This window comes from Streptomyces sp. NPDC007907 (assembly GCF_042959365.1).
Lineage (GTDB): Bacteria > Actinomycetota > Actinomycetes > Streptomycetales > Streptomycetaceae > Streptomyces > Streptomyces indiaensis.
The window spans coordinates 1,008,165-1,062,493 of the sequence record NZ_JBIBKR010000003.1 but is presented as its reverse complement, the minus strand read 5'-3'; the positions used below and the strand labels follow the sequence as shown (position 1 = coordinate 1,062,493).

Below are 54,329 nucleotides of genomic sequence, written 5' to 3'. Positions count from 1 at the left end.
AACTGGCGGGGCTCACGGTGAAGCTGCACGCCGCACTGGTGCAGACGGCGCTCGGGGTGCGGCTCCCCTGAGGCCGCCGGGCACCGCCTAGGCCGGATCAGGCGCCCGATCCCGGCCCGACTACCCAAACATCCCGGGCACGGCCTAGGGTTGCTGTGTGAACGAGCTCGATGTCGTAGGTGTCCGGGTCGAAATGCCCTCCAACCAACCGATCGTGCTCCTGCGTGAAGTGGGAGGCGACCGTTACCTCCCCATCTGGATCGGACCGGGGGAGGCGACGGCGATCGCCTTCGCCCAGCAGGGCATGGCTCCCGCGCGGCCGCTGACACACGACCTGTTCAAGGACGTGCTGGAGGCCGTCGGCCAGGAGCTCACGGAAGTGCGCATCACGGACCTGCGTGAGGGCGTCTTCTACGCGGAGCTGGTCTTCGCCAGTGGCGTCGAGGTGAGCGCCCGCCCGTCCGACGCCATAGCGCTCGCGCTGCGCACCGGGACGCCGATCTACGGCAGTGACACGGTGCTCGACGACGCCGGCATCGCGATCCCGGACGAGCAGGAGGACGAGGTGGAGAAGTTCCGCGAGTTCCTCGACCAGATCTCCCCGGAGGACTTCGGCAGCAGCAGCCAGTGAGCTCCTGCGGAGCGGCTGCGGCCCGCCAGGTGTACGGGCGGCCCGACGGACGACGAGGTCCGTGACGGGGCCGCCCGCCGTATGTGTGAGGGGCGAAATGCCCGCATGTGCCGGGGGCTCATGAGAGCGTCACACGGCCCGTTCGGGCACATTCGGCTAGCCTTTCCCCGCGACGGGGCACGGGAAACCACTCTCAGGGTGATTATCACTCGGCGTGGCGAGTGTGGCGATCGTTGACGCACCCCTGGTGACTGCCTACCGTCGAGAAGGCAGGTCAAGGACGGAGGTCGGCGTGAGAAGCAGCGGCGACGGTACGGCTGGGGGCGGCCCCGAGCGCAGTCTCAGGGCGAGCGGTCCGTACCCTCCCCCCGGCTCCCGGCCTTTCCCGGGCGGAGCACGTCCTCAGCCCGGTGGTGCGGCCGACCACGCTCCGCAGCGACCGACAGCGGTGCCGAGCAGCGGAGAGGCGACGTCCATGGCGTCCGAGCAGATCGGCTATCGCGGCCCGACGGCCTGTGCCGCCGCCGGTATCACCTACCGGCAGCTGGACTACTGGGCCCGCACCGGGCTCGTGGAGCCGAGTGTGCGCCCCGCCTACGGGTCCGGCACGCAGCGGCTGTACAGCTTCCGGGACGTGGTCGTCCTGAAGATCGTCAAGCGGTTCCTGGACACCGGGGTGTCGCTGCAGAACATCCGCACCGCCGTCCAGCACCTCAGGGAACGCGGTTTCAGCGACCTCGAGCGCATGACGTTGATGAGTGACGGCGCGACGGTCTACGAGTGCACCTCGCCCGACGAGGTCCACGCCCTGCTGCAAGGCGGCCAGGGGGTCTTCGGGATCGCCGTCGGGGTGGTGTGGCGGGACGTCGAGAGCGCGCTGTCCCAGCTGCACGGCGAGCGGATCGACACCGGCGAGACGCTGGTCGGACCCAACCCGGCGGACGAACTGGCACGTCGGCGTAACCGGGCCGTCTAGAGCCGCCGGGGCGTGGTGAACGCACGCGGTCGCAGCAGGCGGGACGTTTTCTCACGCCGGGCGGGCCACGCTGAAGGGCGCTGCCCGACTCAAGGGCGCTCGATCTGGGTGGGGGCGCTGGCGAGCCGGGGCCGTCGCGGGTGGTCGAGCAGCGCGTTGTCAGTGGCGTAGGGCAGCATCGAAGGTGTGAGAACCGCGCCCACGATCCTGCATCTGGACATGGATGCCTTCTACGCCTCGGTGGAGCAGGCGTCCAAGCCCAGTCTGCGCGGGAAGGCGGTGGTGGTGGGCGGGCTCGGGCCGCGCGGCGTGGTGGCGACCGCGTCGTACGAGGCGCGGGTCTTCGGGGTGCATTCGGCGATGCCCATGGGGCAGGCCCGGCGGCTCGCGCCGAACGCCGCGTATCTCGTGCCGCGCTTCTCTCTCTACCGCTCGATCAGCGAGCGGGTGATGGAGCTGCTGCGGGCGCTGTCGCCGCTGGTGGAGCCGCTGAGCCTCGATGAGGCGTTCGTGGACCTGGAGGCCGGGGGCGTGGCGTGGGACGAGCGGTCGGCGAGGCTGGCGGGCGTGAAGCTGCGCGCCGACATCCGGGCCGTCACGGGGCTCACCGGGTCGGTGGGGCTCGCCGCCTCGAAGATGCTCGCCAAGATCGCCTCGGAGGAGGCCAAGCCCGACGGGCTGGTGGTCATCGAGCCGGGGACCGAGCGGGCGATGCTCGGGCCGATGCCGGTGCGGATCCTGCCGGGGGTGGGGCCGGCGACGGGCGACCATCTGAGGCGGGCCGGGATCACCACGGTCGAGGAGATCGTCGAGGCGGGCGAGGACGAACTGGTCCGGCTGCTGGGCCAAGCGCACGGGCACGGTCTCTACGCCATGGCCCTGGCGCGCGACGACCGGCCCGTGGTGGCCGAGCGCGAGGCGAAGTCGGTGTCGGTCGAGGACACCTACGACGTGGACATCCACGACCGGACGCGGGTCGGCCTGGAGGTGCAGCGGCTGGCCGAGCGGTGCGTGCGGCGGCTGCGCGGCGCCGGGCTCTCCGGGCGGACGATCGTGCTGAAGGTGCGCCGCTACGACTTCTCGACGCTCACCCGCTCCGAGACGCTGCGCGGCCCCACGGACGACCCGGCGGTGGTCCGTGAGGCGGCGGCCAGGCTGCTGGACTCCGTCGACACGACCGGCGGGGTGCGGCTGCTCGGGGTGGGGGTGAGCGGGCTCGCCGACTACACGCAGGAAGACCTGTTCGCCCAGGCGGCGGGGGAGGGGGCGGTCGCCGAGAGCCCGGTCGAGGAGCCGCCCGTGGCCCCGACCGAGGAACAGCCGTCGCTCGCCGAGCGGCGCTGGCCCGCCGGGCACGACGTGCGGCACGCCGAGTTCGGGCACGGGTGGGTGCAGGGCAGCGGCCTGGGGCGGGTCACCGTACGGTTCGAGACGCCCACCTCGGAGCCCGGGCGGGTGCGGACCTTCCGCATCGACGATCCGGATCTGGAAGCGGCGGATCCGCTGCCGCTGGTGTCAGCGGGGGAGAGAGAGCCGGCCGCGGAGGCGGGGTCTCAGGCTGATTCGTCGGTGCCCGCGAGCTTGCCGAAGTCGCGGTCCGGGAACGGGGGCGGGGCGGCGACGTCGAGACCGTAGTGGTGGTACAGCTGCAGTTCCTGCTCGGGAGAGAGGTGGCGGCCCACACCGAAGTCGGGGGCGTCCTTGATCAGGGCTCGCTCGAAGGGGACGTGCAGGGCGCCCTCGACCAGCTCGCTGGGCTCCAGGGGGACGAAGGCGTCCCTGCTGAACAGGCCGGTCCGTATGGCCGCCCACTCCGGCTCGCCTGTGGCGTCGTCGAGGTAGACCTCGTCGATGGTGCCGATCCTGGTCCCGTTGCGGTCGAACGCCTTGCGGCCGATCAGGTTGCGCGGATCGATATCGGTTCGCACGGGCCCTCCACATGGTCGCAACTCATACGTAGACACTACAAAACGGTACAAGCGGTGATGCGGCCACTCGAAGGTTCGTGCGTCGACCTCGCTGGTACGCTGGCATCGGCTGTTGACCCCGTGCGGGAGAGTCCTCCAGACACCATCGGAGGCGCCGAAGGAGCAAATCCTCCCCGGAATCTCTCAGGCTCACGTACCGCACGGACGAGGTCACTCTGGAAAGCAGGGCGGGTGTCGACGGCTTCCGCTCTCACCGACGGTGAAAGCCGGAGGCCTTCGGGCGATCCGGTGAAGCTCTCAGGTTGAGATGACAGAGGGGGAGGCCGTCCGGGTACCCGTGCCGTGGTGCCCCTCGAAGGTCGTGACGACCAGGAGGCCCCCGTAATGACCGCCCACCGCATTCCGCTCTCCGAGCTCGAAGAGGCAGTCCCCTTCGAGCAGCGCCACATCGGCCCCGACCACGAGGCCTGCGCCAAGATGCTCGCGCACGTCGGCTACGGCTCGCTGGACGAGCTGACCGCCGCCGCCGTCCCGGCCGTGATCAAGAGCGCCGAGGCACTGGATCTGCCCGGCGCCCGCAGCGAAGCCGAAGTGATCGCCGAGCTGCGCTCCCTCGCCGACCGCAACCAGGTCCTCGGCTCCATGATCGGCCTCGGCTACTACGGCACGTTCACGCCCCCGGTCATCATGCGCAACGTCATGGAGAACCCGTCCTGGTACACGGCCTACACCCCGTACCAGCCGGAGATCTCGCAGGGCCGGCTGGAGGCGCTGCTCAACTTCCAGACCGTGGTCGCCGACCTGACCGGACTGCCGACCTCGGGCGCCTCCCTGCTCGACGAGGGCACCGCGGCCGCCGAGGCCATGGCGCTGTCGCGGCGGCTGGGCAAGAACAAGAAGGGCCTGTTCCTGGTCGACGCGGACACACTGCCGCAGACCATCGCCGTGATCCAGACCCGCGCCGAGCCGACCGGCGTCGAGGTCGTCGTCGCCGACCTCAGCGAGGGCATCCCCGCCGAGATCGCCGAGCGCGAGATCAACGGCGTGCTGCTCCAGTACCCCGGTGCCTCCGGCGCCGTGCGCGACCTCAAGCCGGTCATCGACCGGGCGCACGAACTCGGGGCCCTCGTCACCGTCGCCGCCGACCTGCTCGCGCTGACGCTGCTGAAGTCGCCCGGTGAGCTCGGCGCGGACATCGCCGTCGGCACGACCCAGCGCTTCGGCGTGCCCATGGGCTTCGGCGGACCGCACGCCGGCTACATGGCGGTCCAGGACAAGATGGCGCGCAGCCTGCCCGGGCGGCTCGTCGGCGTGTCCGTCGACGCCGACGGCAACAAGGCCTACCGACTGGCCCTGCAGACGCGTGAGCAGCACATCCGCCGCGAGAAGGCCACCAGCAACATCTGCACCGCGCAGGTGCTGCTCGCCGTCATGGCCGGCATGTACGCCGTCTACCACGGCCCCGAGGGCCTCAAGGGCATCGCGCGGCGCACCCACCGGTACGCCACGGTCCTCGCCGCCGGACTCGCGGGCGGCGGTGTCGAGGTCGTGCACGGCTCCTACTTCGACACCCTGACCGTGCGCGTCGAGGGCCGGGCCGCCGAGATCGTGGCCGCCGCGCGGGACAACGGCGTCAACCTGCGTCTCGTCGACGCCGACCACGTCTCCATCGCCTGCGACGAGACCACCACGCGCGCCCAGCTGCGTGCCGTGTGGGCGGCCTTCGGCTTCGAGGGAGTCGTCGAGGCGCTCGACGCCGCGACCGAGGACGGTCTTCCCGGCGCGCTGCTGCGCACCGACGACTACCTGACCCACCCCGTCTTCCACCAGCACCGCTCCGAGACCGCCATGCTGCGCTACCTGCGCAAGCTGGCCGACCGTGACTACGCGCTCGACCGCGGCATGATCCCGCTGGGCTCCTGCACCATGAAGCTCAACGCGACCACGGAGATGGAGCCGGTCACCTGGCCCGAGTTCGGGCAGCTGCACCCCTTCGCGCCCGCCGAGCAGGCCGGCGGCTACCTCACCCTCATCCACGAGCTGGAGGACCGGCTCGCCGAGGTCACCGGCTACGACAAGGTCTCCCTCCAGCCGAACGCCGGTTCGCAGGGCGAGCTGGCCGGTCTGCTCGCCGTCCGCGGGTACCACCGGGCCAACGGCGACGAGCAGCGCACCATCTGCCTGATCCCGTCGTCCGCTCACGGCACCAACGCGGCCAGCGCGGTGATGGCGGGCATGAAGGTCGTCGTGGTGAAGACCGCCGAGGACGGCGAGATCGACGTCGAGGACCTGCGGGCGAAGATCGAGCAGCACCGCGACGAGCTCGCCGTGCTGATGATCACCTACCCGTCCACCCACGGCGTGTTCGAGGAGCACGTCGCCGACATCTGCGCGCAGGTGCACGAGGCGGGCGGGCAGGTCTACGTCGACGGGGCCAACCTGAACGCGCTCGTCGGGCTCGCCAAGCCGGGGCACTTCGGCGGCGACGTCTCGCACCTCAACCTGCACAAGACCTTCTGCATCCCGCACGGCGGCGGCGGCCCGGGCGTCGGCCCGGTGGCGGTGCGCGAGCACCTGGCGCCGTACCTGCCGAACCACCCGTTGCAGCCCGAAGCCGGTCCCGAGACGGGTGTCGGCCCCATCTCGGCGGCTCCCTGGGGCTCGGCCGGCATCCTGCCCATCTCGTGGGCGTACGTCCGGCTCATGGGCGGCGAGGGGCTGAAGCGGGCCACGCAGGTGGCCGTGCTCAGCGCCAACTACATCGCCAAGCGCCTGGAGCCGCACTACCCGGTGCTCTACACCGGCCCCGGCGGGCTCGTCGCGCACGAGTGCATCATCGACCTGCGGCCCCTGACCAAGGCCACGGGCGTGAGCGTAGACGACGTGGCCAAGCGGCTGATCGACTACGGCTTCCACGCGCCGACCATGTCGTTCCCGGTGGCCGGGACGCTCATGATCGAGCCGACCGAGTCGGAGGACTTGGCCGAGCTGGACCGGTTCTGCGAGGCGATGATCGCCATCCGCGCGGAGATCGAGAAGGTCGGCTCCGGCGAGTGGCCCGCGGAGGACAACCCGCTGCGCGGCGCCCCGCACACCGCCGGAGCGCTCGCCGGGGCGTGGGAGCACGCCTACAGCCGTGAGGAGGCCGTCTTCCCGGCCGGGGTGTCGACCGCCGACAAGTACTGGCCGCCGGTGCGCCGCATCGACCAGGCCTTCGGCGACCGGAACCTCGTCTGCTCCTGCCCGCCGCTGGACGCGTACGAGGACTGATCGGCCGACCGGTCGTAGGGAGGGGCTCCGCAGTGCGGGGCCCCTCCCGTCGTTCACCCGCGCGTCACGCGGTGGTGAGTGACACGTCGGTCGCCTTGATCAGCGCGACCACGGGGGTTCCGGGCGAGAGGGCCAGGTCCTCCGCAGCGTCCCGGGTGATCACGGCGGTCAGTTCGCCGCCCTCCACCGTGACGCGGACGGACGCCATCGCCTCGCCGGCGGTGAGGTCGGTGACCCTGCCGGGGAGCTGGTTGCGGATCGACAGGCCCTCGATGGGCGCGGTCGCGAGGGAGACCTCCGTCGACTTCATCAGGGCGCGCACGGCGGTGCCCGGTGTGAGACGGAGGTCTTGCGCGGCGTCGCGTGTGATCGCCGCAGTGATGTCCTGGCCGCCGGTGAGGCGGACCCTGACCGTCGCCATGGCCTCACCCGGGGTGACGGCGCTGACGGTGCCGGGGAGCTGGTTGCGGATGCTCAGGCTCATGGGTGCACGGTAGCCGCGGCGCGCACGGGGGGCCGGTATGCGCGCGGGTACCGCCTCGTGCGAGACGGCTCTCAGACGCGGTCGATGTGGACGTTCGTCGACTTTACGCGGGCCGTCGCCTCCATCCCGACCTCCAGCCCCAGTTCCTCCACCGCCTCACGGGTGAGCAGCGAGACGAGCCGGTGCGGTCCGGCCTGGATCTCCACCTGCGCGGCGACGTCGCCGAGTTTGATCGCGGTGACGATGCCGGGGAAGGCGTTGCGGGCCGAGGTGTACGGGGCGTCCTCCTCGGCGGTGCCGGACCGGGCGAGTTCGACGGAGAAGGCGGCCAGGTCCCGCCCGTCGATGAGCCGGCGCCCGGTCTCGTCGCGGTGGGTCGTGATGCGACCCGCGTCGGCCCAGCGTCGGGCGGTGTCCGGGCTGACGCCGAGCAGCCGTGCTGCCTGGCCGATCGTGTAGGACTGCATGCCGGTCACGATAGGGGGTGCGGGACGCGCCTCACCCCACGTGCACCCTCGGCCGCCGCATGCGGTCCGGTTCCGCCTCGCGCAGGACCTCGCGGGTGACCGGGGCGACCTCGCCCTGCCCGAACAGGAAGAAGCGCAGGAAGTTGGCGAAGGGCCCGCCCTCGGTCCACTCGAAGTAGATGTGCGGGGTGCAGCCGGTGGAATCGCGGACGTGCAGCAGAAGCGCGGCCAGGGCGTTCGGGATGGAGGACGATTCCAGGGTCAGGACCCGGTAACGGCCGTGCAGCACCTCGCCGCGTACGGTCAGGCCCGCCTCGAACTCGGAGGGATCGGTCACCGTCACCTCGACGAAAACGAAATCCTCCTGGCTGGGCAGGTCGTTGTCGTGCCGGATCTGCTCGATCTTGTCGCGGTACTCGGCGATGTCGCGGCGGTCCGGCTCGTTGGCGATGAACCGCATCCGGCGGCTGGCCGTGTCCCGCACGAAACGCTCCGCCATGTCGTCCAGCGTCACGCTGGTCACGCGCAGCTCGAACGCCCGGGCCAGCCGTGACAGCAGGGAGACCAGGATGATGCCGGCGATGAAGCAGGCGCCGATCTTCACACCGTCCGGGCGTTCGATGACGTTGAGCACGGTCGTGTAGAGGAACACCGCGGAGATCAGCGCGAAGGCGATCGTCCAGTTCCGCTGCCGGGCCTTGCGGGCGGCGATGGTCACGGCGATCGCGGCCGAGCTGATGAGGACCAGGACACCCGTGGCGTAGGCCCCGCCCTGGGCGTCGACGTCGGCGTCGAAGATCCAGGTGACCAGGAAGGCGATCAGGGTGAAGACGACGACCATGGGCCGCACCGCCCGGGCCCAGTGCGGGGCCATGCCGTAGCGGGGCAGGTAGCGCGGCATCAGGTTGAGCAGGCCGGCCATCGCGGAGGCACCGGCGAACCAGAGGATGGCGATCGTCGAGATGTCGTAGACGGTGCCGAAGGTGTTGCCCAGGTAGTCGTGCGCCAGGTACGCGAGCGCTCGGCCGTTGGCCTGGCCGCCCGGCTCGAACTGCTTCTCCGGGATGAGGAGGGTGGTGATGAAGCTGGTGGTGATCAGGAAGACGCTCATGATCAGGGCGGCCGTGGTGAGCAGCTTCTTCGTGTCGCGGATGCGCCCGGCCGGGCGTTCCTCCGTGTCGTGCGGATCGCCCTTGACGTGCGGCATCACGGCGACGCCCGTCTCGAATCCGGAGAGGCCGAGGGCCAGTTTCGGGAAGACGAGCAGGGCGACGCCGATCATGACGAAGACGTTGCCGTGCTGAGCGGTGAGGGCGCTCGACCAGTCGGTGATCACGTGACCCGCCGTGATGACGTGGTAGAGACCGACGACCACCACGACCGCGTTCAGCGCGAGGTAGGCGCCGACGAGGGCGACGGCGACGCCGATCGCCTCCAGGAAGCCCTTGAGGAACACCGCGCCCAGCAGGGCCACCAGGACCAGCGTGATCAGCATCTGCTTGTCGTGCAGGACACCCGTCAGGTGCGGGTTCTCCACCAGGTGGGTGGAGGCGTCGGCGGCCGACAGGGTGATGGTGATGAGGAAGTCGGTGGCGGCGAAGCCCAGCAGGGTCAGCACGAACAACTTGCCCTGCCAGAAGGACAGTAGCCGCTCCAGCATCGCGATCGAGCCCTCACCGTGCGGGCTCTCCTCGGCCACGCGGCGGTAGACGGGCAGGGCGCCGGCCAGCGTGACGACGACCAGGACGAGGGTCGCGATCGGTGACAGCAGCCCGGCGGCGAGGGCCGCGATGCCCGGCTGGTAGCCGAGGGTCGAGAAGTAGTCGACGCCGGTCAGGCACATCACCCGCCACCAGCGCTGCCCCCGGTGCGGAGGCTCCGGGTCGGCGTGGGGCCCGGTGTGGCCGCCGCCCTTGCCCATGTCCGCCAGACCCTCCAGCATCCAGGCGCGCAGACGGCTGGGTGGTGAAGACGGTGGACGGCCCGGTGCGGGGTGGTCGGTGGTGGCCATCGACGTGCTCCAGAGGTGCGGCTCAGCGTGGTTCCGGCCATCACTGGACGGCACGATCAGCGTAAGCGGAGCGTGATGCCGTGGCCTTCGAATGAAGGGGCGGAGCGCGTCAAGCTTCCGTTAAGACTGGCGGCGCGAGCGGCCGCAGAACCGAAGACCCGAGCTGAGAGCGGGCGAGGCCGGTTCTCCCCGTGCAGTGGCGGTACGGATCCGGGGCTCGCAGACGGACACCCTGTGTGATCACCAGGGTCGCCCACGCGTAACGTTCGTTTGAGAACTCGAATGTTTCGTACTTTCTCCCTCTCTTCATCTTGGTAAGAGATTCCCCTTGTTCAAGGGGTTGCCACCGTTTGGCCGCTGTCTCTAGGGTGCGGCAGCAGCGAAGCTTTCTGGATATCTATCGAAACTTTCGAGGAGGGCATGATGGGCGACCCGGCACTGTCCCGCCGCGGCTTCCTGGCGGCCTCCGCCGCGGCCGGTCTGGCGACGACGGCACTGACCGCATGCGGCGGGGACTCGGGCGGAGGGTCGTCCGGGACGACCACGGTCGAATGGTGGAACATCTCCACCACCGAGCCGGCCAAGACCGTCTGGGCCGCTCTCGCGCGGAAGTTCGAGGCGCAGAACCCCAAGGTCAAGATAAAGATCGTCCAGCTGGAGAACGACGCCTACAAGTCGAAGATGACGGCCCTGACCGCCTCCGGGAAGCTGCCCGACATCTTCCACACCTGGGGCGGCGGCGTGCTGAAGCAGCAGGTCGACGCCGGGCTCGTCGAGAACCTCACGGACCGGACCAAACCCTGGGGAGACGCCCTGCTGCCGGTCGCCAGGGAGCCGTACCTGTTCGACGACCAGGCATACGGCGTCCCGTTCGACATCGGCATGATCGGCTTCTGGTACAACAAGGCGCTCTTCGAGAAGGCCGGCATCGCCGAGCCGCCGACCACCTGGGACGGCTTCCTCGACGCCGTACGCAGGCTGAAGACCGCCAAGGTCACGCCGCTGGCCCTGGCCGGCAAGGAGAAGTGGCCCGGCATGTACTACTGGGCCTACCTGGCGATGCGTACCGCCGGGGCCGACGCGTTGCAGAAGGCCTACGAGGACAAGGACTTCACCGGCGCCCCCTTCATGGACGCCGGTGAGCACCTGAAGGAACTCGTCGCCCTCCAGCCGTTCCAGAAGGGCTTCCTCGGCGCCGCCTACTCGTCGCCCACCGGCCAGGCCGCCGCCGTCGGCAACGGCAAGGCGGCCATGGAGCTCATGGGGCAGTGGGCGCCCACGGTCCAGGCCGACGCGGGCAAGGGACTGGGCAAGGACCTCGGCTTCTTCCCGTTCCCCGCGGTCGAGGGCGGCAAGGGGGCCATCACCGAGGTGTTCGGCGGGGGCGGCGGGCACGCACTGCGCCGGGGAGCCCCGCAGGAGGCCGTCGACTTCCTCAAGTTCTTCGCGTCCGAGGCCACCGACCTGGAACTGGTCAAGAAGACCGGGGTCCTGCCCGTGGTCCCGGCGGCCGAGAGCGCCATCGCCGACCCCAACATCAAGGCCGCGCAGGCCCAGCTGAAGGCCGCCACCGGCTTCCAGCTCTACCTCGACCAGGCGTACGCGCCCGCCGTCGGCCAGGAGGTCAACGACAGCGTGGCCGCGCTCATCGCCGGCTCCAAGTCGCCCGGGCAGGTCGCCCAGTCGATCACGAAGACCGCGAAGGAAGAGCAGTAGCCGGCGATGACCTCCACGTTCCTGCCGGACGAACGGACCGGCCCCGGCGCCGGTTCCCCGTCCCCGTCCCCGGCCGCGGACCGGCCGACGGGGCGGGCCCGGCGCCGCACCCTGCACTGGCTCACCGCGGCCGGCTTCCAACTCCCGGCCCTGGTCCTGTTCCTGGGGCTCGTGCTGCTGCCGATGCTGTTCGCCCTGTACGCCGCGTTCTTCCGCTGGGGCGGCTTCGGCATGCCCTCCGACTACATCGGCGGCGAGAACTTCACCCGGCTCTTCCAGGACGCCGTCTTCCTCGGCGACCTGTGGCGCTGCCTGGTCCTGGTGGTGCTGTCGCTGGCGGTCCAGCTGCCGTTCGCCCTCGCCATGGCCGTCCTGCTCAACCAGCGGATGCGCGGCCGGGCGGTGTACCGGATGCTGTTCTTCGCCCCGTACGTGCTGTCCGAGGCCATCACCGGCATCCTCTTCGGCATGATCTTCGCCCCGGACGACGGCTTCGCCGACCAGGTCCTCGGCCGGATCGGCCTGGACGGGCTGGGCGGGGAGTGGTTCGCGGATCCCTCCACCGTGATGGCGACCGTCTTCCTGGTCATGACCTGGAAGTACTTCGGCTTCCACATGATGCTGTACCTGGCCGGGCTCCAGGCCGTCCCCAGGGAACTGACCGAGGCGGCGCTCATCGACGGGGCGAGTGCCTGGCAGCGGTTCCGCAACGTCACGCTGCCGCTGCTCGCGCCCACCCTGCGCATCAGCGTGTTCCTCGCGGTCATCGGGTCGATCCAGCTCTTCGACCTGGTGTGGGTGACCACCGCGGGCGGCCCCGACCACCACTCCGAGACGATGGCCGTGACCATGTTCCAGTACGGCTTCAAGCGCTACCAGGTCGGCTACGCCAGCGCGATCAGCGTGGTCATGTTCGGCATCAGCCTCGTCTTCGCCCTCGCCTACCAGCGGTTCGTCCTCCGACGCGACCTGGAAGGGGCCACCACGACCATGCGGGGTGACGGAAAGTGACAACCGGTCAGAAGAACCGTGCCCCGGGCAGGACTTGGAGCCTGCACCTCGTCCTGGTCGTCGTCGGGGCGGTCATGGCCGTTCCCCTGCTGTACGCCGCGCTCTCCGGTTTCAAGTCCACCGACGAACTCTCGCGCAACCCGGTCGGACTTCCCGAGTCCTGGGTGACCTCCAACTACACCGGGATCCTCGGCTCGGGGGACTTCTGGCGGCTGATCGGCAACAGCACGCTGATCGCGATCGGCACGACCGTCCTGGTCGTCGCGGTCTCGGCCCTGTCGGCGTTTTCCTTCGCGCGGTTCGCCTTCCGCGGCCGGGAAGTGCTGTTCACGCTGTTCACCATGGGGCTGATGTTCCCGTTCGCGGTGGCCGCCCTGCCCCTGTTCCTGCTGCTGCGCTCGCTGGACCTGCTGGACAACCCGCTCGGCGTGATCCTCCCGCAGGCCGCCTTCGGACTGCCGATGACGATCATCATCCTGCGGGGCTTCTTCCGGCAGATCCCCGGGGAGCTGGAGGAGGCGGCCACGCTCGACGGGTGCAGTCCGTTCGGCTTCTTCTGGCGGGTGCTGCTGCCCATGGCCCGGCCCGCGCTCGGGACCGTCTCCGTCCTGGCCGTCGTCACCAGCTGGAACAACTTCTTCCTGCCGCTGCTGGTGTTCACCGACGCGCAGTGGTGGACGCTGCCGATCGGCGTCCAGCAATTCCAGGGGCAGTACTCCGCGGAGTACGCCAAGGTCTTCGCCTATCTGGTGCTGGCCATGCTGCCCGCCCTCGCCTTCTACTCGGTCGCCGAGCGCCAGCTGGTCGGAGGCCTCACCGCCGGGGCCACCAAGGGCTGACACGCGCCACGGAACGTACGGCTCTACCCACCCACCCTCGTGAGGAGTCGCACCATGCGCACCACCCGCCTCAGACTCGCCGGCGCCGTCGCCGCGCTCCTGGTCGCCGCCGGCATCGGCGCCGGCACGCCCGCCCAGGCGCATCACCAGCCGCCCACCCTCGCCGACCTCGCCCAGCGCCACGGCCGCTACTTCGGCAGCGCCACCGACAATCCCGAGCTCGTGGACGGGCCGTACACGGCCCTGCTCGGCAGCGAGTTCGACCAGATCACACCCGGCAACGGCATGAAGTGGTACGCGACCGAGCCGCAGCAGGGGGTGTTCGACTTCTCCGCGGGCGACGAGATCGTGAACCTCGCCCGGGCCGACCGGCAGAAGGTGCGCGGCCACACCCTGGTCTGGCACAGCCAGCTGCCCGAGTGGATCACGAGCAGGGAGTGGACGGCTCCTGAGCTGAGGGCCGCGCTGAAGAAGCACATCCAGACCGAGGTACGGCACTACCGGGGCAAGGTGTTCGCCTGGGACGTCGTCAACGAGGCGTTCAACGAGGACGGTACCTACCGGGAGTCGGTCTTCTACAAGACGCTGGGGCCCGGCTACATCGCCGACGCCCTGCGCTGGGCACACCAGGCCGATCCGCGCGTCAGGCTCTACCTCAACGACTACAACATCGAGGGCATCGGCCCGAAGAGCGACGCCTACCTCCGGCTGGCCAAGGAGCTCAAGGCGGCGGGTGTCCCGCTGCACGGCATCGGCCTCCAGGCCCATCTGGCCCTGCAGTACGGCTATCCCACCACCCTGGAGGACAACCTCCGCCGCTTCTCCCGGCTCGGACTGGACACCGCCCTCACCGAGGTCGACATACGGATGCAGCTGCCCGCGACCGAGGAGAAGCTGAACCGGCAGGCGGAGTGGTACGCCGACGTGACCGAGGCGTGCCTGGCGGTCCGCCGGTGCGTGGGCATCACCCTCTGGGACTACACCGACAAGTACTCGTGGATCCCGGCGTTCTTCCCGGGTGAGGGCGCGGCCCTGCCCTGGGACGAGGACCTGCGTCCGAAGCCCGCGTACGGCGCGCTGCGCGAGGCGCTCGGGGGGCGGTAGCGGGGCGGGCGGCGCCCCGCCGGACAGGGGGTGGCGGGGCGCCGGTCCTCAGGCCGGAGGCGCGGTGCTCGCCCGGACCACGAGGTCGGTGCCCAGCTCGACGCGCGGCGCGTCCGGCTGCTCGCCGCGGGCCAGGCCGAGCACCGTCCGCACGGCCAGTCCGCCCATGTCCGCCAGGGGCTGGCGGACCGTCGTCAGGGGCGGTGCCGACCAGCGGACCTCGGGCAGGTCGTCGAAGCCGACCACGCTCATGTCCTGTGGCACCCGAAGAGCGCGGCGGCGCAGCGCCTCGATCGCGCCGAGGGCCATCCGGTCGCTCGCCGCGAACAGCGCGGTGGGCGGCTCGGGCAGGTCGAGCAGGGTGTTGCAGGCGCTGAAACCGGACGCGGGGCGGAAGTCGCCGGGGACGACGAGGGAGGCGTCCAGCGGGATGCCGGCACCTTCCAGGGCCGCGCGGTATCCGTCCAGGCGGGCCCGGGAGCAGAGCAGGCGTGGGGGTCCGGCGATCAGGCCGATGCGGCGGTGGCCGAGGGACAGCAGGTGTGCGGTGGCCGTCACGCCCCCCGACCAGTTGGCGGCGCCGATCGTGGGGGCGTCGAGGGCGGGGGAGCCCGCCGGGTCGACGATCACCAGGGGCACACCGAGGATGCGCATTTCCTCGTGGAGCGTCGGGTCCAGGGCGGACGTCACGAGGATGACGCCGTCGGAGGCGCGGGACCTGAGGTTGCGCATCCACTCGCGGGCGTCGCCGGAACGCCCGTGGATGGCCGACACGACCGTGCCGGCCCCGGCGGCGTGCGCGGCCTCCTCGACCCCGCGGACGATCTCCACGGCCCAGGGACTGCCGAGGTCGTTGAAGACCAGGTCGAGCAGGGCGGCGCGGGTGCCCGGGGCGGCGGGACGCCTGCGGTAGCCGTGCAGGCGCAGCAGGTCCTCGACTCGGGCCCGGGTCCGCGGTGACACGTCGGACCGGCCGTTGACGACCCGGGACACGGTCGGTACGGACACGCCGGCCTGCCGGGCGATCTCCGAGATCGTGACCCTGCCCCCGGTGCCGGCCCCCTCTGCTCCCACAGCCCCACCTCCGTCGACGGTGACCGCGAAACTTCCAGGAGTCTTCCGGAAAACGGGCATCCGTGGGAAGGCGTGCGGGCTGCGAGCGGAGCATCGCCGGGGGGTGAGGTGCCGGGCACGGAGGAGACATCGAGGGGGTGGCGTTCGGGGCACGAACGGGACGTCGCGAGTGGTGACGTTCAGTGACGGCCGTCGGATATGCGTCGGGGCCGGTTCGCAGGGTGTCCCGCGGCCGGCCCCTCATGTTCTCCGGCGGGGCGGCGCCCCGCCGAGCGGCCTCAGGCGGCCGTCATCACCTGGCCTGCCAGCGGGCGGTGCGGGGCGATGGCCCGGCCGTCCGGAAGCAGTTCGCCGGTGTCCTCGAAGAGCACCACGCCGTTGCACAGCAGGCTCCATCCCTGCTCCGGGTGGTGCGCCACGAGACGGGCGGATTCCCGGTCTGCGGAGTCTGCTGAGGGGCACTGGGGCTGGTGCTGGCACATGGGTGGGATCTTTCGCTGTGTCGAGACGGACGATGAGACTGCGTTGTTCGAGTGGGTTGTCGTGTCTGTTCCGCGGCTAGAAGTGTCGTTCACGGCCGCCCCCCGTTGTGATAAATCGTCGGAACCCAGTGTTGCCCCACGGGCGTCAATCCGCAGGGATTTCGCGGCACCGCTTCTCACAGGTTCATGACGCGTCACCCGCGCGGACGGTTCATCCCAACTGGGCTGTCCCTTCGGGTGGTTCGCAGTGGCCGGATAGGGCTAGTCCGCTCGGGTCGACGGCAATTCCGGCTCGTAGGAGCCATTGGACGCTCGTACGAGCGATCGGATGAGCGATAAAGCGATCGTGCGAGCGGTCGGCGGGTGATCGGGCGCATATGCGCGACCCCGCCGCCGGAATTCGGCGACGGGGTCCGCGGAGGTGTGCGGTGCGTCAGGCGGGAGACCCGAGCAGTCTGATGGGGGCCGCGCGGTGGGTCAGGACCGGAAGGAGTTCGGCGACGCGGTGCGGACGGTGCGCCGCGATGCCGGGGGGTGCCGGCGCCAGTGGGACGAGCAGATCGGTGGCGGCGGGGTGGCCCTCGGAGCCGTCCGCGGCGCAGTCCTCGTGCAGCCAGAGCGTCAGCATGTACAGGCCGGGCACCGACAGCAGACGGGGCTGGTACGGCTGCGGCATCGCCTCGGCCTGGCGCAGGGCGCGTTCGGTGGAGGTGATGTACGGGCCTTCGAAGAAGTGGGAGAAGGCCCAGCCGTCGGGAGTGAGCATGGTGTCCGCCGCGGCCACGGCGTGGTCGCCGCAGCGGATCAGGAAGCGCCACCCGGCCAGCCGGGTCGCGGACACGCCCTCCGCCGTCACGTGGTCGAGGACGTGGACGGGCAGCGGGAGCTCGGGTGTGGCGGGTCCCTGGGTGCCGAGCAGGGAGGGAGTTCGGGCCTCGCGGACCGCGGTGGGAGAGGAGAGTGCGGTGAGGACGGAACGGAGTGCGGGCGCGGGAGCCGGAGGGACATGCAGCGGCATGGTGGGTCGCCTCTCATTCAAAGGCACGGTGGCGCGAGGGCGGGGGCGGACGGCGCTGTCAGCTCACGAGGGTCAGAGAGGCAGGGGCCGGGTCAGGGAAACGCGAGGGGGGGGGTGGGGTCCGCGTCGCCACGACGGCAGGACCCGTCGACCGTGGGCGCCAACCTTCTGCCTTGCTCGCGGAGTTTATACGACATGGGTTCAGACTGTGTTTCGCCTAGCCGTTTCCGGTGAGTAGAACAAGGGTACATTCGGTCGGCGATACGTGAGAATTATCCCGATTCCAGGCCGGGGTGCACGACGGTGACCTCGGTGAATGCCCGCGAACCGGTCGGCCCATTCTCGTCGGCGTTTTTCACGAGTTCCCCGGGCCCGAAACCTGTCCTGTGCGTCATGCCGAGTGAATGTGCCACCGGTCACATGTGACCAGCGTAGCGGCCGCCGGGTCCGCCCGGGACGTTATCGATCGCTTTCGCTGGGCATCCTCCACCTGACCGGGACCCAGACAGCCGGATCCCGGCCCGCATCACCGAGAAGGGACGCTTCGATGGGGGAGAAGGTCGTGGCAGGCCGGTTCGACCTGTCCGATCGCCAGCGCTACCGCGACAAGCTGCGCCAGTGTCTGACGGGCTTGGAGCGACTCCTGGCGGAGAAGCGGTTCGACCGGCCCAAGAACCTCATGGGCCTGGAGATCGAATTGAATCTCGCCGGTGCCGACGGCATGCCGAAAATGTTGAACGGGCAAGTCCTCGAGCGCATCGCGAGCCGCGATTTCCAAACAGAGCTCGCCATGTTCAACCTGGAAGTCAACATCCCTCCCCACCGCCTGGGGGGCCGGGTATTCGACCGGCTCGCAGAGGAACTCCGTACGTCGCTGGCATATGCCGACCGAAAAGCGGGTGAGGTCGACGCCGGCATTGTGATGATCGGTATTCTGCCGACTCTCGACCGTGACGACCTGGTGTCGTCGAACCTCTCCGACGTCGACCGCTACACCCTCCTCAACGATCAGATCGTGGCCGCCCGCGGCGAGGAGTTCACCCTCGACATCGACGGCGTGGAGCACCTGAGCTGCACCTCGAAGTCCATCGCTCCCGAGGCCGCCTGCACCTCCGTGCAACTGCACCTCCAGGTCACCCCGGCCCGCTTCGCCGACGTGTGGAACGCGGCCCAGGCGGTCGCCGCCGCGCAGATCGCCGTCGGTGCCAATTCGCCCTTCCTCTTCGGGCGCGAGCTGTGGCGCGAGTCGCGGCCCCCGCTGTTCCAGCAGTCCACCGACACCCGCCCGCCCGAGCTCCAGGCCCAGGGCGTCCGGCCGCGCACCTGGTTCGGGGAGCGCTGGATCACCTCGGCGTACGACCTCTTCGAGGAGAACCTGCGCTACTACCCGGCCCTGCTGCCGATCTGCGACGACGAGGACCCGCTGAAGGTCCTCGACCAGGGCGGCACGCCCTCCCTCGCCGAACTCGTCCTGCACAACGGCACGATCTACCGCTGGAACCGCCCCGTGTACGGCATCGCCGACGGCGTCCCGCACCTGCGCGTGGAGAACCGCGTCCTGCCGGCCGGCCCCACGGTCCTCGACGTCGTCGCCAACGCCGCCTTCTTCTACGGCGTCGTCCGGGCGCTCGCCGAGGAGTCCCGGCCGGTGTGGTCCCGGCTGTCCTTCGAGTCGGCCGCCGCCAACTTCGACGCCGCGTGCAAGGACGGCATCGACGCCCGCTTCACCTGGCCCCGGCGCGGCCGGTACAGCGGCACCGCCGAGGTCGACGCGGTGAGCCTCATCCGCGACGAACTGCTGCCGCTCGCCGAGGCCGGACTGGACGCCTGGGGCGTCGAACCCGCCGACCGTGACCTGTACCTCGGCGTGATCGAGGAACGCTGCCGGCGCCGCGTGAACGGGGCGAGCTGGCAGGTCGCCACCTTCCGCAAGGCACTGGACGCGGGCCTCTCCCGGGAGGACGCGCTGGCCGCCACGACCCGGCGTTACCGCGAGCTGATGCACAAGGGGGAGCCGGTGCACAGCTGGCCGGTGGGACTGCCCGAGCCGGTGTCGCTGGGCTGACACCGCCGCCGGAGTGCCATCGCGCTGCCGCCATACTGATCCGACAGGTCGGTGAAGTGGAGGCGGGTGTGCAGGCGGAGGCGAGCCCGGTGGGCGGTTCCATTCCCCAGCAGGGACTCTCACGGCGGATGCTCCGCACGGAGACGCTGCTGGTCCTCGCGCTGTCACTGGGCGCGAGCGCCCTGTCCGCGCTGATCAGCTTCATCGGATCGGTCACCAGGCCGGGCGGGCTCAAGGACCAGGCGGCCACGATGAACGCCTCGGCCGCGCCCGGTCGGCCCTGGCTCGACCTCGCCTGGCAGCTCTTCGGGATCACCACGGCGCTGGTTCCCGTCGCCCTCGTGGCGCACTTCCTGCTCCGAGAGGGCACGAGCCTGCGCACGATCGGTTTCGACCGCACCCGGCCCTGGCCCGACCTCGGCCGCGGTGCCGCGATCGCCGCGGTCATCGGCAGCACCGGCATCGCCTTCTACCTGGCGGCCCGCGGCCTCGGCTTCAACCTCACCGTGGTGCCCGAGGCGCTGCCCGCGGTGTGGTGGAAGTACCCGGTGCTGATCCTCTCGGCGATCCAGAACGCCGTACTGGAGGAAGTGATCGTCGTCGGCTACCTGCTGCGCCGCATGGGCCAGCTGGGGTGGACACCGACGGCGGCGCTGACCGGCAGTGCCGTGCTGCGCGGGTCGTACCACCTGTACCAGGGCATCGGCGGCTTCGTCGGGAACATGGTCATGGGCGTCGTCTTCGTCTACCTCTACCGCCGCTGGGGGCGCGTCGGCCCGCTCGTGGTGGCCCACTCGCTGCTCGACATCGGCGCGTTCGTCGGGTACGCGCTGCTGGCGGGCAAGGTGGGCTGGCTGCCGACGGCGTGAGGCGGTGAGCGCAGGGGGCGTACGACACCTTCGTACGCCCCCTTTTTCTTCTCGTCTCTGATGAGCACTCGTCCCTGGTGAGCACTCGTCTCAGGTCAGCAGGTCGCCCTCGATGACGGTGACAGCCGTGCCGGTCAGCAGCGTGCGGTCGCCCCGCAGTTCGGTGCGGACACGGCCGGAGCGGCGTGAGGCCTGGAGGCCGGTGAGGCCGGGGCGGCCCAGGCGCTCGGACCAGAACGGGGCGAGCGCGGTGTGGGCGCTGCCGGTCACCGGGTCCTCGTCGATGCCCACGTTCGGGAAGAAGCAGCGCGAGACGAAGTCGTAGCCCCGTGCGGGGTCCTCGGCGCGGGCCGTGGCGATGACGCCGCGCTCGGAGTGGGCGGCGAGGGCCTTCAGGTCGGGAGTGAGGCCGTGCACGGTCTTCTCGTCGGCGACCTCGACGAGCAGGTCGCCGACGTTCGGGCCGGTGTCGAGGACCGTGAGCAGCTGCGTGCCCAGCGCCTCGGCGAGGCCCGCGGGCGGGTCGATCCGGGTGAGCGGGGCCGTCGGGAAGTCCATCGTGACCGAGCCGTCCGCGGCGGGTGTGGTGACGAGGACGCCGCTGCGGGTGGCGAACCGCACCGGCCCGGTGTGGGTGCCGGTCGTGTGCAGGACGTGGGCGGTGGCGAGAGTGGCATGGCCGCACATCGCGACCTCGGCGGCGGGAGTGAACCAGCGCAGCGCCCAGTCCGCCTCTGCGCCCTCGGGCAGCGGGTGGGCGAAGGCCGTCTCGGCGTGGTTGACCTCCAGGGCCACGTTCTGCAGCCAGGTGTCGTCCGGGAAGGCGTCCGCGCCGGGCAGGAGCAGGACCCCGGCCGGGTTTCCGGAGAAGGGGCGATCGGTGAAGGCGTCGACGATTCGGATCCGCATGCCCTGACGCTAGGGCGCCCACGAAGCAGCAGGCCAAGGCCAATTCGCATCCGCTGGCCCGGTTCCGCCCGCCGGGAATCCCGGAGAGCTTCTTGCCAGGCGAGCGTTACCGATATATCGTTGAAGCATCGCGACAGATCAACGATGGAATGGAGAGTGGTTGCGATGCGTACCCACGGATATGAGCGTGGACATGGACACGGCGGCCCGCACCGCGGTCGGGGCGGTTTCGAAGGGCTGCGTGCGGCCTTCGGTCCTTTCGGGCCGGGTGGCCCGGGTGGCCCCGGCTGGGGCGGACCCGGCGGTCCGGGTTTCAGCCCGGGCCCCTGGGGCGGACGAGGGCGCGGGGGGCCAAGGGGAAGGGCACGGCGCGGCGACGTGCGGGCCTCGATCCTGGCTCTGCTCAAGGACCGGCCGATGCACGGCTACGAGATGATCCAGGAGATCGCCGAGCGCAGCGGCGGGGCGTGGAAGCCCAGTCCCGGCTCGGTGTACCCCACCCTGCAGTTGCTGGAGGACGAGGGTCTGATCATCAGTGAGTCCGAGGGCGGCAAGAAGCTGTTCTCGCTCACCGAGGCGGGCCGCGCGGCCGCCGACGAGGGGCCCGAGGCTCCCTGGGAGGAGGCCTCCCGGGGGGTCGACTGGGAAGCCCTGGGCGAGATCCGCCAGGCCGGCTTCGGACTGATGGAGGCCTTCGGGCAGGTCTGGAAGACCGGCAGCAAGGAGCAGCGGGAGAAGGCCCTCGGGGTCATCAACGAGGCTCGCAAGAAGCTGTATCTGATCCTCGCCGACGAGGACTGAACCGTCCCGGACGAAAGGGCGCCCCCGGAGTGATCCGGGGGCGCTTCGGCATGCCGGGTGTCAGGTCACCAGCCCGTTCAGCTTGCGCAGTGACTCGTGCAGGGCCGCCGTGGCCGAGTTCTTGAGCTTGCCCGCCATCAGGGACACCGTCGCGCCCGTGAACTCACCGTCGATGCGGACCGTTGTGGCGTCGCCCTCGGGGATGAGGGTGTAGCGCGTCGCGACGGTCACCGCCATCGGGCCCTTGCCGCGGATGGCGAGCAGGCGTGCCGGTTCCAGTTCCTCGACCGTCCAGGCCACTTCGGCCGGGAAATTCATGAGCCTCATGTTCTCCTGGAACGTCGCGCCCACCGCAAGGGGCTCCGGGCCGCCGGCCGGGAAGCTCGTGTGGGTCGTGCTCCACTCGCCATAGGCGGACCAGTCGGTGAGCCGCGCCCATACCTTCTCGGCCGGCGCCCCGATGCGGGCCTCCGCGCTGACTTCGGCCATGCGACCACCTCTCCGTCCGCGGGCTGGGTGTCGCGGAAGGTAGCCGTGACGGCCGCAATGTTCAATACTGACGAACCGTCAGGAAGCGGTGAGGTTTCTCCCCCTCCTTCCGGTCTCCTCCGCAAGGAGGAGACCGGCCGGTCGGCTCCACTTTCTGTGGGACGCGAAGATGGTTCCTCCCGAGGATGTCCCGGCCGCGCGGGACTGATGGGGTAGGGGATGTGCAACCCCGCATCCCCTGGCAGTCGGCCCATGAGCACGGCATCCAGCGCGTGGACAACGATGCCAGGCTCAGTGACGAGTTGGCGTCGGTGGTCGGCGGCGCCCGCCGCCGGGCCGTCCGGGACCGGGACCGGCAGATCGACACCGCCCACCTGCTCCACTCGCTGCTGGAATCCGACCCCGAGGCGCGCGCGGTCCTCGCCGAGGGACCGCAGATCGCGCGACTGCTCGGGTATCTCGTCCAGCGCAGCATCGGATACGGCCTGCGCTGGCAGAGCGGGGTCGAGGACTCCGGGGCCGTCCCCGTGGTGACCGAGGCGACGGGGTTCTCGCCGCTCGCCGCCGCCTGTATGGAGGAGGCCTGCGAGCGTGCCGCCGTCCGCGGCGGACCGGCCCGGGGCACGGACCTGCTCGCGGCGATCGTCGCGGACCCGCAGGCGCGTGCGGTCGAGGTGCTCGAACGGGCCGGCATCGACCCGCGTCAGGTGCTCGCCCGGCTCGACGGCCCGCCGGACATCACACGGGAGTGCGGCGAAGCCACCCACTGAACTGTCCGTACGCCGCGGGGCGTAGCTCGTCCAGGCAGTGAGACAGGTGCCATAAGGGGTGACGCTCCTGTCATGGCCTGTCATCATGTGCCGGTGCGTACCTCTGACAGCAGCGTGAGCGGGCGCGGCGGGAGCGTGGGGCTCGGACTCGCCCTCCTGTCCGCAGTGGCCTTCGGTGGATCCGGTGTCGCGGCGAAGCCGCTCATCGAGGCGGGTCTGGACCCGCTGCACGTGGTGTGGCTGCGCGTGGCCGGGGCCGCCCTGGTCATGCTGCCGCTCGCCGTGCGGCACCGCGCGCTGCTGCGAAGGCGCCCCGGGCTGCTCGCCGGATTCGGGCTGCTGGCCGTCGCGGGTGTCCAGGCCTGCTACTTCGCCGCGCTCTCCCGGATCCCCGTCGGGGTCGCGCTGCTCATCGAGTACCTGGCGCCCGCGCTGGTGCTGGGCTGGGTGCGGTTCGTGCAGAAGCGGCCCGTGACGCGTGCCGCCGCCGTCGGTGTCGTGCTCGCGGTCGGCGGACTCGCCTGTGTCGTGGAGGTGTGGTCCGGCCTCGGGTTCGACGCGCTGGGGCTGCTGCTCGCGCTCGGCGCGGCCTGCTGCCAGGTCGGCTACTTCGTCCTGTCCGACCAGGGCAGCGACGCGGGGGACGAGGCGCCCGACCCGCTCGGTGTCATCGCCTACGGGCTGCTGGTCGGCGCGGCCGTGCTGACCGTCGTCGCCCGGCCCTGGACCATGGACTGGTCGGTGCTCGGGGGCACCGCAAGCATGGACGGCAGGCCCGTCGCCGCCGTCGTGCTGCTGGCGTGGATCGTCCTGGTCGCCACGGTCGTCGCCTACATCACCGGCGTCGTCTCCGTGCGCCGGCTCTCCCCACAGGTCGCGGGGGTCGTGGCCTGTCTGGAGGCGGTCATCGCCACCGTCCTGGCCTGGGTCCTGCTCGGTGAGCACCTCTCGGCGCCGCAGATGGCGGGCGGGGTGATCGTGCTCGTGGGCGCGTTCATCGCGCAGTCGTCGACGCCCTCGAAGGGGTCCGCGCAGCCGGTGGCGAGCGGCGGCCCCGAAAGGGAATTGTCCCGGCGCGGGACCAGCGCCTAAGGTGTCGATCATGCCTTCGAACGCACTCGTTCTTCCGCCTCCGGCCGCCTGAGGCGGGCCCTCCGGAAACCGCGCCCGGCGATGCGCCGCCGCGCAGGAACGGTGCTGCCCGCAGACGAAGTCCACGGGTCCCGCGTCCCGACCGATCCGGGACCTTTCCCGAACTTCCGCGCACCGTCCGCCGCTCCTCACGTGCGGCGTGTCGTGCGCGTCTGCGGAGAGAACACGTGTCGAACACCGTCTCCGGCCTGCCCACCGGGCGAGGCCTCCTCTGTCTGATCGTCGCCGGTGTCGCCTGGGGCACCGCGGGCGCGGCCGCCTCGCTGGTCTACCGGGCCAGTGACATGGGGCCCGTCGCCCTGTCCTTCTGGCGCTGCGCCGCCGGCCTCGCGCTGCTGCTCGCCGTCCGCCCGCTGCGCTCGCGCGCCCGGGGCCCCATGAGGGAGCCGCTCCGCCGCCGGGCGCTGCGGGCCGGAGTCACGGGGCTCGGACTCGCCGTCTTCCAGACGGCGTACTTCGCCGCCGTCTCCGCCACCGGCCTCGCCGTGGCCACCGTCGTCACCCTGGGCGCCGGGCCGGTCCTCATCGCGCTCGGAGCCCGGCTGACCCTGGCCGAGCGTCTGGGGCGGGGCGGCGTCGTGGCCGTCCTGGGTGCCCTTGCCGGGCTCGCCGTTCTCGCCCTCGGCGGTGGAAGCACGACTGTACGCCCCGATGGAGTGCTGCTCGCGTTGCTGTCCGCGGCCGGATACTGCGTGATGACGCTCCTCACCCGCCGGTGGGGCCGCGACGGCGAGGGCGACGCCGCAGGGACCACCGCGGGGGCCTTCGCCGTGACGAGCCTGTGCCTGTTGCCGCTCGCCCTGGCGGAAGGGCTGCTGCCGCACACCGAGGAGCCCGGCCGGCTCGTCCTGCTGCTCGTCTACGTCGCGGCCGTCCCCACGGCCCTCGCCTACGGCCTCTACTTCGCGGGCGCGGCCGTCGTACGGTCCGCCACCGTCTCGGTGATCATGCTGCTGGAACCGGTGAGCGCGGCGGTGCTCGCCGTCGTCCTGCTCGGCGAGCACCTCACGACGGCGACCCTGGCCGGGACCCTGCTGATGCTGGGCTCGGTGACGGGCCTCGCGGTGGGGGAGGCGCGGGGTGCGCGGCGCGCGGAGGAGCCGGTCACGGCCGGGTGAGGCGGGGCCTCGCTCCCCGGGCCTGCTGAAGGCGGGGCCTCGCTGCCTACGCGTGGTGTCGGCGGGGCCTTGCCCACTGTGCCTGCTCCGGGCGGGGCCTAGCCTCCTGCGTCTGTTGCCGACGGAGCCTTCGCCCACTGCGCTTGCTCCGTGCGGGGCCTCGCCCAGTGTGCCTGCCCCGGGCGGGGCCTCGCCCACTGTGCCTGCTCCGGGCGGGGCCTAGCCTCCTGCGTCTGTTGCCGACGGAGCCTTCGCCCACTGCGCTTGCTCCGTGCGGGGCCTCGCCCACTGTGCCTGCTCCGGGCGGGGCCTCGCATTCTGCGTCTGTTGCCGACGGAGCCTTCGCCCACTGTGCCTGTGGCCGGCAGGGGCCCGTCCGCTACGCCTGTGCCTGTTGTCGGCGCAGGAGGTGGTCGCGCGCCCTGGCGTCGCCCGGGCCGCCGCGCGCCGCGAGGCCCGCGGCGACCCGGTCCCGGATCTCGGCCGGCCTGTGGTTGGCGTACTTGAACTTCGCCCGTACGTCCGTCACTTCGAGGCGCAGGGCGCGGATGCCCGCGAGCATCCTGCCGTAGGGCGCCTCTCCCACCTCCGCTCGCGCGGAGCCGCCCTCCGGCTGGAAGTGGTCCACCTGGCGGTTGAGCAGCTCGGCCTTCTCCGCCGGGTGGTCCACGACGTGGGCGCGGCAGCGCAGCTGGACGGCCGCGTAGAAGCTCGTCGGGGTGCCGTGCTCGGGCGGGACGTCCGGGGCGGCCTGCCAGGGGCCGGGTACGAACACGTAGTCGTCGACCACGCTCAGCACGACGTCCGGGGCCGCCTCCAGCGCCGGCCAGAGCGGGTTCGGGCGGGCGAGGTGGGAGACGACCTCGCGGCGCCCGGCGTCGTAGACGAAGTGCAGGGGCTGGACGTGGGGCGGTTCGCCCGGCAGGCCGTTGACGGCGAGATGGCCGAAGTCGTGGTCGGCCAGCCACTGCTGCCATTCGGTGTCGTCGTGAGGCGCGTCCCAGGGGTGGATCAGCATCACAGGGCCGTGAGGTAGCCGGGCAGTTCGGTCCCGGGGGCCAGGCCCGGGTCGGGGGCCGGGGTGCCGTAGGAGCGCCGGACCGGGACGACGCCCGCCCAGTGGGGGAGGGCGAGGTCCTCCGGTTCGTCGTTCACGCCGCCGGTGCGCAGCTTCGCGGAGACCTCCTCCAGGTCCAGGCGGATCACGGCGGTGGCGGCCAGCTCCTTCTTGTTGGCCGGGCGCGAGTCCGCGGAGCGGCCGGGCACGACGTGGTCGACCAGCGCGTCCAGGGCCTGCCGCTTCTCCTCGGGGTCCGTCACGTCGCGGGCGATGCCGTGCACCACCACGGAGCGGTAGTTGATCGAGTGGTGGAAGGCCGAGCGGGCCAGGACCAGACCGTCGACGTGGGTGACGGTCAGGCAGACCGGGAGGCCGGGGTCGGCCTGGCCAGCCGCACGCAGCGGACGCGAGCCCGTCGAGCCGTGCACGTACAGCCGCTCGCCGACCCGGGCGTACAGCGTGGGCAGCACGACGGGCGCCCCGTCACGGACGAAGCCGAGGTGGCAGACGTAGGCCTCGTCGAGTATCGCGTGCACCAGGTCCTTGTCGTACGCGGCCCGGTCCGCGGAGCGGGTGGGGACCGTGCGGTCGGTCGGCGTGTAGGCGGTGTCGGGCTGCGACGGCGTCTGCGCGGTCCCCTGCATGGCGCTCTCCATTGTACTAGTGCATAATGGGCTTTGTGCTAGGAGAGTATCCGATCCAAGGGCGGCGCGCAGCGGACATTTCCGCGAGCGTCGAGCGTGCGGTGGGGGCCGGCGAGCTGCGGCCCGGTCAACTGCTGCCTCCGATGAGGGAGTTGGCCGAGCGGCTGGGGGTGAATCCCAACACGGTCGCGGCCGCGTACCGGACGCTGCGCGAGCGCGGGGTCATCGAGACGGCGGGCCGGCGCGGCAGCCGGGTGCGGCCCGCTCCGGCGACGACCGGCCGGGAGCACTTCCGGGTGGACGTCCCCGAGGGGGTGCGGGACCTCGCGCAGGGCAATCCGGATCCGGCGCTGCTGCCGAGCCTCGTGGACGCGTTCGCGGCGGCCGCCGCCGAGGGCGACCGGACGCCCGTGCTCTACGGCGACACCCCCGTCGATCCGGAGCTGGCCCGGATCGCGCGGGCCGGCTTCGACGCCGACGGGGTGCCGGACGGGCCGCTCACCGTGGTCTCCGGCGCCCTGGACGGTGTCGAACGGGTGCTGGCGGCCCACCTCAAGCCCGGTGACACCGTCGGCGTCGAGGACCCCGGCTGGGGCCGCACCCTCGATCTGGTGCCCGCGCTCGGGCTGCGGACCGTCCCCGTCGGCATCGACGACGAGGGGCCCCGCCCGGAGGATGTGCGCCGGGCGCTGGAGGCCGGGGCACGGGCCCTGATCGTCACCGACCGGGCGCAGAACCCGACCGGTGCGGCGGTGAGCGCCGCACGCGCGCGTGCCCTGCGGGCCGTGCTCCAGAAGCACCGGGAAGTGCTGCTGATCGAGGACGACCACGGGCACGGCATCGTCGACGTACCGCTGCACCCGCTGGCCGGCGCCACCCGGCACTGGGCGTTCGTGCGCTCGGCCGCCAAGGCCTACGGCCCCGACCTGCGGCTCGCCGTGCTCACCGGCGACGCCGTCACCGTCGACCGGGTGAGCGGACGGCACCGGCTCGGGCCGGGCTGGGTGAGCCGGCTGATGCAGCGGGCCCTGGTGCGGCTGTGGACCGACGGCGCGGTGGACACCGCCGCGGTGGCGGCGTCGTACGGACGGCGGCGGAACGCGCTGATCGGGGCGCTCGGGCGACGCGGCGTCGCGGCGAGCGGGCGCAGCGGCATGAGTGTGTGGGTGCCCGTGCCGGACGAGACCGGTGCCGTCGCCCGGCTGCTGCACGCTGGCTGGGCCGTGGCCCCCGGCGCGCGCTTCCGGCTGGCCGCGCCGCCCGGCATCCGGGTCACCGTGTCGCCCCTCGCCGACGGCGAGATCGAGCCCCTGGCCGATGCGATCGCCTCGGCCCTCGGACCCGCCCCCGCGCGCAGTTACGTCTGAGACAGCCGTCAGGGGCTTCGCTACGTCTGCGGCACCTTCAGGGGCTTCGGCCGTACTTGCGTGAGCGCCGCTCCCGTCAGCACGATCACCGCCCCGACCGGTGTCGACCACGTGAGGGTCTCACCGAGCAATGCGACGCCCGCGGCCGTAGCGATGACCGGGATGAAGTACGTGACCATCTGTGCGGTCGTCGGGCCGACCTCGGCGACCAGGCCGTACTGGAGGAGCACCGCGAGGCCCGTGCCCAGTGCACCCAGCGCGGCGATCGCCAGCAGCGGCACGACGGACAGGCGGGTCGGCACGGCCGTGAACAGCGGGGTGACGACGGCCAGCTGGACCGTGGCCAGCAGCAGTTGCGCGCCGGTCATCGACAGGTGCGAGTGGCCGGTGCCGGCGAGGGTGCGGCGCACGTAGATCCACCCGACCGGGTAGCTCAGGGACGCCAGCAGGGCCAGTGCCGTCCCGGTGGCGTCCAGGCCGTGGAAGCCCTGCCACGCGCCCAGCACCGTGAGCACCCCGAGGAAGCCCAGCCCGAGGCCCGCGACCCGCACCCGGGTCGGGCGGTCCTCCGACAGGGCGACCAGCGACAGCGCCATACCCCACAGCGGCGAGGTCGCGTTGCAGATGCCCGCCAGGGTGGACGGGATGGTCAGCTCGGCGTACGCGAACAGGGAGAACGGCAGGGCGTTGAGCAGGAACGCGGCGACCGTCAGGTGCCCCCAGACACGCACCCCGCGCGGCAGCCGCTCCCGTCGTACCGCCATCGCGGCGGCCAGCACCGCGGTGCCGAACACCAGCCGGCCGAGCGTCACCTGGAACGGCGCGTAGGTCTCGGTGCCCACCTTGATGAGGAGGAAGCTGAAGCCCCAGATCAACGACAGGGCGGCGAACCGGATGCGCCAGTCGAGGAGGCGGCGGGGCGGAGCGGGCGAGGCGGTGGCGGCGCAGCCGGACGGGGTGGTGACGGTGCTCATGGCAGCCACGATGCGGCACCAGAACCTCGTAGCACAAGCGAGATTTCGCACCCGGTACTGCGTAGCATTGCTTACATGTTGAACCTGGAGCGCCTGCGCACCCTCGACGCCCTCGCCCGGCACGGCTCGGTGAGCGGGGCGGCCGAGGGGCTGCACATCACGACGTCCGCCGTCTCGCAGCAGTTGTCCAAGCTGGAGCGCGAGGTCGGCCAGCGGCTCCTCGCCAAGAACGGCCGGGGCGTGCGGCTCACCGACGCGGGCCGGCTGCTCGCCGAGCACGCCGCGCGCATCCTCTCCCAGGTGGAACTCGCCCAGTCCGACCTGGAGGCGCAGCGCGGGCAGGTCGTCGGCGACCTCAGACTGGCGGCGTTCCCGACGGCCGCGCGGGGCCTCTTCCCGCACGCGCTGGCCGCACTGCGCGAGCAGCACCCCGCCCTCCGGCTGCGCTCCTGTGAGCTGGAACCGGAGCACGGCATCGCCGGGGTGGTGCGCGGCGACCTCGACCTCGCCGTGGTGCTCGACTGGTACAACAAGCCGATGGCGCTGCCCGAGGGCCTGGTCAAGGCGTCGATCCTGGACGACCCGGCCGAGGTCGCCCTGCCGGTGGACCACCGGCTCGCCGGGCGTGACGAAGTGGACCTCGGGGAGTTCGCCGACGACGAGTGGATCACCTGGGGCGACGGCGAGTTCTGCCACGAGTGGCTGATGTTCACGCTCCGCTCCAAGGGCGTCGAGCCGATCGTCGGTCACCGCGCCGCCGAGACCCACACCCAGCTCGCGCTGGTCGCCGCGGGCCTCGGCGTGTGCATCGCCCCGCTGCTCGGCCGCCACCCCGTGCCCGACGGTGTCGTGACCGTCCCCCTCCGGCAGCGGGTCCGCCGGCACGTGTACGTCGTCTGGCGTGCGGACGCGGACCGCCGCCCGTCGATCCGGGCGGCGGTGAAGGCCCTGCGGGCGGCGGCGGAGGACGTCGGCTGACGGTCCGGGCGGCGGCTACTGCCCCGACAGTTTGCGGAAGTCCCAGGAGACGATCTTCTGCGGCGTCAGACGGATCCAGGCGTGCCGGCCGTCGTGCGGCATCTCCTCCAGGCCGAAGTTCTTCCGCGCGAACAGCATCTCCGGGACGTCGAGTTCGGCTCGAAGCTCGCCCGTGCGCGGTATCTCGCCCACGAACTCGACGGTGCCCGACAGCTCGGCGCCGCGCAGCTCGTCGTACTCCTCGCCGGTGTCGACCACGATCGCCACCCGTCCATCGCGCCGCAGGTCGGTCCAGCGCTTGCTGCGCACCACCGAGTACAGCCACATCGAGGTGCCGTCCCAGGCGAACCACAGCGTGCTCACGTGCGGCGCCCCGTCGGCCGACACCGTGGCGACCCGGCAGGTGCGCTGGGTGGTCAGGAACTCGTCCAGCTCGCCCGGCGTCATCATGATCTTCCGGCCCCTGCGCTGCTGCGTGACGGTCATGCGCCCCCTCTTTCTCCCACGTCGTGCCAGAGGAGATCCTCTGACATCACGTCAGAAAAGGATGAGGGCTCTTCCGTCCGTGCGCAATGGTGGCTACGCTCGCCCGCCCGGCCGCCGGTGACAGGGGGAAAACCGTGCCCTCGTACGCAGCGCTCAGCGAACTCCTCGAACCGCGCACCACCGTGCTGCTCACCGTCGAGTGCCAGGAGGGCGTCGTCGGGGCGGACAGTGCCCTGCCCGAACTCGCCGGACAGGCACGTGCCGGCGCCCTCGCCAATGTTGCCCGGCTGGTGGCGGCCGCCCACGACGGCGGCGTCCAGGTCGTCCATGCCGTCGCCGAGCGCCGGCCCGACGGCCGCGGCGCCAATCGCAACGCCCGCCTCTTCCGCGCCGCCGCCCGCCTGCCCGTCCAGCAGCTGACCGGCACGCCCGCGGTGCGGGTGGCCGCCCCGATCGAGGTCGCGGAGGAGGACCTCGTCGTGCGGCGGCTGCACGGGCTGTCACCCCTGCACGGCACCGACGTCGATCCGCTGCTGCGCAACCTTGGCTGCCGCACGCTGATCGTCACCGGCGTCTCCGCCAACGTGGCCGTGCCCAACGCCGTGTTCGACGCCGTGAACCTCGGCTACACCGTCGTCGTCCCGGCGGACGCCATCGCGGGAGTGCCCGCCGACTACACCCCCGCGATGATCCGCCACACCCTCGCGCTGGTCGCCACGGTCGCGACCACGGACGAGGTACTGGCCTGCCTGGAGCGTGCGCGGGGCGTCAGGCCAGCGTGATGGAGTCGCCCTTCACGCTGATCTGCTTCGCCTCCAGCGGTTCGACCGCCGGACCCTTCTTCACGCTGCCGTCGAGCACGGAGAACTGACTGCCGTGACAGGCGCAGGAGATGACGTCGTCCTTCAGATCCACCATCGGACACTTCTGGTGGGTGCAGATCGTCGAGAAGGCCTTGTAGTCACCCGCAGCCGGCTGCGAGACCACGACCTTCTCGTCCTTGAAGATCTTGCCGCCGCCCTCGGGGATGTCGGCGGTCTTCGCGAGCGCCGCACCACCGGCTCCCGCCCCGGCGGACGAGCCGCCCCCTTCGTTCGTCGCACCGCCACCGGCGGCACCCTGTTCGGTGGACGGGTCGGACGCCTTGTCATCCGAACCGCACGCCGTCAGCGCCACGGTGAGCCCCGCCGCGCCGACCGCCGCCACGACGGTGCGGCGGCTCGGTCCCGACATCGGCTGAACTGATTCGCTGGTCATGCTGACGTTCCTTCCGGGGGAATTCGTGATCTGCCGAGAGGTACGGCCCTTGCGGACCGGCTGTTCAGACCCTGTCGAAATCCTGACCCGTTCGAGCAAGGACACGGGTCAAGCGCAGCTGTCGGTTCGCTGTCGGGTTCCGGCCCGCGCCCGCGAGGCCCGCCGCCACGGCCGCCCGGTACGTCAGTAACCTGGGGCGATGCTCAAGGAAGTGATCGCGACCCGTTTCATCGCGCCCCTGCGCGAGGGCGGTTCGCTGCCGGGCCTGATCGAGGCCGACGACTCCGGCACCTACGTCCTCAAGTTCACCGGCGCCGGACAGGGACGCAAGACGCTCGTCGCCGAAGTGGTCTGCGGGGAACTCGCCCGGCGCCTCGGGCTGCGGATGCCGCGCCTGGTCACCGTCGCCCTCGACCCGGAACTGGGGCTGGGCGAACCGGACGAGCAGGTGCAGAGCCTGCTCCGGTCCAGCGGCGGCACCAACCTCGGCATGGACTTCCTCTCCGGCGCCCTCGGCTTCGACCCGCTCGCGTTCCCGGTGAGCCCCGAGGAGGCCGGCCGCGTGGTGTGGTTCGACGCGCTGATCAACAACGTCGACCGGTCCTGGCGCAACCCCAACCTGCTGCGGTGGCAGGGCGAGTTGTGGCTCGTCGATCACGGCGCGACGATGATCTGGCACCACAACTGGCCCGGTGTGGAGGCCTCCGCCGCCCGTCCGTACGACGCCTCCGACCACGCGCTGGCGTCCTTCGCCCCCGATGTCGCCGCCGCGGCCGCCGCGTTGGCGCCCCTGGTCACCGAGGAACTCCTCGCCGACGTCACCGCGCAGATCCCGGACGCCTGGCTCACGGACGAGCCCGGCTTCAGCGAGCCGGACGATCTGCGGCAGGCCTACGCGCGCCCGCTGCTGGCACGGGCCGCCGTCATCCACGAGCGCATCCGGGGGCTGAAGTGAACGACCGGCACATCATCAAGGGCGGCCCCCGGGACCGCCACGTCTACGAGTACGCCGTCCTGCGCGTCGTCCCGCGCGTCGAACGCGGCGAGTGCATCAACGCCGGGGTCCTGGTCTACTGCCGCGCCGAGTCCTACGTCGGTGCCCGCACCCACCTCGACGAGGCCCGGCTGCTGGCCCTCGACCCGCGGGCCGACGTGGCCGGGGTGCGGGCCGCCCTGCGGGCGGTGGAGGGCTTGTGCGCGGGCGGATCCACGGCCGGCCAGGCGGCGTCCGACGACCCGGGCCGCCGCTTCCGGTGGCTGGTCGCCCCCCGCTCCACGATCGTCCAGCCCGGCCCGGTGCACACCGGCCTGACCACGGACCCCGGTGCGGAGACCGAGCGGTTGCTGGACCTGCTGGTGAGGTGAGGGGCACCCCCGTCCCGTTGGTCAGCGCCGGCGGCGCCGCACCACGTATCCGGCCGCGAGAGCGGCACCCGCCGCGAAGGTCAGGCCGATCGCCAGCTCCCAGTCGCTGGGCCCCGAGGCCACCGCGCCGCCGAGTCCGCCCCGCACACCCCCGGACGGGCTGCTGGACGGGCTGACGGAGGGCCGGACCGAAGGGCTGACGGAGGGGCTGACCGACGCGCTCGCGGACCGGGTGGGTGACGCGGTGGCGGAAGTGCTGGGGGAGGCGGTGGGTGACGTGGTGGGCGAGATGATGCCGCGGTGGGCCAGCGCCTCGCACGCGATGCCGTCGTCCGGGCCCTCGTCCTCGTCGAGTCCGTGGGGATCGCTGCGATCCGCGTCGAAGACGGCCTGCGCGTCCTCCTGGAAGGCGAAATCGCGGCAGTCCAGGTCCTGCCGGGCATGAGCGGGGTCGGCCATGGGCACGATCGCGACGACCGCGAACAGCGCGCCCAGGGCCCCGGTGCGACGGCGCATGGAGCGCCTCCCTTCCGACCGTGGGTGGCTCGCGCTTCGACGCTAGGCACCGAAGGGTCCGGCGGCGCGCCGCCGTGGGCCGATCGGGTGTCGTCGGGGGCGCTGCGGGGCCCGGCCGACCCGGGTGATGGATCACATGCCGCCCGTGGCCGTTGACACCGCGTGCCAGGGCTTCTAGCGTCACACCCACTGAAGGTACTAAGCGGTCGCTCACCTGAGGAGTAGCAGTCATGTCCACCACTGAGCAGCGGGTTGCCGTCGTGACCGGTGCCGCGCGCGGCATCGGTGCCGCCACCGCCGTACGACTGGCCGCCGAGGGCCGCGCGGTCGCCGTGCTCGACCTCGACGAGGCGGCCTGCAAGGACACCGTCGAGAAGATCACCGCCGCCGGCGGCAAGGCCCTCGCCGTCGGCTGCGACGTCTCCGACGAGGCACAGGTCGAGGCGGCCGTCGCGCGGATCGCCGAGGAACTCGGCGCCCCGACGATCCTGGTCAACAACGCGGGCGTGCTGCGCGACAACCTGCTGTTCAAGATGAGCGTCTCCGACTGGGACACCGTCATGAACGTGCACCTGCGCGGCGCCTTCCTGATGTCCAAGGCCTGTCAGAAGCACATGGTGGACGCGGGCTTCGGCCGGATCGTCAACCTGTCGTCGTCGTCCGCGCTCGGCAACCGCGGCCAGGTGAACTACTCGGCCGCCAAGGCGGGCCTGCAGGGCTTCACCAAGACCCTCGCCAAGGAGCTCGGCAAGTTTGGCGTCACCGCCAACTCCGTCGCGCCCGGCTTCATCGCCACCGAGATGACCAAGACCACCGCCGAGCGCGTCGGCATGGGCTTCGAGGACTTCAAGGCCGCCGCCGCCACCCAGATCCCGGTGGCCCGGGTCGGCGAGCCGGAGGACATCGCCAACGCCATCGCCTTCTTCACCGGCGAGGCCGCCGGATTCGTCTCCGGCCAGGTGCTGTACGTGGCCGGCGGACCGCTCGACTAGAGGACGAAGAACATGACTTCCGTGGAACTCTCCGGCAAGGTCGCCCTCGTCACGGGCGCCAGCCGCGGCATCGGCTACGGCGTCGCCGAGGCCCTGGTCGCGCGCGGCGACCGCGTGTGCATCACCGGCCGCAACGAGGACGCCCTCAAGGAGGCCGTCGAGCAGCTCGGCGCCGACCGCGCGATCTACGTCGCCGGCAAGGCGCACGACGAGGCCCACCAGGCCGCGGCCGTCGAGCGCACGATGGAGGCCTTCGGCCGCGTCGACCACCTGATCAACAACGCGGGCACCAACCCCGTGTTCGGGCCGATCGCCGACCTGGACCTGAACGTCGCCCGCAAGGTCTTCGAGACCAACGTCGTCTCGGCGCTCGGCTTCGCCCAGCGGACCTGGCACGCATGGCAGAAGGACAACGGCGGCGCGATCGTCAACATCGCCTCCGTCGCGGGCCTCTCGCCCTCGCCGTTCATCGGCGCCTACGGTGTCAGCAAGGCCGCGATGATCAACCTGACCGTGCAGCTCGCGCACGAGTTCGCGCCCAAGGTGCGGGTCAACGCGATCGCCCCGGCCGTGGTGAAGACCAAGTTCGCCCAGGCCCTGTACGAGGGCCGGGAGGAGGAGGCCGCGGCGGCCTACCCGCTCGGCCGGCTCGGTGTGCCCTCCGACATCGGGGGCGCGGCCGCGTTCCTCACCTCCGAGCAGTCCGACTGGGTCACCGGCCAGACGCTCGTCGTCGACGGCGGCATCTTCCTCAACGCCGGAACCGGCTGACGAGGACCGCACACCCGGACGGAACGGGCGCCCGCCGGCATCGGCGGCGCCCGTTCCGGTGGGCAAAAGCACCGCAAAGTGCGATGACAACGTCGTCAAAGGTTTATTGATCAAGCGGTGATGGACGGGGAGGGTCAGGGGGCGCGGCACTGCGGTATGGTCTGCCGACCCTTGGTATGGCAGATCGAGGAGCGTGCTCGTGTTCAACCGGAACCGATGCCTGCGGCAGGTGGCGGCCATCGCGTCCATATCGTCCCTGCTCGCCGGATGCGGCGTGCTGTCCTCCGACACCCCGGAGGACGAAGGGCCGATCGTCGTGGGCACCACCAGCTCGCCCAGCACCCTCGACCCCGCCGCGTCGTGGGACAGTTCCTGGGAGCTGTTCCGCAACATCTACCAGACGCTGCTGAGCTATCCGACGGGCGCGAGCACGCCGCAGCCGGACGCCGCCGAGAAGTGCGGCTTCAGCGACTCCTCGAACCAGGTCTACCGCTGTGAACTGCGCGAGGGCCTGACGTTCTCCAACGGGGACGCGCTCGACGCCCGGGCGGTCAAGTACTCGTTCGACCGGATCCGCAAGATCAACGTCAACGGCGGACCCGCCGGTCTGCTGGGCAGCCTCGAGCGGGTCCAGGCGCCGAACGAGCGCGAGGTGGTCTTCCACCTCAACAAGCCCGACTCGACCTTCCCGTTCGTGCTCGCCACGCCCGCCATGTCGATCGTGTCCCCGGACGCCTACCCGGACGACAGCCTGCGCAAGGACGGCGACGTGGTCGGATCGGGGCCGTACACCCTCGACTCGTACTCCGAGGGCAAGGAGGCCGTCCTCGTCCGCAACGACGCCTACAAGGGCTACGCGGAGCGCCGGAACGACGCGGTGACCGTCCGCTACTTCCAGGACTCCGCCACCATGGTGAAGGCCCTGCGGAACCGGGACATCGACGTGACCTACCGCGGTCTGGCGGCCGGTGACGTCGTCGAACTCCAGGGCAAGTCCTCCAAGGACGAGGAGATCCAGCTCGTCGAGGGCACCGGCACCGACATCAACTACCTGGTGTTCAACCCCAAGGACTCCTGGGCGAACAAGAAGGCCGTACGCCAGGCCGTCGCGCAGGTCGTCGACCGGGCGGCGATCGCCCACAAGGTCTACAAGGACACCGTCGACCCGCTGTACTCCATGGTCCCCAAGGGACTCACGGGCCACACCACGGGCTACTTCGACGACTACGGCGACCCCGACGTCGCCAAGGCCCGCAAGATCCTCACCGAGGCGGGCATCAACGAGCGCGTCCCGCTCACCCTCTGGTACACCAGCGATCGCTACGGCTCCGAGACCGCCGGCGAGTTCAAGGAGCTGAAGCGCCAGCTCGAGGCCTCAGGGCTGTTCACGATCAGCCTGAAGAGCCGGCCCTGGAAGACGTACGTCGAGGGCTACCAGAAGGGCGAGTACCCGGTCTTCGGGCGTGGCTGGTTCCCCGACTTCCCGGACGCCGAGAACTTCATCGCGCCGTTCGTCGGCAACCAGAACGCCCTCGGCACGCCCTACCCGGCGCCCGAGATCACCGGCGACCTGCTGCCCCGCTCGCGCCGGGAGAGCGACCGCGCGAACGTGGTGAAGGAGTTCGAGGAGGCCCAGCAGATCCTCGTCGACGACGCGCGGCTGCTGCCGCTGTGGCAGGGCCGGCAGTACGTGGCGGCCAGCCGGGACGTCTCGGGCGCCGAGCGGGCCATGGACCCGTCGACGATCATGATGATGTGGGAGCTGCACCGCAAGACCGCCTGGTGAGCGGTCCGGCACCGGGCTTTGACGGGCGCGCTGTCAGTGGTCGCCTGTAGGTTCTGTGGCCTGGAAGTGACCGCACATCGTAAGGACGTTGACGTGACCGACATCGCCATGCTGCCCGAGTCCTGGCGCGGGGTTCTGGGCGACGAACTGCAGCAGCCCTGGTTCAAGGAGCTGACGGAGTTCGTCGAGGAGGAGCGGGCGAAGGGTCCCGTCTACCCGCCGCGCGAAGAGGTCTTCGCCGCGCTGGACGCCACGCCGTACGAGGAGGTCAAGGTCCTGATCCTCGGTCAGGACCCCTACCACGGCGAGGGGCAGGGGCACGGGCTGTGCTTCTCGGTGCGGCCGGGGGTCCGGATCCCGCCGTCCCTGCGCAACATCTACAAGGAGATGCACCAGGAGCTGGGCACGCCGATCCCGGACAACGGCTATCTGATGCCGTGGGCCGAGCAGGGCGTGCTGCTGCTCAACGCGGTCCTCACGGTCCGCGGCGGCGAGGCCAACTCGCACAAGGGCCGGGGCTGGGAGAAGTTCACCGACGCGGTGATCCGGGCCGTGGCCGAGCGGCCCGACCCGGCGGTCTTCGTGCTGTGGGGCAACTACGCGCAGAAGAAGCTCCCGCTGATCGACGAGTCCCGGCACACCGTGGTCAAGGGTGCTCACCCCTCACCGCTGTCGGCGAAGAAGTTCTTCGGCTCCCGCCCCTTCACGCAGATCAACGAGGCCGTGGCGGCGCAGGGCCACACGCCGATCGACTGGACGATCCCGAACCTGGGCTGAGGCCTGCCGGCCGCGGACCGCGCGGTGACGGGACCGGTGGCGGCCGGCGCCGCCCGGACCGCGCGGTGACCGGCCCGGTGGTGTCCGGAGCCTCTTCGGGCCGTGGGAGCGGACCGTGGGTGTCCGGGGCCGTGGTGACCGCCCGTGGGTGTCCGGAGCCGCCTGAGCCGGATCGTCCCCGCCTGCGGTTAGCGTCGGCGGGAACAGCCGGCGAGTGCGCGGAGGGCGTCGTGGCGGAGCGACAGGAGCAGGCGGCGCCCGACGCCGTGCTGACTCGGATCGGGCAGGTGGTCATGCTGCACCACGCGGGGGACCGGGAGGAGGCCCGGGCCCGGCTCCTCGGCCTGTGGGCGGAGATCGGCGAGCACGGCGACGCGCTGCACCGCTGCACCCTCGCCCACTACCTCGCCGACACCCAGGACGATCCCGCCGACGAACTGGCCTGGGACCTGCGGGCGCTGACGGCCGCCGAGGAGGCCAGGCAGGAGGACCTCGCCGTCACGGCGGTCGCCGCGCTCTATCCCTCCCTCCACCTGAACCTGGCCCACGACTACGTCAGACTCGGCCGGTACGACGCCGCCCGCGTACACCTATGGCGGGCCCGGGACACGGCTTTCGCCCTCGTCGACGACGGTTACGGCACGGGCGTGTGGGCGGCCATCGCACGGCTGGAGTCCCGGCTGGGGGAGGGCGGCGCGGGGACGTGGACGCCGCCCCGGCAGCGGCCCTGACGCGGCAGGTCAACGCCCGTACATGTCACGGCAGATCGTCGCCTCCGGACTGTCCGCCCGCCATCCCCCGTAGCGCCTGCCCAGGGCGCACACGTCCGCGTTGCTGTGGGGGACCCGCTTCTCGACGTCCGGGCTCACCGACGCCGACACGTCGGCGTGCGACCGTCGGGGGCCGAGCGGTGCGGGCCCGGCGCGTTCCGGACGCGCCGGGCGCGGACGGACCTCGCGGTGCCCGGGCTGCTGCGCCACCTGCTGCCGCGGGGCCGCCGGGGGAGCGGCCGGGCGGGTCGCCTGCGTGGCAGGCTCCGGCCGGCGGGAGGCCTCCTCGACGAGCACCAGGGCCTCCCGGGCCGGTGCCTGCACCACCGGGGTCCGAGCCGCACCGTCCGGTTCCGGCGCCGACGGCCGGGACGGGGTCGACGAGGGCCCCGGCGCGGGGGATCGCGGGACCGTCGTACAGCCGGAGAGGGCCGAGACCGCCACGGTCACCAGGAGCGTCGCTGTGGTCGTCGTTCGATACACCCGCGCAACTCTGGTGCGTCGGGCCGCCGTTGGGGCGGCGGACAGGGGGGAGTTGCCCCGCACGGGTGATCTCCCGCCCCGTACGGAGGGCCCTCGTGTGACGGGGGTGACGTGCGGCGATACGTGTGACGGCGGTGCTGATGCGTGTGCCCAGGGTGAGCCCGTGCTGCTGTCGGGCTTACCGAGATGCCGGTGGCGAGGGTCAGTCGCCGGTCGTGCCGTCGATGCGCTCGCGGATCAGGTCGGCGTGGCCGTTGTGCCGCGCGTACTCCTCGATCATGTGGGTGTAGAGCCACCGCAGGTTGAACCGCTCGCCGGTGCGCCGGTGCTTGCCCTCGGTGATGTCGTCGAGGCCGAAGCGGGCCGCGTTGCGCCGGGCCGCCTCGATCTCGGCCTGCCAGGTGGCGTACGCCTCCTGCCAGGTGTCGGACTCGGAGAGATGGAACTCTCCGTCCGGATCCTCGTCGGTGTAGTAGATCGGGCCGGCGTCCTCGGCCGCGAGCACCTTGCGGAACCAGCCCCGTTCGACCTCCGCCATGTGCCGCACCAGTCCCATCAGGCTCAGCCCGGACGGTTCGACCGCGGCGGTGCGGAGCTGGGCGTCGGTCAGGCCCTCGCACTTCCAGGCGAGGGTCTGGCGGTGGTAGTCCAGCCAGCCCTCCAGCATCGTGCGCTCGTCGGCGGTGGTGGCGGGTTCGCGGCGTTCGTTCGTCATGGAAGCATCCTTTCCGAGCCGCCTCGGCCGCACCACAAGATTTTCAGCCCCCGAGCATCCCCTCCAGGAGTTCCCGCAGGCCGGCCCGCACCTCCTCCAGGCCCGGCACCCGGGCACCGAACGACCCCGCCACACAGCTGAACATCAGCCCGTCCGCCCAGGCGATCAGTGACAGGGTGTGCCGGGCCGGGTCCGTCGAGCCCATGCCGGTGACCAGGGCGGACAGCTGGTCCCGGAAGCGGGCACCGGTGGCGTCGAAGAAGGCCCGCAGCTCGGGGCGGCGCGTCGCCTCCAGGGCCAGTTCGTAGCGGGCGACGGTGAGCGCGCGGTTGTGCGTCAGCGCCCGGTGGGCCGCGAGCGCCAGCGCGTCCGCCAGAGCGCCGGTCCCGGCCGCCGGGTCTGGCATCTCGTGCAGGGCCAGCACCCGCGCCTCACGGTCGGCCAGCCGCCGCACCGCCAGCTCCAGCAGGGCCTGCCGGGTTCGCGCGAGGTTGGAGGTGGAGCCCTGGGGGAGTCCGGCCGCCTCGTCGACCGCCCGGTGCGTGAGGCCGCGCATCCCGCGCTCGGCGAGCAGGGCGAGGGCGGTGTCGGCGACGAGGTCGGAGCGGGCGGGGCCGGCGGTGCGAACGGGCATGGGGCTCACGCTACCCGCCCGACTACACCTGTAGTAACGTCGACGGCGTCACTACAGGTGTAGTCACCTTGGAGGAGGAGCCATGGCACAGCCCGGGCACGCCGTCGTGATCGGCGGCGGGATAGGAGGCCTGACGGCCGCGGTCGCCCTGCACCGGCGGGGCCTGCGGGTCACCGTGCTGGAGCGGGCCCGCTCGCTGCAGCCGGTCGGCGCCGCGATCTCCCTCGCGCCCAACTCCTTGCGCGCGCTGGACGTCATCGGCCTCGGCGACGAGATCCGCGACCTCGCCGCCTGGTCGGGGGACGGGGGCTTGCGCACTCCGAGCGGCCGGTGGTTCTCCCGCTCCTCCGCCGAGGCCGCCACGCAGCGCTTCGGCGGACCGCTCGTCCTGCTGCCCCGCGCCACCCTGATCGAGCGTCTCGCCGCCCTGCTTCCGGCGGACGCCGTCCGCACGGGCGTCGCCGCGGTCCTCTCCGACAGCGGAGGACCCGGCCGGGCGGCCCGCGTCACGACCCCGGACGGCGAACTCGAGACGGAGCTGGTGGTGGGCGCGGACGGCGTCCGGTCCGCCGTGCGCGGAGTGCTCTTCCCCGGCCACCCCGGGCCCGTCTACTCGGGCTTCACCACCTGGCGGGTCATGATCCCCGTCCCCGGCGTTCGCTTCGCCTCGCACGAAACCTGGGGCCCGGGCCGCCTCTGGGGCACCCACCCGCTCAAGGACGGACGCGTCTACGCCTACGGCGCCGCCCTCACCCCCGCGGGCGGCCGGGCGCCCGACGACGAGAAATCCGAGCTGCTGCGCCGCTTCGGCGACTGGCACGACCCCATCCCCTCTGTGCTCGCCGCCGCCCGGCCCGAGGACGTCCTGCGGCACGACGTCCACCACATCGCCGCACCCCTGCCCGCCTACCACCACGGCCGGACCGCCCTGCTCGGCGACGCCGCGCACGCCATGCCCCCGAACATCGGCCAGGGCGGCAACCAGGCGATCGAGGACGCCGTCGTGCTCGCCCACCACTGCGACGACCTCGCCGCCTACACCGCCGCCCGGCTGCCGCGCACGACCGCCATCGCACGCCAGGCCGTGCGGGCGGCCCGGCTCAGCCTCATGAGCAGCCGCGCCGGCATCGCCGTGCGCGACACGGCCGTCGCCGCACTGTCGAAGGCCAAGCCCGCCCTCGTCCTGCGCAGCTTCGACGGCATCGCCGACTGGGCGCCCCCGCAGCGGCCGTATGCTTCCGGGCAGACCCCGGCAGGCAACCGTTAGAGGAGATCACCCCGTGAAGGTCGGCTGCATCGGACTCGGCGACATCGCGCAGAAGGCCTACCTCCCCGTCCTCGCCTTCCAGCCCGGCGTCGAACTGCACCTGCAGACCCGTACGCCCGCCACGCTCGACCGGGTCGCCGAGGGCCTGCACATCCCGCCGGAGCGCCGGCACACCACCCTCGACTCCCTGCTCGCGGCGGACCTCGACGCGGCCTTCGTGCACGCGCCCACGCTCGTGCACCCGGAGATCGTGACCCGGCTGCTGGAGGCGGGCGTCCCGACGTACGTCGACAAGCCGCTCGCCTACCGACTCGAGGACTCAGCGCGGCTGGTGGCGCTCGCCGAGGAGCGGGACGTGAGCCTCGCCGTCGGCTTCAACCGGCGCCACGCCCCCGGCTACACGCAGTGCGCGGACCATCCGCGCGAGCTGATCCTGATGCAGAAGAACCGCATCGGGCTGCCCGAGGAACCCCGCTCGATGATCCTCGACGACTTCATCCACGTCGTCGACACCCTGCGGTTCCTGGTGCCCGGCGAGGTCGACGACGTGACGGTGCGCGCCCGGGTCCGGGACGGCCTGCTGCACCACGTGGTGCTCCAGCTCGCCGGGGACGGCTTCACCGCGCTCGGCGTGATGAACCGGCTCAGCGGCTCCGCCGAGGAGATCCTCGAGGTGTCCGGGCAGGACACCAAGCGGCAGGTGGTCAACCTCGCCGAGGTCGTCGACCACAAGGGGCAGCCGACCGTGCGGCGGCGCGGCGACTGGGTGCCGGTGGCCCGGCAGCGCGGGATCGAGCAGGCGGTGCTCGCGTTCCTCGACGCGGTCCGGGCGGGCCGGGTGCTCAGCGCCCGGGACGCGCTGGAGACCCATGAACTGTGCGAGCGGGTGGTACGTGCGGTTCAGGATCAGAGCGCCTGATCCGCAGGGTCCGCACGCCCTCGCCGACGGCCCACAGGGCGAGGATGACCATCGCCGCGTGCACCGTCCAGTCGCCGTGGCGGACGTAGGGGGTGGTGCCGTGGGCGAGCGGGATGTCGTAGACCCGCGCCGCGGAGGCGTCCGTGCCGAGCCATGAGCCGGCGCGCTGTCCGTCCGGGCCGTAGACGGCGGACACGCCCGTCAGGGTCGCGTGCACCATGGGGCGGCCGGTCTCGGCGGCCCGGAGCGCGGCGAGCGAGGCGTGCTGCTCGGGTGCCCAGCTGTGCTGGAAGGTGGACGTCGACGACTGGCCGATCAGCACGTCGACGCCCTCCCGGGTGAGATGGCGCGTCATGTCGGGGAAGGCGGTCTCGAAGCACACCAGCGGGCCGGCGCGCAGCCCGTCGCCGACGTTCATCACGATCGGCTGCGAACCGCGCCTGCGGTCCTCGCCCGCGGCCTTGCCGACCGAGGTGGCCCAGCCGAGCAGGGAGCGCGCCGGGATGTACTCGCCGAACGGCACGAGCCGCATCTTGTCGTAGCGCTCGCCGGTCAGGCCGTCGGGCCCGACCAGGACCGAACTCTTGTAGATGCCGGGCTTGTCGGAGCGCCGGGCGTCCACGTTGACCAGGATGTCCGCGCCCGTCGCACGGGAGAGGTCCGCGAGCCGCCGGGCCAGGTCGGACCGGTCCCCGAGGTCGAAGCCGACACTGCTCTCGCCCCAGACGATCAGGTCGACGTCCTGCCCGGCGAGCCGGCGGGTGAGTTGCTCCTCGCGGTCGAACCGGCCGTCGGGGCCGACGATGACACCGGGCTGAACGACCGCGATCCTGACGTGGCCGTCGACGGCGGGGCGGGGCGAGAACGCCCAGGCGGCGGAGGTGGCCGCGGCCGTGGCGACCAGACCGGCCACGGCGGGCACCCGCGCCCTGCGCAGCGCGACCAGGACGGCGAACGCCACGTTGACGGCCACGAGCAGCCAGCTGAGCAGCCACACCCCGCCGACCGAGGCGAGCCGCAGCGCAGGTTCGGTCTGCCACTGGCTGCTGCCGAGCATGCCCCAGGGGCCGCCCAGCCCCTGCCAGGAGCGGACCAGTTCGACGGCCAGCCAGCCCGACGGCAGCACCAGGAGCGCGACGGCGACGTCACGCCGGGAGGGCAGACCGCCCAGCAGACGGCGCACCAGCCAGCCCCACGGGGCCCACAGGGCGCCGAGGAGGGCGGCGATGACGAACGTGAACACGTTCAGACTCGGCAGCAGCCAGTGGTGCATGGCCAGCATGAAGCCGAAGCCCCCGCACCAGCCGTCGTAGGCGGCCCGCTTCCCGGTCGGCGCGGTGCGCAGCAACAGGAGCCACGGGGCCAGGGCGACGTAGGCGCACCACCACAGCGACGGCGCGGGAAACGCGAGGACGGTGAGGGCGCCCGCGACCGCCGCGGCGGCCGAGCGGCGCCACGGGGAGGCGAGCCAGTGGCCGAGCGTCTTCATAGGCGCCTCCTACCCCGCGGTGCCTCCAGTGTGCGCCCCGAGGACGATCTAGAACACCGGGCGCCGGGTCAGTTGACCACAGGCGCCGTCCGCGGCTCGGGAAGGCGCCGCCACTTCTCCCGGACGACCACCGCGCTCAGCCGCCAGCCGGCCTCCGTGCGCAGCGCCGCGAAGGCGTACCGGCCGCCGCACACGAAGTCGGGAGCGGGTCCGGCGGTGGCCATGGGGTTGACGTAGTCGGCCTGGACCTCGGCGGTGTCGCCGGTGTCCTGCTCCCAGATCCCGAATCGCACCCGGCGGTTGACGATCAGGTGCTGCCGCATCGGGAACAGCCGCAGACTCTCCGCGAGCCAGGCGGCGACCGCCCGGGCCTCTCCCTCGATGCCGCCGGCCGAGCGGTAGTCCGCCCGCCCCCGAGGAGCGAACAACTCCCGGTACGCCTCCCAGTCACCGTCGTCGACCGCCACCGCGTAGTCGGTGATCAGTCCGTCGACGGCCAGCCGGTCTCTCACGGTGGCCAGTTCCACGCGCTGCGTCATCGGCTCAGTGTTGGCCATGGCGGGGACCGGGCCAAGAGCCGTGCGTGAGGGATATTCGGTGGCCGCCGACGGGCCCGGGGGCCCAGCCTGTCCTTCGTGAACGACCGAAACGAACCGAAGTACCAGGTGAGGGCCCGCCACACGGAGTCCACGATCACCGTCTACCAGGCCTACCGCCCCGAGATCGGCGGCCCGGCAGCCCGCCAGGGCCGCTTCCCGTCCTCCTGGAAGCGGGAACGCATGACCTGGATCAAGCCCTCGTTCCTGTGGATGATGTACCGCTGCGGCTGGGGCACCAAGGAGGGCCAGGAGACCGTCCTCGCCATCGAGATCGACCGGGAGGGCTTCCTCTGGGCGCTGCGCCACGCCTGCCTGTCCCACCACGTCCCCGCCCTGCACGGCGAGCAGGCTGACTGGAAGCGGCGGTTGAGGCAGGCGCCCGCGCGGGTGCAGTGGGATCCGGAACGCGACCTGCGCCTCGATCCGCTGCCCCACCGGTCGCTCCAGCTCGGGCTCGCGGGGGAGGCCGCGGCGCGGTACGCGGACGAGTGGATCGTCGGGATCGAGGACGTCACACCGCTCGCCACGGAGATCCACGGGCTGGTGCGGGCGGGGCAACTGGAGTCGGCCGCGGGGCTGTTGCCCGAGGAGCGGCCCTTCGCCGTCGACGACGAGGTGCTGGCGCGGCTGCGCGCCTAGAGGGTGCGGTACGGGGAGGAAGAGGGACGGCGGGAACCGCTCAGGCCGCCTTGACGACGCCGCTGCGGAGCGCGGCGGCCCATTCGACGACGAGCATCTCGTACTCCGCGCGCTCCTCTGCCGACAGAGTGCCGCCCGTGCGCTGCCACAGCGCACGGATCTCCTCGTTGACCTCGGCAGCGGACCGCACGGAACCAGGGGTCACGAAATCGGGGGACATGCGGACAAGCCTAGGGGCAGCCACTGACAGCCCGCTACCGGACGGCTACCCCACGGCTATGCGGTTGGTCACGAGACCGGGGTCACAGGCCCGCGGATCAGCCCGCCGACTCGGCCGCGTGAGGGCTCAGGGCACCCATGCTGACCAGGGCGATGATGAGGATGCCGAGCGCGATGCGGTAGTAGACGAACGGCATGAAGCTCTTGGTCGAGATGAACTTCATGAACCAGGCGATCACCGCGTAGCCGACGACGAAGGCGATGATCGTCGCGAAGATCGTCGGCCCCCAGGAGACATGGCCGCCCTCCGTCGCGTCCTTCAGCTCGAACAGGCCCGAGGCGAGCACCGCGGGGATGGCGAGCAGGAAGGAGTAGCGGGCCGCGGCCTCGCGCTTGTAGCCCATGAACAGGCCGCCGCTGATGGTGGCGCCGGAGCGGGAGACGCCCGGGATGAGCGCCATGGCCTGGCAGACGCCGTAGATCAGGCCGTCCCGCACGCCCAGGTCCTCGAGGGCCTTGCGCTGCTTGGGGGCGCGGTGCTTGCCGCCGCTCTCGTCGCGGGCCGCGAGCCGGTCGGCGACGCCCAGGACGATGCCCATGACGATCAGCATCGTCGCGGTGATCCGCAGATCGCGGAACGGTCCCTCGATCTGGTCCTTCAGCGTCACGCCGAGCACACCGATCGGGATCGAGCCGACGATCACCAGCCAGCCCATCCGGGCGTCGGGGTCGCTGCGCAGCGACTTGTCGGTGAGCGAGCGCGCCCAGGCCGAGATGATCCGCCCGATGTCCTTGCGGAAGTAGATCAGCACGGCCGCCTCGGTGCCGATCTGTGTGATCGCCGTGAAGGCGGCGCCCGGGTCCTTCCAGTCCGCGAAGGCCGCCGTCAGCCGCAGGTGGGCGCTGGAGGAGACGGGGAGGAACTCGGTCAGCCCCTGGACGAGTCCGAGGATGAGTGATTCGAACCAAGACATGAGGTAGCGGAGTCCAAGTGCCGATCGTGGGACGGACGACGGGCGCACCGGGCCGCCGTTGCGATGAACGGGGGATCATGTGTGCCGAGGGGGAAGCGTAGCGCCCCCGGAAGACCGCTCGGACACAGGGGTTTGGAAGCCGCTCGCCACCTGCGGGGATCAGGCCGTGGCCGGTCCGGTCACCGTCCAGCCGGGCGCCTGGGGGCGGGCCGTGAGGTCCGCGTGGCGCACCTCGTCGCCGCAGGCGCGGCAGGTGACGGCCGGGGCGAGGGGCCGGCCGCAGGAGTGCTCCAGGACCATCGGGCGGTCGCCTCCGGGCCGCAGATGGCGGTCGCCCCACGCCATGAGGGTCATCAGCACCGGCTCCAGCTCCAGTCCCGCCGGGGTCGGCCGGTACTCGAAGCGCTGCGGGCGCTCGCTGTAGAGGTGCTTGGCCAGGATCCCGGCGTCGACGAGCCGGCGCAGCCGGGTGGCCAGGATGTCGCGCGGGGCGCCGATGTTGCGCACCAGCTGGTCGAACCGCCCGTTGCCCAGGCACACCTCCCGCAGGACGAGCAGGGAGTACTTCTCGCCGACGAGCGCGAGGGTGTCGGCGATGGAGCAGGGACGCGGTTCTTTGCGGGCGGCCATGGGGATCAGTCTAGAAGAGGGTTGGATTTTCCAACCCTGCGGGCTACGGTGAGTTCGGATTTCCTACTCACTGGTAGCCGTGGAGGCCCGCACATGCGTGACGCAGTGATCGTCGAAGCCGTACGCACCCCGATCGGCAAGGGCAAGCCGAACGGCGCCCTGGCACATGTCCATCCCGTGGAGCTCCTCGCCCACACCCTGCGCACCCTCGTCGAGCGGTCCGGGATCGACCCGGAGCTGATCGACGACGTCATCGGGGGCACCGTCGACCAGGTCGGCGAGCAGGCGATGAACACCACCCGTTACGCCGTGCTGTCCGCCGGATTCCCCGAGTCGGTGCCCGCGACCACCGTGGACCGCCAGTGCGGCTCCTCCCAGCAGGCCGTGCACTTCGCGGCGCAGGGAGTGCTGTCGGGTGCGTACGACATGGTCGTGGCCTGCGGTGTGGAGTCGATGAGCCGGGTGCCGATGTGGTCGAACGTCCTCGAGGGCAAGGACCCCTTCGGGCCCGGGGTCGCCGCGCGCTACCCGGAGGGGCTCGTCCCGCAGGGCATCAGTGCCGAACTGATCGCCGCCAAGTGGTCGATCGGCCGTGAGCGGATGGACGCCTTCGCCGTCTCCTCCCACCACAAGGCCGCCGACGCCTGGGAGAACGGGCTCTTCGACGCCGAGGTCGCGCCCTTGGAGGGCGTCACGCGCGACGAGTGCGTACGCCCGGGCAGCACCCCCGAGATCCTCGCCGGCCTCAAGCCCGCCTACCACGACCCCGGCTTCGCCGAGCGCTTCCCGCAGATCGAGTGGAACGTCACGCCGGGCAACGCCAGCCCGATCAACGACGGGGCCTCGGCGGTCCTCATCACGTCGAGCGAGACGGCGGCCCGGCTCGGCCTGCGTCCGCTCGCCCGGCTGCACAGCTTCGCCGTCACCGGCTCCGACCCGCTGCTGATGCTCACGGGCGTCATCCCGGCGACCGAGAAGGTGCTGCGCAGGGCCTCCCTGACCCTCGACGACATCGACCTGTTCGAGGTCAACGAGGCGTTCTCCAGTGTCGTACTTGCCTGGCAGCAGGAGACCGGCGCCGACCTCGCCCGGGTGAACGTGCACGGCGGGGCCATCGCGCTCGGGCATCCCCTCGGCGCGAGCGGCACCCGGCTGACGACGACGCTGGTGCACGCGATGCGGCAACGAGGCGCCCGCTACGCGCTCCAGACCATGTGCGAGGCGGGCGGACTCGCCAACGCCATGGTGCTGGAACGGATGTGAGCCGGGCGTGACAAGGCGTCAGAGGCGGCGCAGCTGGTGCCGCTTGCGCCAGGCCACCACGACGCCTCCCAGCGCGGGCAGGGCGATGCAGGCCATGGCGATCAGGAAGGCGGGGGAGGTCGGGGTGGAGGCCCGGGCGCCCGCGACGGCGTAGGCGGCGGTGTTCGGGATCGAGCCGAGGCCTGTGGCCAGCAGGAACGGCAGCAGGCCCATGCGGGAGACCGAGGCGCAGTAGTTCGCTGCCCAGAACGGCACACCCGGGAACAGCCGGACCATCAGCATCGACCGGAAGCCGTGCCGGCTGAGCTGGCCGTCCGCGGCCTTCAGCCAGCGCCCCCGCAGCAGCGGCCGCAGGGCGTCCTGGCCCAGCGCCCGGCCGAGGCAGAAGGCGATCCCGGCGCCGAGCACCGTGCCCGTCAGGGCCACGCCGAGGCCGAGCTGCGAACCGAACACGGCGCCGGCCGCGAGGTTCAGCAGCGGCCTCGGCACGAACACCACGGTGCACACGCCGTACGCCACCGTGAACACCAACGCGGCCGCCGCACCACTGAGCTGTGGGGGCCAGCCCTCCGTCAGCAGCCGCTGCGGCTCGAACAGGAGCACCCCGCACGCGCCCGCGGCGAGCAGTACGACGAGCAGGGACAGACGCGCATACGGGGAGAGCAGAACTCTGGTGCAGCGAGCGGCGAAACGGGTCGGTACGGCGGGCGGGACGGTCGTTGCCGGGGGAACGGCGACGGCGAGCTCCGCTGCGGTGGCCCGGGGAGAGGCCGTGGCGGTGCCCCCAGAGCGGGTGGTGGCATCGAGCATCCGGTGACACTAACCGACATATGTGTGTGATCGCCGTATGGTTCGTCTCACCGGCGTCACAGGACGCGGTCCGCGCGCCTGTGCGCAGGGCCGATGAAAACCATTCGACGTGCGGTGCTGCGTCGGCAATGATCGACGGCATGTTCCGGCACGCCTTCGCCCTCGCAGCATCCGTGGTCACGGATGCCCCGAAGGCTGCCGTCGTCGATCTCACGGCCGTCATGGACGGCGCCCGAAGCTGACCCTCTCCGGTTCGTCCGGCGGACCCCGCAAGGGGAGGGTCGGGCAGGTCCTCGGGGTCCCCCTTTCTTCTTCGCCGATCAGACGCTTCGAGGTACCGCCATGTCCAAAACGGCTTACGTCCGCACGAAACCACATCTCAACATCGGCACGATGGGTCATGTCGACCATGGCAAGACCACGTTGACGGCCGCCATCACCAAGGTCCTCGCCGACCGCGGCAGCGGCGCGTTCGTGCCGTTCGACCGGATCGACCGGGCGCCCGAGGAGGCGGCGCGCGGCATCACCATCAACATCGCGCACGTGGAGTACGAGACCGACACCCGGCACTACGCGCACGTCGACATGCCGGGCCACGCCGACTACGTCAAGAACATGGTCACCGGTGCCGCCCAGCTCGACGGGGCGATCCTCGTCGTCTCCGCGCTCGACGGGATCATGCCGCAGACGGCCGAACACGTCCTGCTCGCCCGTCAGGTGGGCGTCGACCACATCGTGGTCGCCCTCAACAAGGCCGACGCGGGGGACGAGGAGCTGACCGACCTGGTCGAGCTGGAGGTCCGTGACCTGCTCACCGCGCACGGCTACGGCGGTGACTCCGTACCCGTCGTACGGGTCTCCGGCCTGAAGGCCCTGGAGGGGGACCCGCGCTGGACCGCGTCGGTCGAGGCGCTGCTCGACGCGGTGGACACCTATGTGCCGATGCCGGAGCGGTACCTGGACGCGCCGTTCCTGCTGCCGGTGGAGAACGTGCTGACCATCACCGGGCGCGGGACCGTCGTGACCGGGGCGGTCGAGCGGGGCGTGGTGCGCGTCGGTGACCGGGTCGAGGTGCTCGGGGCCTCCGTCGAGACGGTGGTCACGGGGCTGGAGACCTTCGGCAAGCCGATGGAGGAGGCTCAGGCCGGGGACAACGTGGCGTTGCTTCTGCGGGGAGTGCCCCGGGACGCCGTGCGGCGGGGGCATGTGGTCGCGGCGCCGGGGAGTGTCGTGCCGAGTCGCCGGTTCACGGCGCAGGTGTATGTGCTGTCCGCGCGTGAGGGCGGGCGTACGACGGCGGTCTCCACCGGGTACCGGCCGCAGTTCTACATCCGTACGGCGGATGTGGTGGGGGTGGTCGACCTGGGTGACGTGGCGGTGGCTCGGCCCGGTGACACGGTCGTGATGACCGTGGAGCTGGGGCGGGACGTGCCGTTGGAGGCGGGGCTGGGATTCGCCGTCCGTGAGGGCGGGCGGACCGTCGGGGCGGGGACCGTGACCGTGGTGGGGTGAGGCCGAGGGGGACTGCGGGGCCGTTGTGGCTGGTCGCGCAGTCCCCCGCGCCCCCAAGGGGCGTTGCAGCACGGGCACAATGAGAAGGTGAATGAGCCTGTACCAGTCGCCCGCTCCGTCGATCACGGGTTTGCCAAGCTGATGCCCGACGTCGACAGGCAAAGGGCCTGGCTGCTGACCGTGGACGGGGCGCCGCAGTCCTACGTCGATCTGGACGAACCGGCGCATCTGGAGTTCGAGTACACCCGGCGGCTCGGGCACGTCCTGGACGTCGTGGCCGAGCCGGGGCGGGCGCTGGACGTGGTGCATCTCGGAGGTGGCGCGCTCACCCTGCCGCGGTACGTCGCCGTGACCCGGCCGGGCTCGCGGCAGGACGTCGTCGAGGCCGACCGGGGGCTGCTGGGGCTGGTGTCCGAGCATCTGCCGCTGCCGGAGGGCGCCGTCGTCGCCCTCCACACGGCCGACGCCCGGGCCTGGCTGGAGAACGCCCCCGCGGACTCGGCGGACGTTCTCCTCGCGGACGTCTTCAGCGGGTCGCGGGTGCCGGCCCACCTCACCTCCGTCGCGTACATCCGTGAGGTCGCGCGGGTGCTGCGGGGGAGCGGGGTCTACCTCGCCAACCTCCCCGACGCGGCGCCTTTCGCGTTCCTGCGGTCGCAACTCGCCACGCTGGCCACCGCCTTCGGCGAACTCGCGCTGATCGCCGAGCCGGGGGTGCTGCGGGGCCGCCGGTTCGGGAACGCGGTGCTCGTCGCCGGACACCAGCCGGTCGACGTCGCCGCCCTGATCCGCCTCACCGCCGCCGACGCCTTCCCCGCCCGGGTCGAACACGGCCCCGCCCTGCGGAAGTTCATCGGCGACGCCCGGGCGGTACGGGACGAGGACGCCGTCCCGTCGCCCGAACCCCCCGACGGGGCGTTCGGCATCGGCTGACACGCGCTCGGCCCACCCCGGGTGACCGCCGTGAACGGCTGGAGACGGGGGTACGGGACGCCTGCGAAGCGCCCCCAGCGGCCCCGGTGACCGAGCTCCCGTGACGGCCGCGGCCGCCAACGGTGCCTGCTGACAGGCCGGTCGTGCGGCCTCACGGCCCGCCGCTGAGCTGATCTCGATTGACGGCCCGCCCCTGGCGCAGGGGCGGGCCCGTTCCCTTTCCGGGTCAGCCGCCGGTCGGCTCGCCGTGCAGGCGGACCGTGCTGAGGATCTTCATGACGGTCTTCTCGGGCACCTCGCCCTTGACGCCCTTGGCGCCGAAGAAGCTCCACGCGACGAAGTCACCGGCGGAGTTCTTGAAGCCGAAGGTGACCGCCTTGCCGTCGCTCGCGCACTTGCCCTTGTCGGGTGTGTTCTCCGAGTGGGCCCAGGCGATGCTGCCCTTCACGCCCGAGGCGGTGGTGTAGGGCTCGGCCTTGTCGTCGGTCTTGACGCTCTTCTTGTCCGGCTGCGTGTAACCGCCGTACACCCACCAGGCCACCTGGTTCACGGCGACCTCGTCCGTGTCCTTGGCGCCGTCGGCTCCCTTGGTGCCCGCCCCGGCCAGGGACTCGGTCTCGGTCCTGCCGTCCTTGTCGTCGTCGCTCGTGCACCACTTCGACTTGTAGAACGCCGGCGCCGACATGGTGATCAGCGGCTTGCCGTCGTCGGACTTCTCGTCCTCGAAGAAGACGGACGAGGTCGGGGAGGCCACTTCCCAGTCGGCGGGGACGTCGAAGGCCGTGCCCCACTTGGGGTTGATGACGACCTTCCAGCCCTTGACCGTGGGCTGGTCCTCCTCGCCGCCGCGCGGATTGTCGCCGGTGGCGGAGGCGCTGGGCTCCTCGGCCGGCGCGCTCGACGCCGTCTTGTCGTTCTTGCCGCTCTTGCCGCCGTCGGCGGTGTCGTCCTTGTCGCCGCCCAGCACCAGGAAGCCGGTGACACCGGCCGCCACGACCACCGCCGTGGCGGCGATGATCGCGACCAGCTTGGTCCGGTTGCCGCCGCCACCGCCCTGCGGGGGCTGCGGCGCTCCGGCCGGTCCCGGGGCTCCCCACTGCGGCTGCTGTGCATAGGGGTTGGGCTGCTGCTGGTATCCCGGCTGCTGGTACGGATTCGGCTGCTGGTACCCCGGCTGCTGGTACGGGTTGTTCGCCTGCGGGTTCTGCTCGCCCCCGGGCTGCTGCTGTCCTGGCCACATGGGCAGTCACCCTAGCCGCGCCCCGGACACGATGCGGTCACCGCCCGTGGACACGGACGTGGCAACCCGGAGACGGCGCGGTGCGGACGGTGTGCGCGGATCGGTGCGTCGGCCGTCACACCGGCCTGGCCAGGCGTCTCTACTCGTGAGTAACATTCGGGCATGAGCGCAGACCAGATGTCCATCGGCGAGATGCTCGCCGCCACGGTGCCCATGGCCCGGACCCTGAACCTCGAGTTCCTGGAGACCTCGCCGGAGCGGGCGGTGGTGTCGCTGCCGGACCAGGGCGAGTACCACAACCACGTGGGCGGTCCGCACGCCGGCGCGATGTTCACGCTCGGCGAGTCCGCGAGCGGGGCGATCGTGCTGGCCGCGTTCGGCGATCAGCTCTCGCGCGCCGTGCCGCTCGCCGTCAGCGCCGAGATCTCCTACAAGAAGCTGGCGATGGGTGCCGTCACCGCCACGGCGACGCTGGGCCGCCCGGCCGCTGAGGTCGTCGCGCAGCTGGACGCCGGGGAGCGCCCCGAGTTCCCGGTGACCATCGCCATCCAGCGGGCCGACGGCGCCGTCACCGGCGAGATGACCGTCGTCTGGACCCTGCGGCCCAACGGCTGACGAAGAGGCCGTGCGTGCGGACCCCGGCCGGGTGCCGGGGGTCTCGCCCATCGGGCGGCCGTGTCCCGGTGGGCTTTCGCGGGTCACCGACCCGTCCCTGTGCCCGGGCTCCGGCCCCGCCGAGGGCTCCGTCGCGGCGGCCGACTGCCTCGTGCACGCGGGAGTCGTCCGCTACGACCTGATTGCCGACGGAGCGCACGGGGCCGACGGAGCCGACGGGGTAGACGGACCTCCGGGGCCGCCCGGGGCCGCCCGGGGCCGTCCGGGGCCGGCGGAGCCCGCGGGGGCGGCGGAGCCCGCGGGGCCGGCGGAGCCCGCGGGGACGGCTCCGGAGCCGGCACGCAGCCGGGCCCCGACGTCCTCGGTCGGGCGAAGGGCGGAGCGGCCGACACCGTCGCGGCGCCTCACTCCGCCGCGCGGTCGCCGTAGTGGCAGCTCGGGGTCGCCCATCAGGGCGGCCC

At 71.7% G+C, this 54,329-nt stretch carries 57 protein-coding genes and 1 riboswitch (1 of these 58 only partly in view); of the genes, 32 read left to right on the top strand and 25 right to left on the bottom strand.

What is annotated here, in order from left to right; genetic code table 11:
• The 4 genes from ACFZDI_RS16340 to ACFZDI_RS16325 form a co-directional block, all read left to right on the top strand.
• A protein-coding gene (locus tag ACFZDI_RS16340) for a MerR family transcriptional regulator (protein WP_234849788.1) crosses the window boundary here: on the top strand, positions 1-71 show its end. The gene continues 676 nt to the left of window position 1, outside the view; the window shows 71 of its 747 coding nt (coding positions 677-747); its start codon lies beyond the left edge, outside the window; the stop codon is at positions 69-71.
• 86 nt (positions 72-157) lie between these two features.
• Positions 158-631, top strand: a complete 474-nt coding sequence (locus ACFZDI_RS16335) for a bifunctional nuclease family protein (protein ID WP_003988851.1) — start codon at positions 158-160, stop codon at positions 629-631.
• A 292-nt stretch (positions 632-923) separates the two neighbouring features.
• Positions 924-1,607 carry a MerR family transcriptional regulator gene (locus ACFZDI_RS16330; protein ID WP_234849787.1) on the top strand — a complete coding sequence of 228 codons (684 nt, stop codon included), beginning with the start codon at positions 924-926 and terminating at the stop codon, positions 1,605-1,607.
• A 186-nt stretch (positions 1,608-1,793) separates the two neighbouring features.
• Positions 1,794-3,242, top strand: coding sequence for a DNA polymerase IV (locus ACFZDI_RS16325; RefSeq protein WP_391251056.1), 1,449 nt, complete (start codon positions 1,794-1,796; stop codon positions 3,240-3,242).
• Here the strand turns inward: ACFZDI_RS16325 and ACFZDI_RS16320 are convergent.
• Positions 3,161-3,535: a PRC-barrel domain-containing protein gene (locus ACFZDI_RS16320; RefSeq protein WP_391251054.1), complete on the bottom strand. Its 375-nt coding sequence runs from the start codon at positions 3,533-3,535 to the stop codon at positions 3,161-3,163. The genes ACFZDI_RS16325 and ACFZDI_RS16320 overlap by 82 nt on opposite strands.
• 113 nt (positions 3,536-3,648) lie before the next feature.
• Positions 3,649-3,744: riboswitch (glycine riboswitch) on the top strand.
• Positions 3,745-3,919: 175 nt separating this feature from the next.
• On the opposite strand from ACFZDI_RS16320, the gene gcvP reads away from it, so the two are divergent.
• Positions 3,920-6,805: an aminomethyl-transferring glycine dehydrogenase gene (gcvP, locus tag ACFZDI_RS16315; RefSeq protein WP_391251052.1), complete on the top strand. Its 2,886-nt coding sequence runs from the start codon at positions 3,920-3,922 to the stop codon at positions 6,803-6,805.
• Between the two features lie 64 nt (positions 6,806-6,869).
• Here the strand turns inward: gcvP and ACFZDI_RS16310 are convergent, their stop codons facing one another.
• From ACFZDI_RS16310 to ACFZDI_RS16300, 3 genes are all read right to left on the bottom strand, one after another.
• Positions 6,870-7,289 (bottom strand): TOBE domain-containing protein, encoded by a 420-nt coding sequence (locus tag ACFZDI_RS16310; protein WP_391251050.1) that lies wholly within the window; start codon positions 7,287-7,289, stop codon positions 6,870-6,872.
• Positions 7,290-7,360: 71 nt separating this feature from the next.
• Complete coding sequence (locus ACFZDI_RS16305; protein WP_234849782.1) at positions 7,361-7,756, bottom strand: molybdopterin-binding protein; 396 nt, start codon at positions 7,754-7,756, stop codon at positions 7,361-7,363.
• 31 nt (positions 7,757-7,787) lie between these two features.
• Positions 7,788-9,767, bottom strand: coding sequence for an amino acid transporter (locus ACFZDI_RS16300; protein WP_391251049.1), 1,980 nt, complete (start codon positions 9,765-9,767; stop codon positions 7,788-7,790).
• Between the two features lie 423 nt (positions 9,768-10,190).
• Here ACFZDI_RS16300 and ACFZDI_RS16295 point away from each other — a divergent pair, with 423 nt between their 5' ends.
• The 4 genes from ACFZDI_RS16295 (at position 10,191) to ACFZDI_RS16280 (ending at position 14,437) form a co-directional block, all read left to right on the top strand.
• Entirely contained in the window at positions 10,191-11,483 is a 1,293-nt protein-coding gene (locus ACFZDI_RS16295; RefSeq protein ID WP_391251148.1) for an extracellular solute-binding protein, read from the top strand.
• Positions 11,484-11,489: 6 nt separating this feature from the next.
• The gene (locus tag ACFZDI_RS16290; protein WP_234849780.1) at positions 11,490-12,494 is read left to right on the top strand and encodes a carbohydrate ABC transporter permease; all 1,005 of its coding nucleotides are present in this window, start codon (positions 11,490-11,492) and stop codon (positions 12,492-12,494) included.
• Between the two features lie 74 nt (positions 12,495-12,568).
• Positions 12,569-13,333, top strand: coding sequence for an ABC transporter permease subunit (locus ACFZDI_RS16285; protein WP_391251146.1), 765 nt, complete (start codon positions 12,569-12,571; stop codon positions 13,331-13,333).
• 54 nt (positions 13,334-13,387) lie between these two features.
• Positions 13,388-14,437 carry an endo-1,4-beta-xylanase gene (locus tag ACFZDI_RS16280; RefSeq protein ID WP_234849779.1) on the top strand — a complete coding sequence of 350 codons (1,050 nt, stop codon included), beginning with the start codon at positions 13,388-13,390 and terminating at the stop codon, positions 14,435-14,437.
• A 48-nt stretch (positions 14,438-14,485) separates the two neighbouring features.
• On the opposite strand, the gene ACFZDI_RS16275 is transcribed toward ACFZDI_RS16280, so the two are convergent.
• The 3 genes from ACFZDI_RS16275 to ACFZDI_RS16265 form a co-directional block, all read right to left on the bottom strand.
• Complete coding sequence (locus ACFZDI_RS16275) at positions 14,486-15,511, bottom strand: substrate-binding domain-containing protein (protein ID WP_391251046.1); 1,026 nt, start codon at positions 15,509-15,511, stop codon at positions 14,486-14,488.
• A gap of 278 nt (positions 15,512-15,789) precedes the next feature.
• A complete protein-coding gene (locus ACFZDI_RS16270; protein WP_234850970.1) occupies positions 15,790-15,993 on the bottom strand; it encodes a DUF5999 family protein in 204 nt (67 codons plus the stop codon).
• A 433-nt stretch (positions 15,994-16,426) separates the two neighbouring features.
• Positions 16,427-17,011 (bottom strand): hypothetical protein, encoded by a 585-nt coding sequence (locus tag ACFZDI_RS16265; protein ID WP_234850971.1) that lies wholly within the window; start codon positions 17,009-17,011, stop codon positions 16,427-16,429.
• A 547-nt stretch (positions 17,012-17,558) separates the two neighbouring features.
• Between ACFZDI_RS16265 and ACFZDI_RS16260 the strand changes: the two genes are divergently transcribed.
• Entirely contained in the window at positions 17,559-19,076 is a 1,518-nt protein-coding gene (locus ACFZDI_RS16260; RefSeq protein ID WP_391251043.1) for a glutamate-cysteine ligase family protein, read from the top strand.
• 68 nt (positions 19,077-19,144) lie between these two features.
• The gene (locus ACFZDI_RS16255; protein WP_372486661.1) at positions 19,145-19,945 is read left to right on the top strand and encodes a CPBP family intramembrane glutamic endopeptidase; all 801 of its coding nucleotides are present in this window, start codon (positions 19,145-19,147) and stop codon (positions 19,943-19,945) included.
• A gap of 90 nt (positions 19,946-20,035) precedes the next feature.
• Here ACFZDI_RS16255 and ACFZDI_RS16250 read toward each other — a convergent pair whose 3' ends face one another.
• Complete coding sequence (locus ACFZDI_RS16250) at positions 20,036-20,854, bottom strand: PhzF family phenazine biosynthesis isomerase (protein ID WP_391251040.1); 819 nt, start codon at positions 20,852-20,854, stop codon at positions 20,036-20,038.
• Between the two features lie 165 nt (positions 20,855-21,019).
• Between ACFZDI_RS16250 and ACFZDI_RS16245 the strand changes: the two genes are divergently transcribed.
• Positions 21,020-21,655 carry a helix-turn-helix transcriptional regulator gene (locus ACFZDI_RS16245; protein ID WP_391251038.1) on the top strand — a complete coding sequence of 212 codons (636 nt, stop codon included), beginning with the start codon at positions 21,020-21,022 and terminating at the stop codon, positions 21,653-21,655.
• 60 nt (positions 21,656-21,715) lie between these two features.
• On the opposite strand, the gene ACFZDI_RS16240 is transcribed toward ACFZDI_RS16245, so the two are convergent.
• A complete protein-coding gene (locus tag ACFZDI_RS16240; protein WP_391251035.1) occupies positions 21,716-22,144 on the bottom strand; it encodes an SRPBCC family protein in 429 nt (142 codons plus the stop codon).
• A 221-nt stretch (positions 22,145-22,365) separates the two neighbouring features.
• On the opposite strand from ACFZDI_RS16240, the gene ACFZDI_RS16235 reads away from it, so the two are divergent.
• The 3 genes from ACFZDI_RS16235 (at position 22,366) to ACFZDI_RS16225 (ending at position 25,184) form a co-directional block, all read left to right on the top strand.
• On the top strand, positions 22,366-22,914 hold the full coding sequence (locus ACFZDI_RS16235; RefSeq protein WP_391251033.1) for a Clp protease N-terminal domain-containing protein: 549 nt from the start codon (positions 22,366-22,368) through the stop codon (positions 22,912-22,914).
• A gap of 87 nt (positions 22,915-23,001) precedes the next feature.
• Entirely contained in the window at positions 23,002-24,006 is a 1,005-nt protein-coding gene (locus ACFZDI_RS16230) for an EamA family transporter (RefSeq protein WP_391251144.1), read from the top strand.
• A 227-nt stretch (positions 24,007-24,233) separates the two neighbouring features.
• Positions 24,234-25,184, top strand: coding sequence for an EamA family transporter (locus ACFZDI_RS16225; RefSeq protein WP_391251031.1), 951 nt, complete (start codon positions 24,234-24,236; stop codon positions 25,182-25,184).
• A 379-nt stretch (positions 25,185-25,563) separates the two neighbouring features.
• On the opposite strand, the gene ACFZDI_RS16220 is transcribed toward ACFZDI_RS16225, so the two are convergent.
• Entirely contained in the window at positions 25,564-26,202 is a 639-nt protein-coding gene (locus ACFZDI_RS16220; protein WP_391251029.1) for an FMN-binding negative transcriptional regulator, read from the bottom strand.
• Entirely contained in the window at positions 26,202-26,888 is a 687-nt protein-coding gene (locus tag ACFZDI_RS16215) for a pyridoxamine 5'-phosphate oxidase family protein (RefSeq protein ID WP_391251027.1), read from the bottom strand. Before ACFZDI_RS16215 ends, ACFZDI_RS16220 begins: the two co-directional genes overlap by 1 nt.
• A 35-nt stretch (positions 26,889-26,923) precedes the next feature.
• Here ACFZDI_RS16215 and ACFZDI_RS16210 point away from each other — a divergent pair, with 35 nt between their 5' ends.
• The gene (locus tag ACFZDI_RS16210) at positions 26,924-28,255 is read left to right on the top strand and encodes an aminotransferase class I/II-fold pyridoxal phosphate-dependent enzyme (RefSeq protein ID WP_391251025.1); all 1,332 of its coding nucleotides are present in this window, start codon (positions 26,924-26,926) and stop codon (positions 28,253-28,255) included.
• Positions 28,256-28,275: 20 nt separating this feature from the next.
• On the opposite strand, the gene ACFZDI_RS16205 is transcribed toward ACFZDI_RS16210, so the two are convergent.
• Positions 28,276-29,229, bottom strand: a complete 954-nt coding sequence (locus ACFZDI_RS16205) for an EamA family transporter (RefSeq protein ID WP_391251023.1) — start codon at positions 29,227-29,229, stop codon at positions 28,276-28,278.
• 75 nt (positions 29,230-29,304) lie between these two features.
• Between ACFZDI_RS16205 and ACFZDI_RS16200 the strand changes: the two genes are divergently transcribed.
• On the top strand, positions 29,305-30,207 hold the full coding sequence (locus tag ACFZDI_RS16200; protein WP_391251021.1) for a LysR substrate-binding domain-containing protein: 903 nt from the start codon (positions 29,305-29,307) through the stop codon (positions 30,205-30,207).
• Positions 30,208-30,222: 15 nt separating this feature from the next.
• Here the strand turns inward: ACFZDI_RS16200 and ACFZDI_RS16195 are convergent, their stop codons facing one another.
• On the bottom strand, positions 30,223-30,693 hold the full coding sequence (locus ACFZDI_RS16195; protein ID WP_234848713.1) for a pyridoxamine 5'-phosphate oxidase family protein: 471 nt from the start codon (positions 30,691-30,693) through the stop codon (positions 30,223-30,225).
• Between the two features lie 134 nt (positions 30,694-30,827).
• Between ACFZDI_RS16195 and ACFZDI_RS16190 the strand changes: the two genes are divergently transcribed.
• Entirely contained in the window at positions 30,828-31,475 is a 648-nt protein-coding gene (locus ACFZDI_RS16190; RefSeq protein WP_234848714.1) for a cysteine hydrolase, read from the top strand.
• Here ACFZDI_RS16190 and ACFZDI_RS16185 read toward each other — a convergent pair.
• Positions 31,462-31,950 carry a Rieske (2Fe-2S) protein gene (locus tag ACFZDI_RS16185; RefSeq protein ID WP_234848715.1) on the bottom strand — a complete coding sequence of 163 codons (489 nt, stop codon included), beginning with the start codon at positions 31,948-31,950 and terminating at the stop codon, positions 31,462-31,464. The genes ACFZDI_RS16190 and ACFZDI_RS16185 overlap by 14 nt on opposite strands.
• Positions 31,951-32,149: 199 nt before the next feature.
• On the opposite strand from ACFZDI_RS16185, the gene ACFZDI_RS16180 reads away from it, so the two are divergent.
• Entirely contained in the window at positions 32,150-32,905 is a 756-nt protein-coding gene (locus tag ACFZDI_RS16180) for a HipA family kinase (RefSeq protein WP_391251018.1), read from the top strand.
• The gene (locus tag ACFZDI_RS16175) at positions 32,902-33,315 is read left to right on the top strand and encodes a DUF3037 domain-containing protein (protein ID WP_234848717.1); all 414 of its coding nucleotides are present in this window, start codon (positions 32,902-32,904) and stop codon (positions 33,313-33,315) included. Before ACFZDI_RS16180 ends, ACFZDI_RS16175 begins: the two co-directional genes overlap by 4 nt.
• 21 nt (positions 33,316-33,336) lie before the next feature.
• Here the strand turns inward: ACFZDI_RS16175 and ACFZDI_RS16170 are convergent, their stop codons facing one another.
• Positions 33,337-33,831, bottom strand: a complete 495-nt coding sequence (locus ACFZDI_RS16170) for an excalibur calcium-binding protein (protein ID WP_391251016.1) — start codon at positions 33,829-33,831, stop codon at positions 33,337-33,339.
• A 230-nt stretch (positions 33,832-34,061) separates the two neighbouring features.
• Between ACFZDI_RS16170 and fabG the strand changes: the two genes are divergently transcribed.
• The 5 genes from fabG to ACFZDI_RS16145 all read left to right on the top strand — a co-directional run bounded on the left by fabG (position 34,062) and on the right by ACFZDI_RS16145 (position 38,888).
• Positions 34,062-34,823 (top strand): 3-oxoacyl-ACP reductase FabG, encoded by a 762-nt coding sequence (gene fabG / locus ACFZDI_RS16165; RefSeq protein WP_391251014.1) that lies wholly within the window; start codon positions 34,062-34,064, stop codon positions 34,821-34,823.
• 12 nt (positions 34,824-34,835) lie between these two features.
• The gene (locus ACFZDI_RS16160) at positions 34,836-35,594 is read left to right on the top strand and encodes an SDR family oxidoreductase (RefSeq protein ID WP_234848720.1); all 759 of its coding nucleotides are present in this window, start codon (positions 34,836-34,838) and stop codon (positions 35,592-35,594) included.
• Between the two features lie 199 nt (positions 35,595-35,793).
• Complete coding sequence (locus ACFZDI_RS16155) at positions 35,794-37,380, top strand: ABC transporter substrate-binding protein (RefSeq protein WP_234848721.1); 1,587 nt, start codon at positions 35,794-35,796, stop codon at positions 37,378-37,380.
• A gap of 93 nt (positions 37,381-37,473) precedes the next feature.
• Positions 37,474-38,157 carry a uracil-DNA glycosylase gene (locus ACFZDI_RS16150; protein ID WP_391251011.1) on the top strand — a complete coding sequence of 228 codons (684 nt, stop codon included), beginning with the start codon at positions 37,474-37,476 and terminating at the stop codon, positions 38,155-38,157.
• A 230-nt stretch (positions 38,158-38,387) separates the two neighbouring features.
• Complete coding sequence (locus tag ACFZDI_RS16145; RefSeq protein WP_391251009.1) at positions 38,388-38,888, top strand: hypothetical protein; 501 nt, start codon at positions 38,388-38,390, stop codon at positions 38,886-38,888.
• A 9-nt stretch (positions 38,889-38,897) separates the two neighbouring features.
• On the opposite strand, the gene ACFZDI_RS16140 is transcribed toward ACFZDI_RS16145, so the two are convergent.
• The 3 genes from ACFZDI_RS16140 to ACFZDI_RS16130 all read right to left on the bottom strand — a co-directional run bounded on the left by ACFZDI_RS16140 (position 38,898) and on the right by ACFZDI_RS16130 (position 40,759).
• Positions 38,898-39,254, bottom strand: coding sequence for a hypothetical protein (locus ACFZDI_RS16140; protein WP_391251007.1), 357 nt, complete (start codon positions 39,252-39,254; stop codon positions 38,898-38,900).
• Between the two features lie 358 nt (positions 39,255-39,612).
• A complete protein-coding gene (locus tag ACFZDI_RS16135) occupies positions 39,613-40,125 on the bottom strand; it encodes a DinB family protein (protein ID WP_234848725.1) in 513 nt (170 codons plus the stop codon).
• Positions 40,126-40,168: 43 nt separating this feature from the next.
• Complete coding sequence (locus ACFZDI_RS16130) at positions 40,169-40,759, bottom strand: TetR/AcrR family transcriptional regulator (RefSeq protein ID WP_391251005.1); 591 nt, start codon at positions 40,757-40,759, stop codon at positions 40,169-40,171.
• Between the two features lie 82 nt (positions 40,760-40,841).
• Here ACFZDI_RS16130 and ACFZDI_RS16125 point away from each other — a divergent pair, with 82 nt between their 5' ends.
• On the top strand, positions 40,842-42,026 hold the full coding sequence (locus ACFZDI_RS16125) for an FAD-dependent monooxygenase (RefSeq protein WP_391251003.1): 1,185 nt from the start codon (positions 40,842-40,844) through the stop codon (positions 42,024-42,026).
• Between the two features lie 13 nt (positions 42,027-42,039).
• Positions 42,040-42,945, top strand: a complete 906-nt coding sequence (locus ACFZDI_RS16120) for a Gfo/Idh/MocA family oxidoreductase (RefSeq protein ID WP_391251001.1) — start codon at positions 42,040-42,042, stop codon at positions 42,943-42,945.
• Here ACFZDI_RS16120 and lnt read toward each other — a convergent pair.
• Positions 42,869-44,434: an apolipoprotein N-acyltransferase gene (lnt, locus tag ACFZDI_RS16115; RefSeq protein WP_391250999.1), complete on the bottom strand. Its 1,566-nt coding sequence runs from the start codon at positions 44,432-44,434 to the stop codon at positions 42,869-42,871. The two genes, ACFZDI_RS16120 and lnt, sit on opposite strands and share 77 nt — an antisense overlap.
• Before the next feature lie 68 nt (positions 44,435-44,502).
• Positions 44,503-44,973 (bottom strand): nuclear transport factor 2 family protein, encoded by a 471-nt coding sequence (locus ACFZDI_RS16110; protein ID WP_234848730.1) that lies wholly within the window; start codon positions 44,971-44,973, stop codon positions 44,503-44,505.
• Positions 44,974-45,069: 96 nt separating this feature from the next.
• Between ACFZDI_RS16110 and ACFZDI_RS16105 the strand changes: the two genes are divergently transcribed.
• Positions 45,070-45,672, top strand: a complete 603-nt coding sequence (locus tag ACFZDI_RS16105) for a DUF4291 family protein (protein WP_391250997.1) — start codon at positions 45,070-45,072, stop codon at positions 45,670-45,672.
• 40 nt (positions 45,673-45,712) lie between these two features.
• On the opposite strand, the gene ACFZDI_RS16100 is transcribed toward ACFZDI_RS16105, so the two are convergent.
• The 3 genes from ACFZDI_RS16100 to ACFZDI_RS16090 all read right to left on the bottom strand — a co-directional run bounded on the left by ACFZDI_RS16100 (position 45,713) and on the right by ACFZDI_RS16090 (position 47,495).
• Complete coding sequence (locus ACFZDI_RS16100) at positions 45,713-45,892, bottom strand: hypothetical protein (protein WP_234848732.1); 180 nt, start codon at positions 45,890-45,892, stop codon at positions 45,713-45,715.
• A 97-nt stretch (positions 45,893-45,989) separates the two neighbouring features.
• Positions 45,990-46,865 carry an undecaprenyl-diphosphate phosphatase gene (locus ACFZDI_RS16095; RefSeq protein ID WP_234848733.1) on the bottom strand — a complete coding sequence of 292 codons (876 nt, stop codon included), beginning with the start codon at positions 46,863-46,865 and terminating at the stop codon, positions 45,990-45,992.
• A gap of 159 nt (positions 46,866-47,024) precedes the next feature.
• The gene (locus ACFZDI_RS16090) at positions 47,025-47,495 is read right to left on the bottom strand and encodes a winged helix-turn-helix transcriptional regulator (protein ID WP_391250994.1); all 471 of its coding nucleotides are present in this window, start codon (positions 47,493-47,495) and stop codon (positions 47,025-47,027) included.
• A gap of 93 nt (positions 47,496-47,588) precedes the next feature.
• On the opposite strand from ACFZDI_RS16090, the gene ACFZDI_RS16085 reads away from it, so the two are divergent.
• Positions 47,589-48,758, top strand: coding sequence for a thiolase family protein (locus ACFZDI_RS16085; RefSeq protein WP_234848735.1), 1,170 nt, complete (start codon positions 47,589-47,591; stop codon positions 48,756-48,758).
• Positions 48,759-48,776: 18 nt separating this feature from the next.
• Here the strand turns inward: ACFZDI_RS16085 and ACFZDI_RS16080 are convergent, their stop codons facing one another.
• Entirely contained in the window at positions 48,777-49,568 is a 792-nt protein-coding gene (locus ACFZDI_RS16080) for a VTT domain-containing protein (protein WP_391250992.1), read from the bottom strand.
• A gap of 342 nt (positions 49,569-49,910) precedes the next feature.
• On the opposite strand from ACFZDI_RS16080, the gene tuf reads away from it, so the two are divergent.
• A complete protein-coding gene (tuf, locus tag ACFZDI_RS16075; RefSeq protein ID WP_391250990.1) occupies positions 49,911-51,080 on the top strand; it encodes an elongation factor Tu in 1,170 nt (389 codons plus the stop codon).
• 87 nt (positions 51,081-51,167) lie between these two features.
• On the top strand, positions 51,168-52,013 hold the full coding sequence (locus ACFZDI_RS16070) for a fused MFS/spermidine synthase (protein WP_391250988.1): 846 nt from the start codon (positions 51,168-51,170) through the stop codon (positions 52,011-52,013).
• Between the two features lie 226 nt (positions 52,014-52,239).
• Here the strand turns inward: ACFZDI_RS16070 and ACFZDI_RS16065 are convergent, their stop codons facing one another.
• Positions 52,240-53,253, bottom strand: a complete 1,014-nt coding sequence (locus tag ACFZDI_RS16065; RefSeq protein ID WP_391250986.1) for a hypothetical protein — start codon at positions 53,251-53,253, stop codon at positions 52,240-52,242.
• 177 nt (positions 53,254-53,430) lie between these two features.
• Here ACFZDI_RS16065 and ACFZDI_RS16060 point away from each other — a divergent pair, with 177 nt between their 5' ends.
• A complete protein-coding gene (locus ACFZDI_RS16060) occupies positions 53,431-53,868 on the top strand; it encodes a DUF4442 domain-containing protein (protein WP_030835708.1) in 438 nt (145 codons plus the stop codon).
• Positions 53,869-54,329: the final 461 nt, after the last annotated feature.

What these genes read in the sequence shown, in the direction of transcription:
- gcvP (WP_391251052.1), top strand. Translation starts at nt 3,920, where the DNA reads ATGACCGCCCACCGCATTCCGCTCTCCGAGCTCGAAGAGGCAGTCCCC.
- ACFZDI_RS16310 (WP_391251050.1), bottom strand. Translation starts at nt 7,289, where the DNA reads ATGAGCCTGAGCATCCGCAACCAGCTCCCCGGCACCGTCAGCGCCGTC.
- ACFZDI_RS16305 (WP_234849782.1), bottom strand. Translation starts at nt 7,756, where the DNA reads ATGCAGTCCTACACGATCGGCCAGGCAGCACGGCTGCTCGGCGTCAGC.
- ACFZDI_RS16300 (WP_391251049.1), bottom strand. Translation starts at nt 9,767, where the DNA reads ATGGCCACCACCGACCACCCCGCACCGGGCCGTCCACCGTCTTCACCA.
- ACFZDI_RS16295 (WP_391251148.1), top strand. Translation starts at nt 10,191, where the DNA reads ATGGGCGACCCGGCACTGTCCCGCCGCGGCTTCCTGGCGGCCTCCGCC.
- ACFZDI_RS16290 (WP_234849780.1), top strand. Translation starts at nt 11,490, where the DNA reads ATGACCTCCACGTTCCTGCCGGACGAACGGACCGGCCCCGGCGCCGGT.
- ACFZDI_RS16285 (WP_391251146.1), top strand. Translation starts at nt 12,569, where the DNA reads ATGGCCGTTCCCCTGCTGTACGCCGCGCTCTCCGGTTTCAAGTCCACC.
- ACFZDI_RS16280 (WP_234849779.1), top strand. Translation starts at nt 13,388, where the DNA reads ATGCGCACCACCCGCCTCAGACTCGCCGGCGCCGTCGCCGCGCTCCTG.
- ACFZDI_RS16270 (WP_234850970.1), bottom strand. Translation starts at nt 15,993, where the DNA reads ATGTGCCAGCACCAGCCCCAGTGCCCCTCAGCAGACTCCGCAGACCGG.
- ACFZDI_RS16265 (WP_234850971.1), bottom strand. Translation starts at nt 17,011, where the DNA reads ATGCCGCTGCATGTCCCTCCGGCTCCCGCGCCCGCACTCCGTTCCGTC.
- ACFZDI_RS16260 (WP_391251043.1), top strand. Translation starts at nt 17,559, where the DNA reads ATGGGGGAGAAGGTCGTGGCAGGCCGGTTCGACCTGTCCGATCGCCAG.
- ACFZDI_RS16250 (WP_391251040.1), bottom strand. Translation starts at nt 20,854, where the DNA reads ATGCGGATCCGAATCGTCGACGCCTTCACCGATCGCCCCTTCTCCGGA.
- ACFZDI_RS16245 (WP_391251038.1), top strand. Translation starts at nt 21,020, where the DNA reads ATGCGTACCCACGGATATGAGCGTGGACATGGACACGGCGGCCCGCAC.
- ACFZDI_RS16240 (WP_391251035.1), bottom strand. Translation starts at nt 22,144, where the DNA reads ATGGCCGAAGTCAGCGCGGAGGCCCGCATCGGGGCGCCGGCCGAGAAG.
- ACFZDI_RS16220 (WP_391251029.1), bottom strand. Translation starts at nt 26,202, where the DNA reads ATGCTGATCCACCCCTGGGACGCGCCTCACGACGACACCGAATGGCAG.
- ACFZDI_RS16215 (WP_391251027.1), bottom strand. Translation starts at nt 26,888, where the DNA reads ATGCAGGGGACCGCGCAGACGCCGTCGCAGCCCGACACCGCCTACACG.
- ACFZDI_RS16205 (WP_391251023.1), bottom strand. Translation starts at nt 29,229, where the DNA reads ATGAGCACCGTCACCACCCCGTCCGGCTGCGCCGCCACCGCCTCGCCC.
- ACFZDI_RS16200 (WP_391251021.1), top strand. Translation starts at nt 29,305, where the DNA reads ATGTTGAACCTGGAGCGCCTGCGCACCCTCGACGCCCTCGCCCGGCAC.
- ACFZDI_RS16195 (WP_234848713.1), bottom strand. Translation starts at nt 30,693, where the DNA reads ATGACCGTCACGCAGCAGCGCAGGGGCCGGAAGATCATGATGACGCCG.
- ACFZDI_RS16185 (WP_234848715.1), bottom strand. Translation starts at nt 31,950, where the DNA reads ATGACCAGCGAATCAGTTCAGCCGATGTCGGGACCGAGCCGCCGCACC.
- ACFZDI_RS16180 (WP_391251018.1), top strand. Translation starts at nt 32,150, where the DNA reads ATGCTCAAGGAAGTGATCGCGACCCGTTTCATCGCGCCCCTGCGCGAG.
- ACFZDI_RS16170 (WP_391251016.1), bottom strand. Translation starts at nt 33,831, where the DNA reads ATGCGCCGTCGCACCGGGGCCCTGGGCGCGCTGTTCGCGGTCGTCGCG.
- fabG (WP_391251014.1), top strand. Translation starts at nt 34,062, where the DNA reads ATGTCCACCACTGAGCAGCGGGTTGCCGTCGTGACCGGTGCCGCGCGC.
- ACFZDI_RS16160 (WP_234848720.1), top strand. Translation starts at nt 34,836, where the DNA reads ATGACTTCCGTGGAACTCTCCGGCAAGGTCGCCCTCGTCACGGGCGCC.
- ACFZDI_RS16135 (WP_234848725.1), bottom strand. Translation starts at nt 40,125, where the DNA reads ATGACGAACGAACGCCGCGAACCCGCCACCACCGCCGACGAGCGCACG.
- ACFZDI_RS16130 (WP_391251005.1), bottom strand. Translation starts at nt 40,759, where the DNA reads ATGCCCGTTCGCACCGCCGGCCCCGCCCGCTCCGACCTCGTCGCCGAC.
- ACFZDI_RS16125 (WP_391251003.1), top strand. Translation starts at nt 40,842, where the DNA reads ATGGCACAGCCCGGGCACGCCGTCGTGATCGGCGGCGGGATAGGAGGC.
- lnt (WP_391250999.1), bottom strand. Translation starts at nt 44,434, where the DNA reads ATGAAGACGCTCGGCCACTGGCTCGCCTCCCCGTGGCGCCGCTCGGCC.
- ACFZDI_RS16110 (WP_234848730.1), bottom strand. Translation starts at nt 44,973, where the DNA reads ATGACGCAGCGCGTGGAACTGGCCACCGTGAGAGACCGGCTGGCCGTC.
- ACFZDI_RS16100 (WP_234848732.1), bottom strand. Translation starts at nt 45,892, where the DNA reads ATGTCCCCCGATTTCGTGACCCCTGGTTCCGTGCGGTCCGCTGCCGAG.
- ACFZDI_RS16095 (WP_234848733.1), bottom strand. Translation starts at nt 46,865, where the DNA reads ATGTCTTGGTTCGAATCACTCATCCTCGGACTCGTCCAGGGGCTGACC.
- ACFZDI_RS16090 (WP_391250994.1), bottom strand. Translation starts at nt 47,495, where the DNA reads ATGGCCGCCCGCAAAGAACCGCGTCCCTGCTCCATCGCCGACACCCTC.
- ACFZDI_RS16085 (WP_234848735.1), top strand. Translation starts at nt 47,589, where the DNA reads ATGCGTGACGCAGTGATCGTCGAAGCCGTACGCACCCCGATCGGCAAG.
- ACFZDI_RS16080 (WP_391250992.1), bottom strand. Translation starts at nt 49,568, where the DNA reads ATGCTCGATGCCACCACCCGCTCTGGGGGCACCGCCACGGCCTCTCCC.
- tuf (WP_391250990.1), top strand. Translation starts at nt 49,911, where the DNA reads ATGTCCAAAACGGCTTACGTCCGCACGAAACCACATCTCAACATCGGC.
- ACFZDI_RS16065 (WP_391250986.1), bottom strand. Translation starts at nt 53,253, where the DNA reads ATGTGGCCAGGACAGCAGCAGCCCGGGGGCGAGCAGAACCCGCAGGCG.
- ACFZDI_RS16060 (WP_030835708.1), top strand. Translation starts at nt 53,431, where the DNA reads ATGTCCATCGGCGAGATGCTCGCCGCCACGGTGCCCATGGCCCGGACC.